At 71.5% G+C, this 50,037-nt stretch carries 51 protein-coding genes; 33 read left to right on the top strand and 18 right to left on the bottom strand.

The features are described from left to right. Window positions 1-181: 181 nt before the first annotated feature. Window positions 182-889 carry a tRNA (guanosine(37)-N1)-methyltransferase TrmD gene (trmD, locus tag MOX02_RS03640; RefSeq protein WP_174804873.1) on the bottom strand — a complete coding sequence of 236 codons (708 nt, stop codon included), beginning with the start codon at window positions 887-889 and terminating at the stop codon, window positions 182-184. A 176-nt stretch (window positions 890-1,065) separates the two neighbouring features. Between trmD and MOX02_RS03635 the strand changes: the two genes are divergently transcribed. Beyond that, the gene (locus tag MOX02_RS03635) at window positions 1,066-1,809 is read left to right on the top strand and encodes a class I SAM-dependent methyltransferase (RefSeq protein WP_147024362.1); all 744 of its coding nucleotides are present in this window, start codon (window positions 1,066-1,068) and stop codon (window positions 1,807-1,809) included. Window positions 1,810-1,813: 4 nt separating this feature from the next. Here the strand turns inward: MOX02_RS03635 and rimM are convergent, their stop codons facing one another. The 4 genes from rimM to MOX02_RS03615 are packed head-to-tail and all read right to left on the bottom strand — an operon-like array spanning window position 1,814 to window position 4,741. Further along, window positions 1,814-2,500, bottom strand: coding sequence for a ribosome maturation factor RimM (gene rimM, locus MOX02_RS03630; RefSeq protein ID WP_147024361.1), 687 nt, complete (start codon window positions 2,498-2,500; stop codon window positions 1,814-1,816). Window positions 2,501-2,510: 10 nt separating this feature from the next. Then, window positions 2,511-2,873: a 30S ribosomal protein S16 gene (gene rpsP, locus MOX02_RS03625; RefSeq protein ID WP_147024360.1), complete on the bottom strand. Its 363-nt coding sequence runs from the start codon at window positions 2,871-2,873 to the stop codon at window positions 2,511-2,513. A gap of 55 nt (window positions 2,874-2,928) precedes the next feature. Next, window positions 2,929-4,500 carry a signal recognition particle protein gene (gene ffh, locus MOX02_RS03620; protein WP_147024359.1) on the bottom strand — a complete coding sequence of 524 codons (1,572 nt, stop codon included), beginning with the start codon at window positions 4,498-4,500 and terminating at the stop codon, window positions 2,929-2,931. 19 nt (window positions 4,501-4,519) lie between these two features. Further along, window positions 4,520-4,741, bottom strand: a complete 222-nt coding sequence (locus MOX02_RS03615) for an eL24 family ribosomal protein (protein WP_147024358.1) — start codon at window positions 4,739-4,741, stop codon at window positions 4,520-4,522. A 266-nt stretch (window positions 4,742-5,007) separates the two neighbouring features. Between MOX02_RS03615 and MOX02_RS03610 the strand changes: the two genes are divergently transcribed. The 4 genes from MOX02_RS03610 (at window position 5,008) to MOX02_RS03595 (ending at window position 9,900) form a co-directional block, all read left to right on the top strand. Beyond that, a complete protein-coding gene (locus MOX02_RS03610) occupies window positions 5,008-5,487 on the top strand; it encodes a hypothetical protein (RefSeq protein ID WP_147024357.1) in 480 nt (159 codons plus the stop codon). Window positions 5,488-5,941: 454 nt separating this feature from the next. Then, entirely contained in the window at window positions 5,942-6,967 is a 1,026-nt protein-coding gene (locus MOX02_RS03605) for a Rieske 2Fe-2S domain-containing protein (protein ID WP_147024372.1), read from the top strand. A gap of 69 nt (window positions 6,968-7,036) precedes the next feature. Further along, the gene (locus MOX02_RS03600) at window positions 7,037-8,098 is read left to right on the top strand and encodes an MBL fold metallo-hydrolase (protein WP_147024356.1); all 1,062 of its coding nucleotides are present in this window, start codon (window positions 7,037-7,039) and stop codon (window positions 8,096-8,098) included. Window positions 8,099-8,259: 161 nt separating this feature from the next. Beyond that, on the top strand, window positions 8,260-9,900 hold the full coding sequence (locus MOX02_RS03595; RefSeq protein ID WP_238179674.1) for a methyl-accepting chemotaxis protein: 1,641 nt from the start codon (window positions 8,260-8,262) through the stop codon (window positions 9,898-9,900). Between the two features lie 36 nt (window positions 9,901-9,936). Here the strand turns inward: MOX02_RS03595 and hslU are convergent, their stop codons facing one another. From hslU to MOX02_RS03555, 8 genes are all read right to left on the bottom strand, one after another. After that, entirely contained in the window at window positions 9,937-11,250 is a 1,314-nt protein-coding gene (hslU, locus tag MOX02_RS03590) for an ATP-dependent protease ATPase subunit HslU (RefSeq protein ID WP_147024354.1), read from the bottom strand. Next, a complete protein-coding gene (locus tag MOX02_RS03585) occupies window positions 11,247-12,365 on the bottom strand; it encodes a hypothetical protein (RefSeq protein ID WP_238179673.1) in 1,119 nt (372 codons plus the stop codon). Before MOX02_RS03585 ends, hslU begins: the two co-directional genes overlap by 4 nt. Before the next feature lie 59 nt (window positions 12,366-12,424). After that, window positions 12,425-14,095 (bottom strand): methyl-accepting chemotaxis protein, encoded by a 1,671-nt coding sequence (locus MOX02_RS03580; protein ID WP_147024353.1) that lies wholly within the window; start codon window positions 14,093-14,095, stop codon window positions 12,425-12,427. A gap of 77 nt (window positions 14,096-14,172) precedes the next feature. After that, a complete protein-coding gene (gene hslV / locus MOX02_RS03575; protein WP_147024370.1) occupies window positions 14,173-14,709 on the bottom strand; it encodes an ATP-dependent protease subunit HslV in 537 nt (178 codons plus the stop codon). Window positions 14,710-14,843: 134 nt separating this feature from the next. Further along, window positions 14,844-15,239 (bottom strand): GFA family protein, encoded by a 396-nt coding sequence (locus MOX02_RS03570; protein ID WP_147024352.1) that lies wholly within the window; start codon window positions 15,237-15,239, stop codon window positions 14,844-14,846. Window positions 15,240-15,300: 61 nt separating this feature from the next. Further along, a complete protein-coding gene (locus MOX02_RS03565; protein ID WP_147024351.1) occupies window positions 15,301-16,419 on the bottom strand; it encodes an ATP-dependent DNA helicase in 1,119 nt (372 codons plus the stop codon). Further along, window positions 16,416-17,339, bottom strand: a complete 924-nt coding sequence (gene hemF, locus MOX02_RS03560; RefSeq protein ID WP_147024369.1) for an oxygen-dependent coproporphyrinogen oxidase — start codon at window positions 17,337-17,339, stop codon at window positions 16,416-16,418. The genes MOX02_RS03565 and hemF overlap by 4 nt, the downstream gene beginning before the upstream one ends. 48 nt (window positions 17,340-17,387) lie before the next feature. Next, window positions 17,388-17,870, bottom strand: a complete 483-nt coding sequence (locus tag MOX02_RS03555; protein ID WP_147024350.1) for a tRNA (cytidine(34)-2'-O)-methyltransferase — start codon at window positions 17,868-17,870, stop codon at window positions 17,388-17,390. A gap of 103 nt (window positions 17,871-17,973) precedes the next feature. On the opposite strand from MOX02_RS03555, the gene MOX02_RS03550 reads away from it, so the two are divergent. From MOX02_RS03550 to coaA, 13 genes are all read left to right on the top strand, one after another. Continuing rightward, window positions 17,974-19,863: an ABC transporter ATP-binding protein gene (locus MOX02_RS03550; RefSeq protein WP_147024349.1), complete on the top strand. Its 1,890-nt coding sequence runs from the start codon at window positions 17,974-17,976 to the stop codon at window positions 19,861-19,863. Window positions 19,864-19,944: 81 nt separating this feature from the next. Beyond that, entirely contained in the window at window positions 19,945-21,384 is a 1,440-nt protein-coding gene (locus MOX02_RS03545; RefSeq protein WP_147024348.1) for an MATE family efflux transporter, read from the top strand. 203 nt (window positions 21,385-21,587) lie between these two features. Then, complete coding sequence (petA, locus tag MOX02_RS03540) at window positions 21,588-22,166, top strand: ubiquinol-cytochrome c reductase iron-sulfur subunit (protein ID WP_244948425.1); 579 nt, start codon at window positions 21,588-21,590, stop codon at window positions 22,164-22,166. Window positions 22,167-22,189: 23 nt separating this feature from the next. Beyond that, entirely contained in the window at window positions 22,190-23,476 is a 1,287-nt protein-coding gene (locus MOX02_RS03535; RefSeq protein WP_147024346.1) for a cytochrome b, read from the top strand. Between the two features lie 22 nt (window positions 23,477-23,498). Further along, a complete protein-coding gene (locus MOX02_RS03530; RefSeq protein WP_147024345.1) occupies window positions 23,499-24,395 on the top strand; it encodes a cytochrome c1 in 897 nt (298 codons plus the stop codon). Window positions 24,396-24,622: 227 nt separating this feature from the next. Continuing rightward, window positions 24,623-25,498, top strand: coding sequence for an S-methyl-5'-thioadenosine phosphorylase (locus MOX02_RS03525; RefSeq protein WP_147024344.1), 876 nt, complete (start codon window positions 24,623-24,625; stop codon window positions 25,496-25,498). Between the two features lie 110 nt (window positions 25,499-25,608). Continuing rightward, a complete protein-coding gene (hisB, locus tag MOX02_RS03520; RefSeq protein WP_147024343.1) occupies window positions 25,609-26,196 on the top strand; it encodes an imidazoleglycerol-phosphate dehydratase HisB in 588 nt (195 codons plus the stop codon). A 38-nt stretch (window positions 26,197-26,234) separates the two neighbouring features. Next, window positions 26,235-26,720, top strand: a complete 486-nt coding sequence (locus tag MOX02_RS03515) for a DUF2628 domain-containing protein (protein WP_147024342.1) — start codon at window positions 26,235-26,237, stop codon at window positions 26,718-26,720. Window positions 26,721-26,751: 31 nt separating this feature from the next. Continuing rightward, on the top strand, window positions 26,752-27,414 hold the full coding sequence (hisH, locus tag MOX02_RS03510) for an imidazole glycerol phosphate synthase subunit HisH (protein ID WP_147024341.1): 663 nt from the start codon (window positions 26,752-26,754) through the stop codon (window positions 27,412-27,414). A 44-nt stretch (window positions 27,415-27,458) separates the two neighbouring features. Further along, entirely contained in the window at window positions 27,459-28,208 is a 750-nt protein-coding gene (hisA, locus tag MOX02_RS03505; RefSeq protein WP_147024340.1) for a 1-(5-phosphoribosyl)-5-[(5-phosphoribosylamino)methylideneamino]imidazole-4-carboxamide isomerase, read from the top strand. A 10-nt stretch (window positions 28,209-28,218) separates the two neighbouring features. Beyond that, a complete protein-coding gene (gene hisF / locus MOX02_RS03500) occupies window positions 28,219-28,995 on the top strand; it encodes an imidazole glycerol phosphate synthase subunit HisF (RefSeq protein ID WP_147024339.1) in 777 nt (258 codons plus the stop codon). A gap of 104 nt (window positions 28,996-29,099) precedes the next feature. Then, window positions 29,100-29,423, top strand: a complete 324-nt coding sequence (locus tag MOX02_RS03495; protein ID WP_147024338.1) for a phosphoribosyl-ATP diphosphatase — start codon at window positions 29,100-29,102, stop codon at window positions 29,421-29,423. A gap of 23 nt (window positions 29,424-29,446) precedes the next feature. Further along, complete coding sequence (gene coaA / locus MOX02_RS03490) at window positions 29,447-30,439, top strand: type I pantothenate kinase (RefSeq protein WP_147024368.1); 993 nt, start codon at window positions 29,447-29,449, stop codon at window positions 30,437-30,439. A gap of 12 nt (window positions 30,440-30,451) precedes the next feature. Here the strand turns inward: coaA and thpR are convergent, their stop codons facing one another. Together thpR and MOX02_RS03480 are read right to left on the bottom strand one after the other, a co-directional pair. Continuing rightward, window positions 30,452-30,991 (bottom strand): RNA 2',3'-cyclic phosphodiesterase, encoded by a 540-nt coding sequence (gene thpR, locus MOX02_RS03485; RefSeq protein WP_147024337.1) that lies wholly within the window; start codon window positions 30,989-30,991, stop codon window positions 30,452-30,454. 8 nt (window positions 30,992-30,999) lie between these two features. Beyond that, the gene (locus MOX02_RS03480) at window positions 31,000-31,626 is read right to left on the bottom strand and encodes an arylesterase (protein WP_147024367.1); all 627 of its coding nucleotides are present in this window, start codon (window positions 31,624-31,626) and stop codon (window positions 31,000-31,002) included. 166 nt (window positions 31,627-31,792) lie between these two features. On the opposite strand from MOX02_RS03480, the gene MOX02_RS03475 reads away from it, so the two are divergent. The 4 genes from MOX02_RS03475 to MOX02_RS32920 all read left to right on the top strand — a co-directional run bounded on the left by MOX02_RS03475 (window position 31,793) and on the right by MOX02_RS32920 (window position 36,658). Then, window positions 31,793-32,476: an ABC transporter ATP-binding protein gene (locus MOX02_RS03475; protein WP_147024336.1), complete on the top strand. Its 684-nt coding sequence runs from the start codon at window positions 31,793-31,795 to the stop codon at window positions 32,474-32,476. Between the two features lie 47 nt (window positions 32,477-32,523). Further along, the gene (locus tag MOX02_RS03470; protein ID WP_147024335.1) at window positions 32,524-35,115 is read left to right on the top strand and encodes an ABC transporter permease; all 2,592 of its coding nucleotides are present in this window, start codon (window positions 32,524-32,526) and stop codon (window positions 35,113-35,115) included. A gap of 269 nt (window positions 35,116-35,384) precedes the next feature. Further along, window positions 35,385-36,152 (top strand): Bax inhibitor-1/YccA family protein, encoded by a 768-nt coding sequence (locus MOX02_RS03465; protein WP_147024334.1) that lies wholly within the window; start codon window positions 35,385-35,387, stop codon window positions 36,150-36,152. Between the two features lie 239 nt (window positions 36,153-36,391). Beyond that, window positions 36,392-36,658: a hypothetical protein gene (locus MOX02_RS32920; RefSeq protein WP_373866712.1), complete on the top strand. Its 267-nt coding sequence runs from the start codon at window positions 36,392-36,394 to the stop codon at window positions 36,656-36,658. Here the strand turns inward: MOX02_RS32920 and MOX02_RS03455 are convergent. Continuing rightward, window positions 36,586-37,338, bottom strand: coding sequence for a phosphodiester glycosidase family protein (locus tag MOX02_RS03455; RefSeq protein ID WP_147024333.1), 753 nt, complete (start codon window positions 37,336-37,338; stop codon window positions 36,586-36,588). The genes MOX02_RS32920 and MOX02_RS03455 overlap by 73 nt on opposite strands. A gap of 186 nt (window positions 37,339-37,524) precedes the next feature. Between MOX02_RS03455 and MOX02_RS03450 the strand changes: the two genes are divergently transcribed. Next, a complete protein-coding gene (locus tag MOX02_RS03450; protein WP_147024332.1) occupies window positions 37,525-38,097 on the top strand; it encodes a hypothetical protein in 573 nt (190 codons plus the stop codon). Between the two features lie 51 nt (window positions 38,098-38,148). Here MOX02_RS03450 and MOX02_RS03445 read toward each other — a convergent pair whose 3' ends face one another. Continuing rightward, the gene (locus MOX02_RS03445) at window positions 38,149-38,565 is read right to left on the bottom strand and encodes a DUF4174 domain-containing protein (RefSeq protein WP_174804872.1); all 417 of its coding nucleotides are present in this window, start codon (window positions 38,563-38,565) and stop codon (window positions 38,149-38,151) included. Between the two features lie 273 nt (window positions 38,566-38,838). Between MOX02_RS03445 and ssb the strand changes: the two genes are divergently transcribed. The 10 genes from ssb to MOX02_RS03395 all read left to right on the top strand — a co-directional run bounded on the left by ssb (window position 38,839) and on the right by MOX02_RS03395 (window position 49,253). After that, entirely contained in the window at window positions 38,839-39,384 is a 546-nt protein-coding gene (ssb, locus tag MOX02_RS03440; RefSeq protein ID WP_147024331.1) for a single-stranded DNA-binding protein, read from the top strand. 162 nt (window positions 39,385-39,546) lie between these two features. After that, window positions 39,547-40,233: a trna delta -isopentenylpyrophosphate transferase gene (locus MOX02_RS03435; protein WP_147024330.1), complete on the top strand. Its 687-nt coding sequence runs from the start codon at window positions 39,547-39,549 to the stop codon at window positions 40,231-40,233. Between the two features lie 35 nt (window positions 40,234-40,268). Further along, complete coding sequence (gene recD2 / locus MOX02_RS03430) at window positions 40,269-42,491, top strand: SF1B family DNA helicase RecD2 (RefSeq protein ID WP_147024329.1); 2,223 nt, start codon at window positions 40,269-40,271, stop codon at window positions 42,489-42,491. Window positions 42,492-42,769: 278 nt separating this feature from the next. Further along, on the top strand, window positions 42,770-45,493 hold the full coding sequence (gene gyrA / locus MOX02_RS03425) for a DNA gyrase subunit A (protein ID WP_147024328.1): 2,724 nt from the start codon (window positions 42,770-42,772) through the stop codon (window positions 45,491-45,493). A gap of 209 nt (window positions 45,494-45,702) precedes the next feature. Beyond that, window positions 45,703-45,933: a hypothetical protein gene (locus tag MOX02_RS03420; RefSeq protein ID WP_147024327.1), complete on the top strand. Its 231-nt coding sequence runs from the start codon at window positions 45,703-45,705 to the stop codon at window positions 45,931-45,933. Between the two features lie 94 nt (window positions 45,934-46,027). Then, entirely contained in the window at window positions 46,028-47,086 is a 1,059-nt protein-coding gene (locus tag MOX02_RS03415) for a zinc-binding metallopeptidase family protein (protein ID WP_147024326.1), read from the top strand. 79 nt (window positions 47,087-47,165) lie between these two features. Then, window positions 47,166-47,666, top strand: coding sequence for a pantetheine-phosphate adenylyltransferase (coaD, locus tag MOX02_RS03410; protein ID WP_147024325.1), 501 nt, complete (start codon window positions 47,166-47,168; stop codon window positions 47,664-47,666). A gap of 80 nt (window positions 47,667-47,746) precedes the next feature. Then, a complete protein-coding gene (locus MOX02_RS03405) occupies window positions 47,747-48,295 on the top strand; it encodes a peptidylprolyl isomerase (RefSeq protein WP_147024324.1) in 549 nt (182 codons plus the stop codon). 22 nt (window positions 48,296-48,317) lie between these two features. After that, window positions 48,318-48,782, top strand: a complete 465-nt coding sequence (locus MOX02_RS03400; RefSeq protein ID WP_507762756.1) for a UCP034077 family protein — start codon at window positions 48,318-48,320, stop codon at window positions 48,780-48,782. 12 nt (window positions 48,783-48,794) lie between these two features. After that, window positions 48,795-49,253 (top strand): peptidylprolyl isomerase, encoded by a 459-nt coding sequence (locus MOX02_RS03395; protein WP_147024323.1) that lies wholly within the window; start codon window positions 48,795-48,797, stop codon window positions 49,251-49,253. Window positions 49,254-49,339: 86 nt separating this feature from the next. Here MOX02_RS03395 and mobA read toward each other — a convergent pair whose 3' ends face one another. Continuing rightward, window positions 49,340-49,960, bottom strand: a complete 621-nt coding sequence (gene mobA, locus MOX02_RS03390) for a molybdenum cofactor guanylyltransferase MobA (RefSeq protein WP_174804871.1) — start codon at window positions 49,958-49,960, stop codon at window positions 49,340-49,342. Window positions 49,961-50,037: the final 77 nt, after the last annotated feature.

Genomic DNA, 50,037 nt, shown 5'->3' with positions numbered 1-50,037 from the left:
CGGGCGCGTTTTGGGCCGGTTCGACATGTGATCCATCCTTACAGATGGGCGCTCCTCGTTGGGGAGGAGTGTCCCGCCGACCGGGATGCTGGAACTTCGTTGCGAAAGCAAGCTGCGAACGCGTGAAAGCCGCGCGATCACCCGGATGTGTCACAAATCGGCAATCTGTCCGTGAGGCGGGTCACGCCCGGTCGAGCAGGTCCGGCCGCCGCTCGCGGGTCAGCCGTAGTGCCTCGTCCGCGCGCCAGCGGGCGATGGCCGCGTGGTTGCCGCCGGTGAGCACCTCCGGGATGGCACGGCCCTCCCAGTCGCGGGGGCGCGTGTAGTGCGGGTACTCGAGCCGGCCGTTCTCGAAGCTCTCCTCGACGCCGGATGCCTCCTTACCCATCACGCCGGGCAGCAGCCGCACGCAGGCGTCGATGAGCACCATCGCGGCGATCTCGCCGCCCGAGAGCACGTAGTCGCCGATCGAGACCTCCTCAAGCCCGCGGCCCGCGATGACGCGCTCGTCCACGCCCTCGAAGCGCCCGCAGACCACGACGAGGCCGGGGCCGGCGGCGAGCGCCCGCACGCGCTCCTGCGTCAGCGGGCGGCCGCGGGGCGACATCAGGAGGCGCGGGCGCGGGTCGCCGGGGCCCGAGGCCGCGTCGATGGCTGCGGCGAGCACGTCGCAGCGCAGCACCATCCCGGCGCCGCCGCCCGCGGGCGTGTCGTCCACGCTGCGGTGACGGCCGAGCCCGTGACCGCGGATGTTGCGGGCGGTGAGCGCCCAGGCGCCGCGGTCGAGCGCGTCCCCCGACAGGGAGACGCCGAGCGGGCCCGGGAACATCTCGGGGTAGAGGGTGAGCACGGTGGCCTGCCAGGGGGCGCTGGCGTCGTTCGTGGACATGCGAGCGGTCATGGCGCGTGCGGCCGTCCAGGGTCAATGGCCGGAGGCGCCGGAAGCCGCGGCGTCATGCCGGGCCTCGCACAGCGCGGATCCGGGATCCAGAACCGCCGCCGCTGCCTTATCCTGCCTCACGCCGGCGGATCCGGGAGACGGACCCGCCAATCCTCGGGACCCGCATGTCGCGAAACGGCCTCCTCCCTCTCGCGCTCCTGGCGGCGCTGGCAACTCCGGCTTCCGCCGCGGAGCCGCTCGGGCCGCCGGGCGCGCCGGCCTCCGCCTTCCCGAAGCCCGACCGTCCCGTCGCCGAGATCGTCGCCGCGCAGTGGGCGCTGGAGAAGGAGCGCGAGAAGGCGGACGAGGTCGGGCAGGTTGCGCGCCTGATGGGCATTGCTCCGGGGCAGACCGTCGCCGATATCGGCGCGGGCAGCGGCTACTACACCCTGCGGCTTTCCGAGCGCGTCGGGCCGCAGGGCCGCGTGCTCGCCGAGGACGTGACGCCGCGCTACCTCGCCGACCTTCAGAAGCGGGTGCAGAAAGCGGGCCTGCGCAACATCACGGTGGTGCGGGGCGAGCCCCACGACCCAAGGCTGAAGCCAGCCTCCGTCGACGCGGCCGTTCTGGTCCACATGTACCACGAGATCAGCCAGCCCTTCGGGCTCCTGCACAACCTCGCCGCCGCGATGAAGCCGGGTGGCCGGGTCGGCATCGTGGACGCCGACGACATCCCCTCGCGCCACGGCACACCGCCCGCACTCCTGCGCTGCGAGCTCGCAGCCGCGGGCTACCGCGAGACCGGCTTCACGGTTCTCGAAGGGGACGTCGGCTATCTCGCGATCTTCGAGGCGCCCGCACCGGAGACGCGCCCGGACCCGCGCACGATCCGCCCCTGCCGGGACGAGGCGAGCCGGGGCGCGAAGTAGCGCCTCAGGCCGGCTCGTTCGGCGGCTTCGGGCCGGCGGGCGCGAACAGATCCTCGGGTGGGTCGACCGTGACACGGCCGTCCGGGAGGTCGAGGCTCGGCACGAACGCCTTGGTGAAGGGCAGGAGCGCAGTCGGGCCGCCGCCCTCGGGACGGATCTCCAGGAGGTCACCGCCGCCGTAGTTCGGCACCGCGACGATGCTGCCGAGCGTCTGGCCCACCACGTCGACAACGGTCAGGCCGACGAGGTCGGCGGTGAAGAACTCGTCCTCCGCATCCGCCTCGCCGAGACGCTCGCGCGGCACGTAGAGGGCGAGGCGGTTCAATGCCTCGGCGCCGTTCCGGTCGGCGACGCCCTTCACCCGCGCGACGAGGAGGTCCGGCGCGGAGCCGGGCGCCGGGCGGGCGCTCGCGATCTCGATGCTGCGGCCGTCGAGGGTGCTGAGCGGGCCGTAGGCCGCGATCGCCACGGGATCGGCCGTGTAGGATTTCAGGCGGACCTCGCCGTTGAGCCCGTGCGCCCGCCCGAACTCGCCCATCAGGACGAGGTCCGGGTCGGGTGCGGCGGGGGCCGGACTCGCCCCGGCGGCCGAGGGCCGCGGCGAAGTCTCGGAATCGGGCGCGAGGCGCGGCGGCCTCGCGCGGCGGGCGCCGTCCCCGCGGGGTGGATGTCCGCCGGGACGGCGCGCCATCGTCCGGGCCTCAGGCCGCGGCGTCCTCGGCCGGGGCGGCGGCCGCCTCGGCGCGCTTGGCCGCGCGCTCCTTGGACTTCTCGCCGGGCTCGGCCTTCTTCGGGTTGTTGCGGGCCGGGCGCTTGGCGAGGCCGGCGGCGTCGAGGAAGCGCAGGACGCGGTCGGTCGGCTGGGCGCCCTTGGTGAGCCACGCCTGGATCTTGTCGGTCTCGAGCTGAACGCGGGCCGGATCGTCCTTGGCCTTCATGGGGTCGTAGACGCCGACCTTCTCGATGAAGCGGCCGTCGCGCGGGGCGCGGGAATCGGCCACGACGATGCGGTAGTAGGGGCGCTTCTTGGCGCCGCCGCGGGTGAGGCGGATCTTGAGGGACATGCTTCGAACTCCTGACTGTGCGTTGTGAGATGGAGGCGAGGGGAGCGTCGCCAGCCTACTTCTTCTTCCCGAACGGGAACCCGCCGAGGCCGGGCAGACCCGGCACCTTCGGCCCGCCGAGCCCCGGAAGGCCCGGCATCTTGCCGCCGCCCGGACCTCCGAGGCCCGACGGCATCGGCGGCAGCTTGCCGCCGAACTGCTTCTCGATCTGCGCGATCTGCTCCGGCGTCGGCTCCGGCATGCCCGGGGGCAGGGCCGGCATGCCGCCCGGCATCCCACCGCCGCCGAGGCCGAACATCGAGCCGAGCGCCTGACCGATCCCGCGCTTGCCCGAGCCCATCGCCTTCATCATGTCGGCCATGGTCCGGTGCATCTTGAGGAGCTTGTTGATCTCCTCGACCTTCACGCCCGCGCCCGCCGCGATGCGCTTCTTGCGCGAGTTCTTGAGGAGGTCGGGGTTCTTGCGCTCCTGCGGGGTCATCGAGGAGATGATCGCCCGCTGGCGCTTGAACATCTTCTCGTCGAGGTTCGCGCCCTCGACCTGCTTCTTGATCTGGCCCATGCCCGGCAGCATGCCCATGAGGCCGCCGATGCCGCCCATCTTCTCCATCTGGGCGAGCTGCATCGAGAGATCCTCGAGGTCGAACTTGCCCTTGCGCATCTTCTCGGCGGTGCGCATCGCCTGCTCGGCGTCGATCGTCTCCGCCGCCTTCTCGACCAGGGAGACGATGTCGCCCATGCCGAGGATGCGGTTGGCCACGCGCGCCGGGTGGAACTCCTCCAGCGCGTCGACCTTCTCGCCGGTGCCGACGAGCTTGATCGGCTTGCCGGTGACAGCGCGCATGGAGAGCGCCGCGCCGCCGCGGGAATCGCCGTCCATGCGGGTCAGCACGATGCCGGTGACGCCGAGGCGCCCGTCGAAGGCGCGGGCGGTGTTGACCGCGTCCTGGCCGGTGAGCGCGTCGGCGACGAGCAGCACTTCGTGGGGCTTGGCCGCCGCCTTCACCTCGGCGGCCTCGGTCATCAGGGCCTCGTCGACCGTGGTGCGGCCGGCGGTGTCGAGCATCACCACGTCGAAGCCGCCGAGGCGGGCCGCGTCCATGGCGCGCTTGGCGATCTGCACCGCCGACTGGCCGGGGATGATCGGCAGGCTCTCGACGCCGACCTGGCCGGCCAGCACGGCGAGCTGCTCCATGGCGGCCGGGCGGCGGGTGTCGAGGGAGGCGAGGAGCACGCGGCGGCGCTCGCGCTCGGTCAGGCGGCGGGCGATCTTGGCGGTGGTCGTCGTCTTGCCCGAGCCCTGGAGGCCGACCATCAGGATGGCGACGGGGGCGGGCGCGTTGAGGTCGATCACCTCGGCCTGCTCGCCCAGCATCGCCACGAGCTCGTCGTTGACGATCTTGACGACCATCTGCCCGGGCGTGACCGACTTGAGGACGGTGGCACCCACCGCCTTCTCGCGGACCCGGTCGGTGAAGCCGCGCACCACCTCCAGAGCCACGTCGGCCTCGAGGAGGGCGCGGCGCACCTCGCGCATGGCGGCGGTGACGTCGGCCTCGGTCAGGGCGCCGCGGCGCGTCAGCCCGGAGAGGATTCCGGAGAGGCGGTCGGACAGGCCTTCGAACATGGTCAGGCGATTCCGTGGGTCACTGGTGGAGCCCCGCCTTCTCGACCCGGCGGGCCTGGAGCGCGGCCTCGAAGCTCTGCACGGCGCGGGCGAACTTGTCCCGGCACTCCGGGTTGCAGAACCCGACGACGGCGCCGTTGTAGAGCGTCAGCGAATCCGCCGCGACCGGCTTGCCGGACCACGGGCAGGTCTCGTTGATCGCATCCTCGATGCGCAGGGCGGTCTCGTGTGCTGGCGTCATGGCTTCGACACACCGGGGCAGGACGCGCTTCGTCCAACGCAGAACACGCCCGAGGGCGCGGACGCGCTGTCGGGCGTTGACCTCCGGCCTCTCGGGCCGGTCGGCGTTCGGGTTGACGTCGATGCGTCGGATTGGGAGCGCGGGCCTTAGGCGCGTGTGGCCGAAAAGTCAAATTCCCGCATCGGATCAGAAGGGCCCCGTTAAGCTTTACGCTTCATTAAGCATGATCTGGTCGGATGGCTTCGAGATCGCAAGGACGCCCGTCGATGTCGGAACCCGCCCGTCAGTACAGCTCGCACGAGAGCGGCCGCCCGGCTCCGGGCCCCTTGCGCGACTGGCTCGCCGCCATGAAGGCCCATACGCCGGCCGCCGCCGAGAAGCCGGCCGCCCGTCCGGAGGCGCCGCGCGCCGCCGAGCCTCCGAGCTGGGCCCCGCGCCTCGTGCCGCCGAACGCGTCCCAGACCGAGCGCAACCCTGCGGAGCGCCCGCTGGCGGAGCCCGCCCGCGCCCTGGCCGAGGCCGAGGACGTGTCCGAACTGATGGCCGAGAACCTGATGCTCAAGGCGAAGCTGCGGGTCGAGACCGACCGCTACGCCCAGCTCCAGGCGATGCTCGCCCAGGAGATCCGCGACCTTCGCGCGCACGTTCAGGAGGAGATGAGCGCCCTGGACTCCGTCCGCGAGGAGCGTGACCTCTGGCGTGCCCGCGCCGAGGCCCTGGCGCAGCCGCTGTTCCAGAAGCGCTGAGACGCGCACTCACACTGCCGGAAAAGCCGAAGGGCCGCCCGATGGGGCGGCCCTTCCATTGCCGAACCGCGGTCCGGCCGAAACTGTCTCGCTCGGATCTCTGACGCTCTACGCGAGGGCGCCGGAGGCGACGAACCAGGTCCGGAAAGCCGACGACCGCGGCTGATGACAATGAGACACTGGATCACCTCCTTTCGTTGGTTGCGGGAAGCCCGAAGGTAGGAAACCGCACACGGGATGAAAAGAGGCCGGACCGGGAGGGCACCTGCGCCCTCTCGCCGCTGCCGGGCCGCGGCTGGCCAGCGCCGTCGCGGCGGCCTAAAGAGGGCCGGCGCGGACCGGCCGGCCGCGCGAGGGCCGCGCCCCGCGGCCGCCCGGGCCTTGGTCACTCGTGTCGAACGCCTCCCTCCAGACCCTCCGCGCCGCGGACGAGGCCGCCCTCGATCCCGACGCCATGCGCCAGCCGCTGCCGGACGCGTGGTACTGCGTCGGGCGGTCGGAAGCGCTGACGGCCGGCAAGCTCCGCTCCGTCCCCCTCAACGGTGAGCTGATCGTGATGGGGCGCGACGCCGCGGGCACGCCGTTCGCCCTGCGCGACCGCTGCCCGCATCGCGGCATGGCGCTCTCCAAGGGGCGCTTCGACGGGGCTTCCCTGACCTGCCCGTTCCACGGCTGGCGCTTCGGCACGGACGGGCGCTGCCGCGACGTGCCGACCCTCTCGGCCTCCGACGCGGCCGATTTCTCGCGCATCGTCGTGCAGCGCTTCCCCGTGCGGGAGAGCGCCGGCTTCGCCTGGGTCAACCCGAACCTTGGACCCGCGAGCGCCGACGTGCCGGCCGTGCCGGAGCTCAACTTCGAGCCCGCGGGCCGCGTCGTGGTGGAGCTCGAGGTCGAGGCCTCCTTCGATCTCACGACGCTCAGCCTCGTCGATCCGGGCCATGTCGCCTTCGTGCACGATTCCTGGTGGTTCCGGCCCTCGAAGGAGCTGCGCGAGAAGGTGAAGTCCTTCAGGCCGACGCCGCACGGCTTCACGATGACGAGCCACGCCACCACCAAGAGTTCGCCCGTCTACCGGCTGCTGGGCGGCGTGCCCGACGTCGAGATCGAGTTCCGGTTGCCGGGCGTGCGCCTGGAGCGGATCCGGGCCGGCTCGAAGCGGGTGGCGAACTACACCTTCGCGACGCCGCTGACCCAGAACCGGACGCTGCTGACGAACGCCCTCTACTTCAGCATGCCGGCCCTCAAGCCGTTGCAGCCGCTCGCCAAGCTGCTGATGCGCCAGTTCCTGACCCAGGACCAGCAGGTTCTCCAGCACGCCCAGGCCGGCCTTGACCGGAAGCCCACCATGGTCCTGTTCGGCCAGGGGGACCTGCCCTCGCAATGGTACTTCCGCCTGAAGCGCGAGGCGCTGCAGGCCGCCCGCGAGGGGCGTGCCTTCGCGAACCCGCTGCAGCCGCAGGAGCTGCGCTGGCGCTCCTGAGATGCCGGCGGCTGCGGCACGCAGGCCCGGCGCCTTGACGGGACGCAGGCCCCCGCCATCTCACCGCCGATGAAACGGCGAAGCCTCCTCGCGGCCGCCAGCGCCGCCACGGTGATGACCCTCGGCGGCGTCGGCTACGCCGCCCACCGGCGCAGCCGCAATCCCTATTACCAGGGCCCGAAGAGCGACCATTTCGACGGGGTCCGCTTCCACAGCCCCGAGCAGGCGGCCGACAAGGATCTCGCCGAGGTCATCCGCTGGCAGCTCGCGCGCCAGGGCGAGGCATGGCCGAAGAGCTTCCCGAGCCCCTTCGCCGCCGACAAGCCGCCCGAGCGCTCGGATGCCCTGCGCGTCGCGCTGATCGGCCACGCGAGCTACCTGTTCCAGGTGGCGGGCCGCAACATCCTGGTCGACCCGGTCTTCGCCAAGCGTGCGAGCCCGGTCGCCTTCGCTGGGCCGAAGCGCGTCAACCCGCCCGGGGTCGCCTTCGCCGACCTGCCGCCGATCGACGCTGTGCTGATCACTCACAATCACTACGACCACCTCGACGGGCCAGCCGTCGCACGGCTCTGGCAGGCGCACCAGCCCCTGATCGTGGCGCCCCTCGGCAACGACGCGATCCTGCGATCCTACGACGAGACGATGCACGTGGAGCCGCGGGACTGGGGCGAGAGCGTCGATCTCGGCGGCGGCCTCTCGGTCCACCTCGTGCCGGCGAACCACTGGTCGGCGCGGGGCCTCAACGACAGGCGCATGGCGCTCTGGTGCGCCTACGTGATCACCGGGCCTCACGGCGTCCACTACCACGTCGGCGACAGTGGGCTCGGCGACGGCGGGATCTTCCGCGCGGTGCGCGAGCGTTTCGGCGCCCCGCGCCTCGCCACGCTGCCGATCGGCGCCTACGAGCCGCGCTGGTTCATGCAGCCGCAGCACATGAACCCGCATGACGCGGTCGCGGCGGTGGGTCTTCTCGGCGCGGAGCAGGCCCTCGGCCACCATTGGGGAACCTTTCGCCTGACCGACGAGGGCGTCGAGCGACCGCCGGAAGCCCTCGCCGCGGCGCTGCGAGAAGCCGGGCACCCGGAGGAGCGCTTCCTGCCGATGCGGCCCGGTCAGGTGTGGACGGCCTGAGGAGCCGCGCGGTCGGCGAACTGCGGCGGACTTAAAGGAGACGTAAGGCACGGCTGGTAGAACAAGTGTCCATTGAAGACCTTCCGCCGCAAGAGTTCGCCATGCACCGGCTTCGAAGCCTCACCACCAAGATCATTCTCCTAGCCGGTGCCGCGATTGTCTTGACGGTCGGCATTCTGCTCGCCGCAACGAGCCATCAGATCTGGTCACAGATCGAGGAAAAGCAGCGTGCCGAGGCCGAGACCCACATCCGGACGCTGGCCCTCGTCTTCGCCGGCAAGGTCGCGGGCGCGTCGGTCGGGCTCGACGGATCCCGGGTCGCGCGCGTCACGACCCCGGATCTCGGCACGCTCGGCGACCTCTCGGTGGTCGACGACGCGACGGGCTACATCGGCGGCAACGCCACGGTGTTCGCCCGCGAGGCCGGTGCCGACCGCTACGTCCGCCGCATCACGAACGTGAAGAAGGAGAACGGCGAGCGCGCCGTCGGGACGGCTCTCGCCGCCGACCATCCGGCGCAGGCCGCGATCCGGGCGGGACAGGCCTATTCGGGCAGCGTCGTCCTGTTCGGGCGGCCCTTCTACACGGTCTACCACCCGACTTTCGACAAAGCCGGCAGCGTCAACGGCATCCTCTACGTCGGCATCCCGCTGGAGCGGTACCACGCCGACTACAGCGCCACGATGTGGACCATGGCGCTCGTCAGCCTCGCGGTGGCCGTGCTCGCCTGCCTCGTCATGATACCGGTCGCGGTGCGTATGTTCCGGCCCCTCAACGAGATCGCGGCGCGCACGACCCGCCTCGCCGAGGGTGACCTCGACGCGCCGATCCCCTCGCAGGATCGCCGCGACGAGATCGGCGCAGTGGCCCGCGCCCTCGGCTCCCTGCGCGACACCAGCCGGCGCGCCCGCAGCCTCGAATCCGATCAGCGCAGCGCGAGCGAGTGCGAGCGTCAGCGCCGCGAATTGCTCGACGGCGAGGTCGAGCGCTTCCGGGTCCGGGTGCAGCAGTCGATCGCGACCTTCAACGCGCGCACCGGCGAGATGCGCGAGCGCGCGGCGGCGATGAGCGCCGTCTCGGCGCAGGCCAACGCGGCGATCGACGGCGCATCGGCCGGCTCGCGGGAGACCTCGGCCAACGTGCAGACCGTCGCGAGCGCGGCCGAGGAGCTCGCTGCCTCGATCGCCGAGATCCAGGGCCGGATCGGGCGGGCGAAGGGCGAGGTCGAAGGCGCCCTCGGCGTGGCCGAGGCGATGAACGCGCAGGTCGGCGACCTGACCGCCTCCGCCCAGCGCATCGGCGACGTGGTCGGCCTGATCCGGGCGGTGGCCGAGCAGACTAACCTGCTCGCGCTCAACGCCACCATCGAGGCGGCGCGTGCCGGCGAGGCGGGCCGCGGCTTCGCGGTGGTCGCCGCCGAGGTCAAGCAGCTCGCCGGCCAGACAGCGCGCGCCACCGACGAGATCGCCGCGCAGGTCGCGCGGGTGCAGGACGCCACCGGCGTCGCCGTCGACGCGATCGGCCGCATGACGAGCCGGATGGGCTCGATCAGCGCCACGACCGCCGACATCTCGGAGGCCGTCGCCGCGCAAGGGGCGGCCACGGAGGAGATCTCCCGCAACGTCGGCGAGACCGCAGCGACGAGCGTCGCCATCGCCCGAGACCTCGGCACCGTGTCGAGCGCCGCGCAGCGCACGTCCGAGATGGCGGCGACGGTCGAATCCGCCGCCTCCTCGGTGGAGGACGTGGCGGCGGGCCTCGAGGCCGAGATCGGCCGCTTCCTCAAGGCCGTCGCGGCCTGACGGCGCGACCCGGCGCCCCCGGCGGGGCGCCGGGCGCTACAGGATGAAGCGGCTCAGGTCCGCGTTCGCCGCCAGGCTCTCGACCCGGTCGCGGACGTAGGTCGCGTCGATCGTGACCGTCTCGCCCGACCGGTCGGTCGCCGTGAAGGAGATGTCGTCGATCACCCGCTCCAGAACCGTCTGCAGGCGGCGGGCACCGATATTCTCGACCGAGCCGTTCACCTCGACGGCGACGCGGGCCAGCGCGTCGACCGCGTCCTCCGTGAAGACCAGATCGACGCCCTCGGTCTCCATCAGCGCGACCGTCTGCTTCAGCAGGCTCGCTTCCGTGGAGGTGAGGATCTGCCGAAAATCGTCGACGGTGAGAGGGTTGAGCTCGACGCGGATCGGAAGCCGGCCCTGGAGTTCGGGCAGGAGGTCGGCGGGCTTCGAGACATGGAAGGCGCCCGAGGCGATGAAGAGGACGTGGTCGGTCTTCACCGGCCCGTGCTTGGTCGCAACCGTCGTGCCCTCGATGAGCGGAAGCAGGTCGCGCTGCACGCCCTCGCGGGAGACGTCGGCGCCCGCGCGGCCCTCGCGGGCGCAGATCTTGTCGATCTCGTCGAGGAAGACGATGCCGTTGTCCTCGACCTCGCGGACCGCCTCCTGGATCAGGGCGTCGTTGTCGACGAGCTTGTCGGATTCCTCCGCCAGCAGCGGCGCGTAGGCGTCGCGCACGGTGATGCGGCGCGGTTTGCCCTTCCCGCCGCCGAGCGCCTTGCCCAGCATGTCGCCGATGTTGATCGCGCCCATCGAGGCGCCGGGCACGCCGGGGATCTCGAACATCGGCAGGCCGGCCGGCGCACCGGAGGCGAGTTCCAGCTCGACCTCCTTGTCGTCGAGCTCGCTGTTCCGGAGCTTCTTGCGGAAGCTGTCGCGGGTGGCCTGGCTCGCGGTGGGGCCGACGAGCGCGTCGAGGATGCGGTTCTCGGCGGCGGCCTCGGCCTTCGCCTTGACCTCGCGGCGCTTCTCCTCGCGACGCAGGCCGATTCCGACCTCCACGAGGTCGCGCACGATCTGCTCGACGTCGCGGCCGACATAGCCGACCTCGGTGAATTTCGTCGCCTCGACCTTCAGGAAGGGCGCGCCCGCGAGCCGGGCGAGGCGCCGGGCGATCTCAGTCTTGCCGCAGCCGGTGGGGCCGATCATCAGGATGTTCTTCGGCGCCACTTCCTCGCGCAGCGGACCCTTGAGCTGCTGGCGGCGCCAGCGGTTGCGCAGGGCGATCGCGACGGCGCGCTTGGCATCGTGCTGACCGACGATGAAGCGATCGAGTTCGGAGACGATCTCGCGGGGTGAGAAGGTGGTCATCGGGCTCCTATCGGATGCGGCAGGCGGGCCGCGAACGAGGGGGGAAGGCGGTTCAGCACGAGGCGCCGCAAGTCCTTCCAGGCGATGCTCAGGCCCAGCACGAACAGCCCCAGCACGAGCAGGCTGTAGGCGATGGCCCAGTTCTCGAACCCCGCCTCGCTGATCAGGGTCCCGAGCGCGACACCGGCATAGATCAGGCCTGAGACGAGGATCGCGCGGCGGTCCGTCGCAAGGGCGACCACGGCGAGGCCGAGCACGATCGCAAGCACCAGGGAGGCGGTGGCAGGCCCCGATCCGTCCGCCTGGATAAACCCCAGCACGGGGTGGACGATGAGCGGCGCCGCCAGAAGATGCAACCAGAAGGCGAGGTCAGTGCGCCGCGTCACCCGCTCCGGATCCGAGAGGTCGAAGCGCATGGCGAGCGCGAACACGGCGAGGCCGAGACCGGCGGCGAGGCCGGAGCGGAGAAAAGGCATCTCGGCCGGCAGCAGAGCGTCGAGCAGGCCGAAAGCGCCCACGACGAGCACCGCGACGCCCGCCGCGACGGTGATGGGCACGCGGAAGCGCCGGTAGTGCAGGGCCGCGAGAACGCCCGAGACCGCCGCGGCGGCGATCTGGGCGAGGATGCCCGCCTCGGAGGGGGCCGCGCGGCCCTCGACGATGGACCAGAAGCGCAGGTCGGCGGAGATCGCGCTGCCCACCGCCGCGAAGGCCGCGCAGACGAAGCTTGCCAGGAGGACGATGCTCGGCAGCGCCATCCGGCGCCGGCGGGAGAACACCTCCGCGAGCCCCCAGGACAGCGCCGCGACGAGGGCGGCCGCGGCCGGGGTGCCCAGAGCGCTGGACGCGAGCACGCCGGTCGTGCCGAGGACGAGGATGAGGCCGATCGTGACGAAGATGTCGGCGAAGCCGGTGACGAAGCGGACGCGCTCGTCGTCGTCCGTGAGATCGGTGGAGATCGGCGGCGCCTCCTCGCGGCGCAGTGCGGCGAGCGCGGTGGCCTGCGCCTCGCTCACGATGCCGCGGGCCACCGCGCGCTGAAGGAAGTCCCTGTCGTCCACCGGCCACGCCCCTGCCGGCCGGCCCGCGTTCACGCGGGCACTGACGGCCGTCATGGCGGGGATTTAGGCGTCCGCGGCCGCCCCCGAAAGGCGCGGCCGCGCTTTTCGCGGGCTCAGGCCGCGCGCACGCCGCTGACGAAGCCGTCGACCTCGCGGCCGAGCGTCTCCGACTGGCGGTTGAGGTCGCCCGCGGCGGCCAGCACCTGCGTGGCGCCGCTGCCGGCCTGGAGCGCCGCGCGCTGGACCTGCGCCATCGTCTCGGTGACGGCCTGGGTGCCGCGGGCGGCGTCGTTGACGCTGCGGGCGATCTCCTGGGTCGCGACCTGCTGCTCCTCGACCGCCGCGGCCACGCCGAGGGCGATCTGGTGCACAGTGCCGATCGTGTCGCTGATCTCGCCGATGGCGCCCACCGTGTCGCGGGTGGCGTCCTGGATGGTCGCGATCTGCGCCGTGATCTCGTCGGTGGCGCGGGCCGTCTGGGAGGCCAACTCCTTCACCTCGCTCGCCACCACGGCGAAGCCGCGCCCCGCCTCGCCGGCGCGCGCCGCCTCGATCGTCGCGTTGAGCGCGAGCAGGTTCGTCTGCCCGGCGATGTTCGAGATCAGCGCCACGACCTCGCCGATGCTGGAGGCGCTGCGGGCGAGCATCTGCACCCGCTCGTTGGTGCGGCGCGCGCTCTCGACGGCGCCGGCCGCGGCCTGCGAGGTCTGGGTGACCTGCATGCCGATCTCGTTGGCGGTGGCGGCGAGTTCCTCCGTCGCGGTGGCGACAGCCTGGACGTTCATCGAGGTCTCGTTGGCCGCCGCCATCACGGCGCTCGACTGGCGGTTCGTCTGCTCGGCGTTGGCCGCCATGGTGCGGGCGGTCTGCTCCAGTTCGGAGGCGGCGCCCGCGAGGTTGCGCACGAGGCCGCCGACGCTGCCCTGGAAGCGATCGGCGAGACCGTTCATCTCCGCGCGCTTGCGCGTGCCGGCCTCGACGCTCGCGAGATCCTGGTTGCGGCGCAGGTCGGCCGCTTCCTGCATCGAGGCGGCGAAGACCTGCATGCTGCGCCAGATCGCGCCGATCTCGTCGCGGGTCGGGCGTATCGCCGGCAGGTTGTGGTCGCCCTCCGAGAGCCTGCGGATCGCCGCCGAGACGGCGCCGAGGGGCCGCGAGATCTGACGATAGCCGACGAAGCCGCCGAGCGCGGCGCAGGCCAGGGCCCCGCCGAGCGCGATCAGGAGGAGCAACTTCAGGCGCTCGGCGTAGAGATCGTCGGTCGCCCTGTCGATCGCCTCGACCTGGGCGCGGCTGCGCTGCACCAGGGAGTCGACGCCGGCCTGGAAGGCCTTGCGGTTCGCCCGGTTCTCGTCGTTGAAGCCGAGTTCGGCCGCGGCCTTCGGCGAGACCTCGACGCCGCGCTTGGCGAGCTCGCCGCGAAGCGTGGTGAAGGCAGCGGCATCCTTCAGCATCTGCTCGAAGACCGGGCGGTCGGCGGCGGAGACCAGGGGGGCCCACTCCTTGAGCAGGGCGTTCATCGCCGCGAGGCTCTTCACGAGGCCCTCGGCGTACTTCTTCGCCTCGGTCGTGTCGACGGAGGCGTAGATGCCGCGGGATTCCACGACCACCTCGGTGACGAGGCGGTTGAGGTTCGCCCCGTTCAGCGCGTGCGTCGAGGCGCGCTTCACGTCCGTGATCGCATCGTTGAACGTGTGCAGGGTGCTGATGCTCACGGCCGCGCCGGTGAGCGTGACGAGCGTGCAGGCTCCGACGAACCCGAGGATCTTTGTCTTGATCTGCATTTTACAACCTGGGGGCGAGTTTCCGCCGGCCAGACACTGCAGGAAACTGCTCAAGGCACGGTTAACGTGCCGCAAAATCAGGCGGAGCCGGCCTCCAGCGTCTCGATGACGAGGTTGCCGTTCGTGTAGACGCAGATCTCGGCAGCGATTCCGAGTGCCCGGCGCACGATGTCCTCGGCATCGTGCGCGCTGTCCTCAAGAGCACGGGCCGCGGCGAGCGCGAAGTTGCCGCCCGAGCCGATCGCCATCACGCCGCCCTCGGGCTCGAGCACGTCGCCGCTGCCCGACAGGAGGAGCCCGACATCTTTGTCGGCCACGAGCATCATCGCTTCGAGGCGCCGCAGGTAACGATCGGTCCGCCAATCCTTGGTCAGCTCGACGCACGCACGCGTCAGTTGTCCCGGGTATTGCTCAAGCTTCGCCTCCAGCCGCTCGAACAGGGTGAAGGCGTCGGCGGTCGCACCCGCGAAGCCGCCGATCACCGCGCCCTTGGCGAGGCGCCGGACCTTGCGGGCGTTTCCCTTCACGATGGTCTGCCCGAGGCTCACCTGCCCGTCGCCGCCGATGACGACGCGCCCGTTCTTGCGCACCATCAGGATGGTGGTGGCGTGCATCTGCGGCAGGCCGCCGGATTCGGGTTGGGGCACGGGACGCTCCGGTCTGGGGTTCGATACCGCACTCAGGTAGGCGCTCCGGCGCGGCGCTCCAAGGCACCGGAGCCGCGAACCCGCTCCGGAGCCGAGCCGGCCTAGCCCGGGAAGCGCTCGAAGCGCGGCAGCGCGTCGAACCCTGCGAACCAGGCGGGCGCGTCCGCGGTCTGGATGCGGGCCTGAGGGGGCAGGGCGTCCGGGTCGTCGAGGGTCGCGGTCTGGACGTCGATCTGGCCGGGGAAGATGGACTCGTTGCGGTAGAATAGGCCCGTGCCGCAGGTGGCGCAGAACTGCCGCAGCGTGCCGGGCGAGGATACGTAGGTCGCCGGCGTGCCGGTGATCGTGAAGCGCTCCTGCGGGAACAACGCCCAGCCGACCACCGGCGCTCCCGCCGAGCGGCGGCAATCGGCGCAGTGGCAGAGGGAATTGTGGGCGGGCTCGCCCTCGGCCGCGTAGCGGATCGCGCCGCAGCGGCATCCTCCCGTCAGAGCCATCCTCGTTCCTCCGTTCCGGCGCCCCGGTGTGGCATAACCGGCCGAAGGCCGGCAACCCGCCTCAGACCACCACGGTGATCGCCTGCGCGGCCCGGGTCAGGCCGGTGTAGAGCCAGCGCGCCCGGTGCTCGCGGAAGGCGAACGACTCGTCGAAGAGCACGACCTTGTCCCACTGCGACCCCTGCGCCTTGTGGACGGTGAGGGCGTAGCCGTAGGTGAACTCGTCGGTCTCGCGCCGCAGGAAGGCGGGAATCTCCTCCTCCGAGCCCTCCATCACCGCCCGCAGCACCTTGATGTCCGTGGGGCGGCGGCGCAGGGCCGGGTCGTCCTCCGGCACCACGTCGAGGCGGATCGTGTCGGGCCGCGGCGGGGCGCGCAGCGCGTGCACCGTCCAGGTCGAGCCGTTGAGGAGGCCCTTGGTGCGGTCGTTCCTCAGGCAGACGAGCTTCTCGCCCACGGCCGGCATCGGGTCGGTCTGCCCGCCGAGCTCGCGGATGCGGGTGTTGTAGAGGCGGCGCGTCCGGTTCATGCCGACGAGGACCTGATCGGATTCGAGCACCATCATCGGCTCGATCTCCCGGCGCGAGATCACGCGGCTCTGGCCATAGGTGCCGCGCTCGAGGCGGCCACCCTCGCGCACCGTCATCGCCATGCGCACGATCGGGTCGTCGGCCGCCTGCCGGTGCACGTCCGTCAGCATCACGTCGGGCTCGGCCTCGGTGAAGAAGCCGCCGCCGCGCACGGGAGGAAGCTGGGCCGGGTCGCCGAGCACGAGGACCGGCTTGTCGAAGGAGAGGAGATCGTTGCCGAGATCGGCATCGACCATCGAGCACTCGTCGATGACGATGAGCTCGGCCTTCGCCGCCGGCCCCGAGCGGTTGAGGGTGAAGGCGGGTCCGCCCTCCTCGGTCTCCTTGGTGCGGTAGATCAGGCTGTGGATGGTCTGCGCGTCATGGCAGCCCTTCTGGCGCATCACGGAGGCCGCCTTGCCGGTGAAGGCGCCGAACACCACCGTGCCGTCGACATCGTCGGCGATGCGCCGGGCGAGCGTCGTCTTGCCGGTGCCGGCGTAGCCGAACAGGCGGAACACCTGCGCGCCGCCGCCCTTGCGCCACGCGTCGATGGCCCGCAGCGCCGCGTCCTGCTGCGGCGCGAAGCGCGTCGGCAGCGCCTCGGTCACGGCCAGCGGACGGTGGGCGGCAGCGAGGACAGGATGGAGGTGACGTTGCCGCCGGTCTTCAGGCCGAAGATGGTGCCGCGGTCGTAGAGCAGGTTGAACTCCACGTAGCGCCCGCGCCGCACCTGCTGCTCGAGCCGGTCGGCCTCCGTCCAGGGCGTGGCGAGGTTCGCCCGCACGATCTCGGGATAGACCTTGAGGAAGGCCTGACCCACGTCGCGCGTGTAGGCGAGGTCCGCCTGCGGCTCGCCCGTCCAATGATAGTCGTAGAAGATGCCGCCGATGCCGCGGGGCTCGTCCCGGTGCTTGAGGTGGAAGTACTCGTCGCACCACGCCTTGTAGCGGGCGTAGTCCGCAGCCGGGGCGTGCGCCTCGCAGGCCGCGCGCAGCGCCGCGTGGAAGGCCCTCGCGTCCGGATCCTCCTGGTTGCGCCGCCGGTCGAGCACCGGCGTGAGGTCCGCCCCGCCGCCGAACCACGCCTTGGTGGTCACCACGAAGCGGGTGTTCATGTGCACCGTCGGCACGTGCGGGTTCCAGGGATGCGCGATCAGCGAGATGCCGGTGGCGAAGAAGCGCGGATCCTCGGCGGCGCCCGGCATCTGTGCCCGGAACTCCGGGGCGAACTCGCCGTGCACCGTGGAGATGTGCACGCCCGCCTTCTCGAAGACCCGGCCCTTGATCATCGCCATGACGCCGCCGCCGCCCGGCGCGCCGGTGTGGTCGGTCCGCTGCCAGGGCGTCTTCGCGAAGCGGCCGGGCTCGGCCGGCGCGTCCGCGTGGAACGGGCCGGCGGCCTCGTCCTCGATCGCCTCCAGCGCCGAGACGATCCGGTCGCGCAGGGTGGCGAACCAGGCGCCGGCCTCGCTCTTCAGGGCCGTGAGGTCGTCCTCGGAGGGCAGGGGGGTCGGGCTGGGGCTCGGCATCGCACGGTCCGTCATGGCATCAGGCTTTCCCATCCGGACGACGACGCGTCAATTCGGCAGAGCGCGGTCCGCGCTTTCGCGGAAGCCCACCTGCCGGATCGCCTCGCCGAGGATCATGGCGGCGCAGACCGCGACGTTGAGCGAGCGCAGACCCGGCCGGATCGGCACGACGATGCGGGCGTCCGCCGCGGCGTGGACCGCCTCCGGCACGCCCGCCGATTCGCGGCCCATCAGCAGGCAGTCGCCGGGAGCGAAGGCGAAGTCGGTGTAGGGCAGGGCGCCCGCCGTCGTGGCGAGCACGAGCCGGTGGCCGGCCTGCCGCCGCCAGGCCTCGAAGGCGGCCCAGGAACGGTGGCGCGAGAGCGCCACGTGGTCGAGATAGTCGAGGCCGGAGCGTCGCAGGTGCCGGTCCGAGACGTCGAAGCCCGCCGGCTCGATGATCTCGACCGGGACGCCGAGGCAGGCGGCGAGGCGCAGCATGGTGCCGGTGTTCTGGGGGATGTCGGGCTGATAGAGGGCGAGGCGGAGCATCGGGGCGGGGTTTCACGTTGACCCGTGCGGCATCGCCGCCCGGTTGGCAGAGCGTCAAGAGCGCATACATCCGGGGCTCACCCGGAAACCGGTTCAACCTCCCATGTTCCTCGACTGGCTCGAGCGCCGCATCGACCCGTTCGCGCCCTTCGACGAGGGACGCATGCCCCCGAAGACCGTCCTCGGCTTCGCGGGCTTCTACCTGCGACCGATCCGGGGGGCGCTCCTCGTCCTCCTCGCGATCTCCCTCGTCGCCGGCTCGATCGAGGCGTCGCTCTACCTGCTGATGCGCTGGTTCATCGACCTGATGAGCACGGCCGATCGGGCAAGCGTGCTGCAGGATCACAGCCTCGGGATCGCGGCGGCCGTCGTGCTCGTGCTGGTGGTGCGCCCGATCTCGATCTGGCTGCACGAGGCGATCTCGAACCAGCTCGTGGTGCCGCAGGCGACGAACCAGATCCGCTGGCGCACCCACCTGTACACGCTCGGCCACTCGCTCTCCTACTTCCAGGCGGATTTCGCCGGCCGCCTCGCCAACCGGGTCGTTCAGGTGGGCCCGGCCGTGCGCGAGCTCGCCGTCGTCTTCATCGACACGCTGCTTTACGTGGCGATCTACGCGGTCACGGCGGTCGGCCTGTTCGGCTCGATCTCGCCCTGGCTGGCGCTGCCCGTGGTGGCCTGGGTCGCGGCCTACGCCGCCCTCACGGCGTGGTTCGTGCCGCGTGCCCGCAAGCGCTCGCACGCCACCGCCGACACGCGCTCGACCCTCGTCGGGCGGGTGGTCGACAGCTACACCAACATCCTCACCGTCAAGCTCTTCGCCCGCACGCAGGAGGAGCGCGCCGCCGTGCGCGAGGCGGTCGACGTGCACACGCAGGCCTACCTGCACCAGTTCCGCCTCGTCACGGCGACGACGGGGCTGCTCGGCATCCTCAACAGCCTCCTCATCCTCGCCACCGGCACCGTCTGCTTCCTGCTCTGGCAGCGGCAGGGCATGACGACCGGGGAGGCGGCGGCCGGCCTCGCCCTGGTGCTTCGCCTCATCGCCATGTCGGGCTGGGTGATGCAGACGGTGCGCGGCATCTTCGAGAATGTCGGCGTCATCCAGGAGAGCATGCAGACGGTCTCGCGCCCGCACGCCGTGGTGGACGCGCCCGATGCCGGCATCCTTGCGGTGACCGGCGGCGAGATCCGCTTCGAGGGCGTCGACTTCCACTACGGGCGCGGCGACGCCAACGTCATCGAGAATCTCAACCTCACGATCCGGGCGGGCGAGAAGGTCGGCCTCGTGGGCGTCAGCGGCGCGGGCAAGACCACCATAACCTCGCTGCTCCTGCGCCTGCACGACCTCGAGGGCGGCCGCGTCCTCGTGGACGGCCAGGACATCGCGGGCGTCAGCCAGGATTCCCTGCGCTCGGCCATCGCGGTGGTGACGCAGGACACCTCGCTCCTGCATCGCTCGATCCGCGACAACATCGCCTACGGCCGGCCGGAGGCGGGCGAGGCCGAGATCGAGCGGGCGGCCCGGCTCGCCCATGCCGACGGCTTCATCCGCGACCTCGTCGATCACAAGGGCCGGCGCGGCTACGAGGCGCAGGTGGGCGAGCGGGGCGTGAAGCTCTCGGGCGGACAGCGCCAGCGCATCGCCATCGCCCGCGTGATCCTGAAGGACGCCCCGATCCTGATCCTCGACGAGGCGACCTCGGCCCTCGACAGCCAGGTCGAGGCGGCGATCCAGGATTCCCTGGACACGCTGATGCAGGGCAAGACCGTGCTCGCCATCGCGCACCGCCTCTCCACCATCGCCGCCCTCGACCGGCTCATCGTGATCGACGAGGGCCGCATCGTGGAGGAGGGGACGCACGCGGAATTGATCCGCCGCGGCGGCCTCTATGCCCGGCTCTGGGAGCGGCAATCCGGCGGCTTCCTCGCCGACCGTAAAGGGCCGGAGGAGGGCGGGGAGCGTCGAATTCCTGACGCGGTGCGCCGCTAGGAAGCCGCCCGGAACGCGAAGACCACGAATCACCGGGCCGGCCGGAGCGCCGACCGCCTCAGCATCTCAGGACCCGAAACCATGTCGGCACTCGGCCTCGCGGCGCCCGTCGCGCGGGAGCGGGAGACCCGTCGCTCCGTCGGCGCGGAGCTCCGCGCGACGCTCGCCCTCGCCGCGCCCCTCGTCCTCACGAACCTCGCCCAGCACGGGCTCGTGACGATCGGCGTGGTCATCCTCGGGCGCCTCGGCGCGGGCCCCGTCGCGGCGGGCGCGCTCGCGACGAGCCTCTACTTCGTGCTGTTCATCTGCGGGATCGGGCTCACCATGGCGGTCTCGCCTCTGATCGCCGAGGCGCGGGGCCGCGAGCGGGGCGGCGCGGTCCGCGACCCGGACACGGCGCGCCGCATCGTGCGGGCGGGCTTCTGGGCTGTCACGCTCGCGACGGGGCCGCTGATGCTCCTCCTCTGGCACACCGAAGCCCTGCTGCGCGCGCTGGGCGAGCCGGCGGACCTCTCGGAGGCGGCCGGCGCCTACATGCGGACCCTGCAATGGGCGATGTGGCCGGCCCTGCTGTCGCTCGTGCTGCGCTCGGCCCTCACCGCCCTGCAGCGGCCGGGCTGGCCCCTGGCGATCAGCCTGGCGGCGCTGCCCGTCGACGCCGCTCTCGCCCTCTGGCTGTCGTTCGAGGGCGGTCTCGGGCTCGGTCCCGTCGGCGTGGCGCTGGCGACGGTGCTCTCCGCCTTCCTGAGCCTCGCCGCCCTCTGCGCGGTGGTGCTCGTCGACCGCGACTTCCGGCGCCAGCGCCTGCTGCACCGGCTCTGGCGCTTCGATCCGGCCCGGCTCAGGGCACTCGCGGGCCTCGGCGGGCCGATGGCGGCCACCGGCCTCGCGGAGGCCGGCCTGTTCGAGGCCGCCGTCCTCGGCATGGGCCTGTTCGGGACGGCGCAGCTCGCCGCGCACGCGGTCGTGATCCAGGTGGCGGCCACCTGCTTCATGGTGCCGAACGGCATCGCGCAGGCCGCGACGGTGCGCGTCGGCCTCGCCTACGGGGCGCGCGACGGGGCCGGCATCCGGCGCGCGGGCCTCGTGGCGCTCGGCCTCGCCTTCGGCTTCATGAGCCTCTGCGCGCTGACGCAGGTGAGCCTGCCTGAGACGCTCACGGGCCTGTTCCTCGATCTCTCCGCGCCCGCCAATGCCGGCGTCCTGCCTCACGCCACTGCCTTCCTCACCCTCGCGGCCCTGTTCGCGGTGTCGGACGGCGTGCAGTCGGCGACGCTCGGCATGCTGCGCGGGCTGCAGGACACGCGGGTGCCCATGCTGATCGCGATCCTCGGCTACTGGGGCATCGGCGTGCCGGTCGGCGCCGGGCTCGCCTGGGGCGCCGGGCTCGAAGGCCGCGGCATCTGGCTCGGCTTCTGCGCCGGGCTCCTCGTGGTGGCCTGCCTTCTCGTCGCCCGCTGGTTTCGGCTCACTGCGGCCGGCTCCGCCGCACGGGGCCCGGAGCCCGCCGTGCGGCGTTAGGGCATCGGGGCGACAATCCTCCCGTTTGTGCACCGCTGCCGCCCAGGTCGCCTTGACTTCGGGCGACGCGCGGTCGCATTGCACACTTTAGAACGATAATGTTTCGGTCCCCGCGGGCTGGCATTCCTACGAGAGCCTCTGAGGTTCCGGTCGCCGCATCCGTGGCCGGACACCTGCCGTTTGCATGCTTGGAGTTTCCGACCTTGGCAGACACCGTGGCCACAGGCGTTGCCGCCCCGCATGGGGCCGATGGGACGCGACGCGACTTCCTCTTCCTCGCCACCGGAGCGGGCCTCGCCGTCGGCGTCGGCGCCGTGGCCTGGCCCTTCGTCTCATCGATGGCCCCTGACGCCGCCACCGTCGCGGCCGGCGCGCCGATCGAGGTCGACCTCGCCCCGATCCAGGAAGGCCAGATCATCAACGTGTTCTGGCGCGGCAAGCTGATCTTCGTCCGCAACAGGTCCGAGAAGGAGATCCAGGAGCTGCGCGCGGTTCCGATGTCCGAGCTGATCGACCCGCAATCGGACGCTGCCCGCACCAAGGAGGGCCACGAGAAGTGGCTCGTGGTGTACGGCAACTGCACCCATCTCGGCTGCGTGCCGGCGGGCCATTCCGGCCCCTACGACGGCTGGGCCTGCCCGTGCCACGGCTCGCTCTTCGACGCCTCCGGCCGCGTGCGCCGCGGCCCCGCCCCGACCAACCTGCCCGTCCCGCCCTACGCCTTCCAGTCCGACACCAAGATCCGGATCGGCGAGGAGAGCGGCGGCAAGGCCGCGGCCTGATCTGAGGAGATGCGGGTAGCATTATGAGCGCACACGCCACCACCTACGTCCCGAAGAGCCGCTTCGCGAAGTGGTTCGAGGCGCGCCTGCCGATCGCGGGCCTGATCCACTCCTCGTTCATCGCCTTCCCGGTGCCGCGGAACCTGAACTACTTCTGGACCTTCGGCGCGATCCTGATCGCGATGCTCGGCATCCAGATCGTCACCGGCGTTTGGCTGGCGATGCACTACACCGCCACCGCGACCGAGGCGTTCAACTCCGTCGAGCACATCATGCGCGACGTGAACTACGGCTGGCTGCTGCGCTACGCGCACGCCAACGGCGCCTCGATGTTTTTCGTGGCGGTCTACATCCACATCTTCCGCGGCCTCTACTACGGCTCCTACAAGGCCCCGCGCGAGGTGCTCTACATCCTCGGCGTCGTCATCTACCTCCTGATGATGGCCACGGCCTTCCTCGGCTACACCCTGCCGTGGGGCCAGATGAGCTTCTGGGGCGCCACCGTCATCACCAACATCCTGGCCGCGATCCCAGTGGTCGGCGACACGATCCAGAGCCTGCTCTGGGGCGGCTACTCGGTCGGCAACCCGACCATCAACCGCTTCTTCTCGCTGCACTACCTGCTGCCCTGGATGATCGCCGGCGTCGTCGTGCTCCACGTCTGGGCGCTGCACGTCACGGGCCAGAACAACCCGACCGGCATCCCGATCAAGTCCGGCAAGGACGCGGTGCCCTTCACCCCCTACGCGACGATCAAGGACGTGTTCGCCACGGTGGTGTTCATGATCCTGTTCGCGTGGTTCATCTTCTACCAGCCGAACTACCTCGGCCACGCCGACAACTACGTCCCGGCCAACCCCGCCGTGACCCCGGCCCACATCGTGCCCGAATGGTACTTCCTGCCGTTCTACGCGATCCTGCGCGCGGTGCCGGACAAGCTCGGCGGCGTCGTCCTGATGTTCGGCGCGGTGCTGATCCTGGCCTTCGCGCCCTGGCTCGACACCTCCCGCGTCCGCTCGACCAACTACCGGCCGATCTACCGCCAGTTCTTCTGGCTGTTCGTGATCGTCTGCATCGTGCTGGGCTGGCTCGGCGCGAAGCCCCCGGAGGGCGGCTACGTCCTCGCGGCGCGCATCTGCACCGTCTACTACTTCGCCCACTTCCTCCTCGTCATGCCGCTGGTCGGCCTGTTCGAGACCCCGCGGGCGCTGCCGGGCTCGATCCTGGAGAGCGTGACGGGGCCGGGCAAGCAGGTGAGCGGCTCGGGGATGCCGGCGGGTGCCGCCGCATCGCCGACGACCAAGGGTTGAGGACAGGGGACCTGTGAGAGACATGAAGACGACACGCGTCCTCGCCGCCTCCCTGTTCGCGGCATTCCTCGGCGCCTCCGCCCTGCCGGCGCTCGGCGCCGAGGCGCCACAGCCCCCGCTCCAGTCCTGGAGCTTCGCCGGGGTGTTCGGCCGGTTCGATCAGGCCCAGCTCCAGCGCGGCTTCCAGGTCTACAAGGAGGTCTGCTCCGCCTGCCACAGCATGAAGCTCGTGGCCTTCCGCAACCTCTCGCAGGAGGGCGGCCCCGGCTACAGCCCGGCGCAGGTCAAGGCGCTCGCCGCGACCTACCAGGTCAAGGACGGGCCGAACGACTCGGGCGAGATGTTCGAGCGTCCGGGCCGGCCGGCGGACACCTTCCCGCCGCCCTTCCCGAACGATCAGGCCGCCGCCGCGGCCAACGGCGGCAAGGCGCCGCCGGACTTCTCCGTGCTCGCCAAGGCCCGCACCTTCGAGCGCGGCTTCCCCAAGTTCGTCTTCGACGCGCTGCCCTTCGTCGGCTACAGCGAGCAGGGCGTGGACTACATCCACGCGCTGCTCACGGGCTACAAGGACCCGCCCGAGGGCAAAGAGGTGCCGGCCGGCACCTACTACAACGAGTACTATCCGGGCCACCTGATCGCGATGCCGAACCCGATCAGCGACGGTCAGGTGACCTACCCGAAGAACGACCAGGGCGAGCCGGTCGTGCCGGAGACGGTCGACCAGTACTCGAAGGACGTCGCGGCCTTCATGGCCTGGGCGGCCGAGCCGCACATGATGGCCCGCAAGGCGCTCGGCTTCCGGGTGATCCTGTTCCTGATCGTGCTCTCGGGCCTGCTCTACTACGTGAAGAAGAAGGTCTGGGCGGATGTCGGCGGCGAGGTTCACGGCCTCCAGCCGGAACTGCACAAGACCTACTGAGGCCGGCGCACGCGAGCCTCTCCGGACGGGCCCCGCCACGCGGGGCCCGTCTGCGTTTCGGGCGGGCGCCCTTGCGGCGCGGGGCGCTCCCGTGCAGGGTCCCCGGCGCGCGTCGCCTCTCCCGTCCGGGAGAGGGAGCGGTACCACGGGCCTCGTCCGGCGCGACGCAAGGCCGGGCGCCGCGTGCACCCGCCTCGAACGGCCTCCAACACGAACGGATCGACGGCATGACGGCAGCGGTGCTCGGGGTGGTCGGCGGTTCCGGCGTCTACGACCTGCCGGGACTGGAGGACGTGCGCGAGGAGCGGATCGGCTCCCCCTGGGGCGAGCCCTCGGACGCCCTGCGGATCGGGCGGATCGGCGAGACCCGCGTGGTGTTTCTCGCCCGGCACGGGCGCGGGCACCGGCTCTCGCCGTCGGGCATCGATTACCGGGCGAACATCGACGCGCTGAAGCGGGCGGGCGTCACCGATCTCGTCTCGCTCTCGGCCTGCGGCTCCTTCCGCAACGAATTGCACCCGGGCCTGTTCGTCCTCGTCGACCAGTTCGTCGACCGCACGCACGGGCGCGCCTCGTCCTTCTTCGGCAACGGCTGCGTCGCCCACGTCTCCCTCGCCCATCCCGTGGGCCCGGGCCTGCAGAGGCGCATCCTGGCGGCGGCCGAGGCCGAGGAGATCCTGGTCCATCGCGGCGGCACCTACGTCTGCATGGAGGGGCCGCAATTCTCCTCTCTCGCGGAGTCGAAATTCTACAAGGCGCAGGGGTTCGACGTGATCGGCATGACCAACATGCCGGAGGCCAAGCTCGCTCGCGAGGCGGAGATCACCTACGCCACCATCGCGATGGTGACGGATTTCGACTGCTGGCACCCGGGCCACGACGCCGTCGACGTCGCCTCGGTCATCGCGGTGGCCCGCGCGAACGCGGACAAGGCGGCCAGGCTCGTGGCGCGGCTCGCCCGCGACTTCCCGGCCGAGCGCGAGGAGTGTCCCGTGGGCTCGCACAGAGCGCTCGACGGCGCCATCATGACGGGCCGCGAGCACCGGGACCCCGGCCTCGTCGCCAAGCTCGACGCCGTGGCGGGCCGCGTCCTGCGCGCCTGACCCGCGGCGCCGGGCCGCTTTTCCCATGGCCGGCGTGTGACAGGCGGCCGTTTGATGCGTAGAAGGCGCGAGGCCGGCCCTCTCGCCGGCGCCCGAACCCTGAAAGTACGATGCGCGCTGCCAGCATCAGCCGCCGGACGGCGGAGACCGACGTCAATGTCTCGATCGATCTCGACGGAACCGGCAAGGCCGACATCGCCACCGGCGTCGGCTTCCTCGACCACATGCTGGAGCTGTTCGCCCGGCACGCGCTGTTCGATGTGACCGTGAAGGTCGAGGGCGACCTCCACGTCGACCAGCACCACACCACCGAGGATGCGGGCATCGCCCTCGGCCAGGCCTTCGCCAAGGCCCTCGGGGACAAGCGCGGCATCGCCCGCTACGCCGACATCCACCTGCCGATGGACGAGGCCCTGACGCGGGTCGCCGTGGACGTCTCGGGCCGGCCCTTCCTCGTCTTCCGGACGCAGTTCCGGGTCGAGAAGATCGGTCAGTTCGACACCGAACTGGTGCGCGAGTGGTTCCAGGCGTTTTCCGGCAACGCGGGCCTGACCCTTCACGTCGAGACCCTCTACGGCGACAATGCGCACCATGTGGCCGAGAGCTGCTTCAAAGGGCTGGCGCGGGCGCTGCGCGGCGCCGTCGCCGTCGACCCCCGCGAGGAGGGCCGGGTGCCATCCACCAAGGGCTCCCTCTGAGGCGCCGGCGGAAGGCGCCGGGCGCAGGAGGATCGGACATGCGAAGCTACACGCTGCATCTGCCGCGGGACGCGAGACCCGGCGAGGCGCAGGGGCTCGACCGGGCGCAGATCGTGCCGGACGGGTTCTCGTGGGGCGCCTTCGCCTTCACGGCCCTGTGGTTCTTCTTCCACCGGCTCTGGCTCGCGGGACTCGGCGTGCTCGTCGGGCTCGTGGCCGTGGCTGTCCTCGGCCGCTCCCTCGGCCTCTCGCCCTTCACGGGCACGCTCATCACCCTGCTCGTGTCGGTCCTGATCGGCCTCGAAGCGTCGAGCCTGCGCCGCTGGACTCTGGCGCGCCGCGGGCGCCCGGTGCGGGATGCGGTCGTGGCGGGCTCCGTCGCCGAGGCCGAGAGCCGGCTGATGTCCCGCTGGCTCGATTCCGCGGCGCTGCCCCGGCCGGTCGCACCCGCCTTCCCGGCGGGTCCGAGCCGGGCGGCCGAACCGGTGATCGGCCTGTTCCCCTTCCAGGAAGGCCGCCGGTGAGCGGCCGCGCCAGCATGAGGACGCGTCAGGCGTGAGCGAGGAGACCGTCGCGATCATCGATTACGGCTCGGGCAACCTGCACTCGGCGGCCAAGGCCTTCGAGCGGGCCGCCCGGGAGGCCGGGCTCGACCGTACCCGGATCGCGCTGACGAGCGACCCCGAGGTCGTGGCGGCCGCAGAGCGCGTCGTGCTGCCGGGCGTCGGCGCCTACGCCGATTGCCGCCGCGGCCTCGACGCGGTGCCCGGCATGGTCGAGGCGATGACCCGGGCCGTGCACGGGCGCGGCCGGCCCTTCCTCGGCATCTGCGTGGGCATGCAGCTCATGGCGACGCGCGGCCTGGAATACGAGACCACCGCCGGGCTCGACTGGATCCCCGGCGACGTCGGCCCGATCCGCCCGGCCGACCCGGCGCTGAAGGTGCCGCATATGGGCTGGAACACGCTCCACCCGGACCGCCCGCACGCGCTGCTCGACGGCATCCCGACGGGCGAGGGCGGCCTGCACGCCTACTTCGTGCACAGCTACGCCCTGAAGGCGGACCGCACGGAGGAGGTGGTCGCCCACACCGAGTACGGCGGCCCGGTCACGGCGATCGTCGGGCGCGACAACCTCGCGGGCACCCAGTTTCACCCGGAGAAGAGCCAGCGCCTCGGCCTCGCGCTCCTCGCGAACTTCCTGCGCTGGCGGCCCTGAGCCGCCGCTCTTCCGATCCTCGACACCAGACGAGTTCCCAGACCGTGATCCTGTTTCCGGCCATCGATCTCAAGGAAGGGCGCTGCGTGCGCCTCGTTCAGGGCGACATGGCCCAGGCGGTCGTGTTCAACGACGACCCGGCCGCGCAGGCCGCCGCCTTCGAGGCGCAGGGCTTCTCCTGGCTGCACGTGGTCGATCTCGACGGCGCCTTCGCGGGCGCCCCGATGAACGCGGCGGCGGTCGACGCCATCCTGACCCGGGTCGAACTGCCGGTTCAGCTCGGCGGCGGCATCCGGGACATGAAGACCCTGGAAGCGTGGCTGGCCAAGGGCGTCAGCCGGGTCATCATCGGCACCGCGGCGGTGCGCGACCCGGCCTTCGTGCGCGAGGCGGCGCGCCGCCATCCCGGCCGGATCGCGGTCGGCATCGACGCCAAGGACGGGCGGGTCGCCGTGGAGGGCTGGGCGCAGACCTCCAGCATGACCGCCGAGGAGCTCGGCCGCCGCTTCGAGGACGCGGGCGTCGCGGCGATCATCTACACGGACATCGCCCGCGACGGCATCCTCAAGGGTCTCAACATCGAGATGACGCTGGCGCTGGCGCAGGCCGTGACGATCCCCGTCATCGCCTCGGGCGGCCTCGCCTCGATCGAGGACGTGCACCGCCTGCTGCAGCCGGACTGCGCGCTGCTCGCCGGCGCGATCACCGGCCGCGCCCTCTACGACGGCCGCATCGACCCGAGTGCGGCGCTCGCCGCGATCCGGGAGGCGGGGCGGGCCCCATCGAACGGATAGGACGGATCCCGTGCTCAAGACCCGCATCATTCCCTGCCTCGACGTGAAGGACGGGCGCGTCGTGAAGGGCGTGCAGTTCCTGGAGCTGCGCGACGCCGGCGACCCGGTCGAGTCCGCCAAGGCCTACGACGCGGCGGGCGCCGACGAGCTCTGCTTCCTCGACATCACGGCGAGCCACGAGGCCCGCGGCACGCTGCTCGACGTGGTCAGCCGCACGGCCGAGGCCTGCTTCATGCCGCTCACCGTGGGCGGCGGCGTGCGCACCGTGGAGGACATCCGCACTCTGCTTCTGGCGGGCGCCGACAAGGTCTCGATCAACACGGCCGCCGTGAAGGACCCGGACTTCGTGGCCCGCGCGGCCGAGAAGTTCGGCAGCCAGTGCATCGTCGTGGCGATCGACGCCAAGCGCACCTCGGCGCCCGGCGAGCCGGCAGCCTGGCAGATCTTCACTCACGGCGGCCGCACCCCGACGGGCATCGACGCCGTGGACTTCGCCCGGACCGTCACGGCGAAGGGGGCGGGCGAGCTGCTGGTGACCTCGATGGACAAGGACGGCACCCGCTCCGGCTACGATCTCGGCCTCACCCGGGCGATCTCGGACGCGGTGAGCGTCCCCGTCATCGCCTCGGGCGGGGTCGGCGGGCTCGACGATCTGGTGGCCGGCGTGCTCGACGGCGGCGCCAGCGCTGTGCTCGCGGCCTCGATCTTCCATTTCGGCGAGGCGAGCGTCGCGCAGGCCAAGGCCCACATGGCCGCCGCCGGGCTCGCGATGCGCCTCGGTGTGTAAACACGGCGGAGTGTCAGCGACCGCGCTTGCCGTGAGTACGGCCTTGACGCAGTTTCGCGGCTCAAGACATCAGCGAGAGACGCAAGCCCGGCGCCGATGACACCATGACCGACTTCACGCTCGACGACCTCGCCGCCCTCGTGGCCGACCGTGCCCAGGCGCCGGTCGACCAGTCCTACACGGCGAAGCTTCTCAGCGGCGGCCCCGCCAAGCCGGCCAAGAAGCTCGGCGAGGAAGCCGTGGAAGCGGCCATCGCCGCGGTCCAGGGCGACCGGGCGGGCCTCGTCTCGGAAGCGGCCGACGTGCTCTACCACCTCGTGGTGCTGCTGCGCGCGGGCGGCGTCGGGATCGACGAGGTGATGCAGGAACTGGCGCGGCGAACCGCGCAGAGCGGCCTCGCCGAGAAGGCCGCGAGGCGCCACACGTGAACGCCGCCTTCGGGACGACGCCCCTGCCGGAGCCCGATCCCGGCCCCGGCCAGGATCCCGTGACGGGGCAGGGGCCGCAGAGCCTGTCGCCCTACCGCCTGTTCAAGCGCGAGGAGTGGGCGCAGCTGCGCGCCGACACGCCGCTGACCCTGAAGGCCGAGGACATCGAGCGGCTGCAATCGATCAACGATCCGATCTCGGTGGAGGAGGTCGTCGCGATCTACCTGCCGCTGTCGCGCCTGCTCTCGCTCTACGTCGCGGCGACGCAGGGGCTGTTCAAGGCGACGCAGCGCTTCCTGATGGCCGAGCGCGAGACCAAGGTCCCCTACATCATCGGCCTCGCCGGCTCGGTGGCGGTGGGCAAATCGACGACGGCGCGCATCCTGGCGGCGCTGCTGGCCCGCTGGCCGAACACCCCGAAGGTCGATCTCGTCACCACGGACGGGTTCCTGCTGCCGAACGCCGAGCTCGCCAGCCACGGAGCCATGGACCGGAAGGGATTTCCCGAGAGCTACGACACGGCCGCGCTCCTGCAGTTCCTGCACGACGTGAAGGCGGGCCACAAGCGCGTGACGGCGCCGCTCTACTCCCACCTCGTCTACGACCGGGTGCCCGGCGAGGAGCGGGTGGTGGAGAGCCCCGACATCCTGATCGTCGAGGGCCTCAACGTGCTGCAGCCGGCCCGCCTGCCGCGGGACGGCACCGCCATCCCCTTCGTCTCCGACTTCTTCGACTTCTCGATCTACCTCGACGGGCACGAGGACGACCTGCACCGCTGGTACGTCACCCGCTTCATGAAGCTGCGCCAGACCGCCTTCCGCGATCCGCGCTCCTACTTCGCCAAGTACGCCGAGGTGCCGGAGGACGAGGCGCTGCGCATCGCCGACCATCTCTGGACGTCGATCAACCTGCCGAACCTGCGCGAGAACATCCTGCCGACCCGCCAGCGCGCGAGCCTGATTCTCGCCAAGGGCGCGAGCCACCGCATCGAGAGCGTGGCGCTCCGCCGCCTCTGACAAGCGCCCAGGTCAGGCGAAGGGAAACACCGCCTCCGTCACGTACGGGCCGCCGCCCGTCGATTCCCGCGCCGAGAACAGCGCGACCCGGGTCGCCTCGAAGCGCAGCGGCTCGAAGATCGGGGCCTGCGACAGGTACATCGCGACCGCCTCCGGACTCGCCTCGCGGCGCAGCCGGGCGAGCGTCACGTGCGGCGTGAACTTGCGCCGCTCCGGCTCGGCGCCGGCCCGGCGGGCGATGCGCTCCTGCTCGGCCTGGAGGTCCACGAGGTCGGGCACCGGGCTCACCGCGGCGTAGAGGGCGCGCGGCTTGTCGCCGCCGAAGCTCGAGAGCCCCTCGAGCGTGATCGGGATCGGCGCGCGCGGTCGCGCCTCCGCCAGACCCTCGCAGAGATCCTCCGCCAGTGATCGCTCGACATCACCGAGGAAGCGCAGGGTGATGTGATAGTCGGCGCTCTCGATCCAGCGCGCGCCGGGCAGGCCGCCGCGGAAGGGGGCCAGCGCCTCCGCGATCCCGGGCGGGATCTCGATCCCCGTGAACAGTCGCGGCATGGCGCGCCTCAGTGCGAGGTGGTTCTCAGCCGCCCGAGGAACGACTCGACGGACGGCAGGATGCCGGCGACGATCGCCTCGACCCCCTTGGCGTTCGGGTGCATCCCGTCGTCGAGGTTGAGGCCCCGCTCGCCCGCAACTCCCTGCAGGAAGAACGGGTAGAGCGCGACCTCGTGCCGGCGGGCGAGGTCGGGGAAGATCGCGTCGAAGCGCGCGACGTAGTCCGGGCCGAGATTGGCCGAGGCCCGCATGCCGGCGAGCAGGACCGGGATGTTCCGCTCCTTGAGGCGCCCCAGGATCGCGTCGAGGGCCTTGCGGGTCACGGCGGGGTCGGTGCCGCGCAGCATGTCGTTGCCGCCGAGTTCGAGGATCACCCCGTCCGTTCCGTCGGGCACCGACCAGTCGAGCCGGTCGAGCCCGGCGGTGGTGGTGTCGCCCGACACCCCGGCATTGGCGACCGTGACCGCGTGACCCTTCGCCCGCAGCGCCCGTTCCAGGGAGGCCGGGAAGGCGGCATCGGCCGGCAGGCGGTAGCCGGCAGTCAGGCTGTCACCGAAGGCGACGAGGTTCAGGGGCCGCGGACCCTCCGCCGCGGCGGGCAGGGTCAGCGCCGCGAGTGCGGCAAAGAGCGCCATCAGGGCCGCGACGCGGTGCCCGACTTGGCGCGCGCGCCCGCGGCGGCCCATATCGTCCCGGCGTTGCCGCGTCGCCGCAGGACGTGCCAAAGCGCACCGATTCATCCGTTCCGAACCCCGACCCTGGTCCAATGATCGCTTCCGCGCACAGATCGGACTCCCGCTGATGTCCGGCAAGGCCATCACCCTCTCGCAGGTCGATCTGAGCCTCGGCCGCGGGGCCGCCCGCGTGCACGTGCTGCGCGGCATCTCCCTCGACGTCGCGCGCGGCGAGGCGGTCGGCCTCGTCGGGCCCTCGGGCTCCGGCAAGTCGACGCTGCTGATGGTCATGGCAGGGCTGGAGCGGCCGGATTCGGGCGCCGTCTCGATCGAGGGGACGGATCTCGGCCGCCTCGACGAGGACGCGCTCGCCCGCTTCCGCGGCCGGCGCATCGGCATCGTGTTCCAGGCCTTCCACCTCGTGCCGACCATGACGGCGCTGGAGAACGTGGCGCTGCCGCTGGAGCTCGCCGACAAAGCCGACGCCCACGAGCGGGCGCGGGCGGAGCTGGAGGCGGTCGGCCTCGGCCACCGGCTGCACCACTACCCGGCCCAGCTCTCCGGCGGCGAGCAGCAGCGCGTCGCCATCGCCCGCGCCGTCGCGCCCGACCCGGCGATCCTCGTGGCCGACGAGCCCACCGGAAACCTCGACGAGGCGACCGGGCGCCAGATCATCGACCTGCTCTTCGCGCTCAAGCGCGACCGCGGTGCGACGCTGGTCCTCGTCACCCACGATCCCGGCCTCGCCCGTCTCTGCGACCGCACCGTGCGCCTGCGCTCGGGCCGCGTCGAGGAGCCCGTGCCGGCGTGAGACGGCCCCCGACATCCGCGCCGCGCGCCCGCCCGGGAGCCGCCTGAATGCACGGCACCCTCCCGCAGGCGGCGCCCGGGCGCCGCGCCGCCTCCCTCGCGGCCCGCCTGCCGCTGACGCTGCGGCTCGCGCTGCGCGAGCTGCGCGGCGGCCTCAGGGGCTTCGCGGTGTTCCTGGCCTGCATCGCCCTCGGCGTCGCGGCCATCGCGGGCGTCGCCTCGATCTCGCGCTCGCTCAGCGACGGGCTCGGGCGCGAGGGGCGGCGCATCCTCGGCGGCGACCTGAGCTACAACCTCATCAACCGCGAGGCGACGGAGGCCGAGCGGGCGGCGCTGACGGCCGAGGGCCCCGTCAGCGTGGTAGCATCGCTGCGCGCCATGGCGGTGGCCCCGGGCGAGAAGGGGGCCGCCCTCGTCGAGCTGAAGGCGGTCGACGCCGCCTACCCGGCGGCGGGCGAGCTCCTCACCGAGCCGCAGGCGCCGCTGGCCGATCTCCTCGCGCCACAGGAGGGCGCCGACGGATCGGTGGCCGATCCGGCCCTGCTGACGCGTCTCGACCTCAGGGTCGGCGACCGCATCACCCTGGCGGGCAGGCCCTTCGCGATCCGCGCCTCCCTGGTCTCCGAGCCCGACAAGATCGCCAACGGCATCGGCTTCGGCCCTCGCCTGATCATCGCGCAGGACGCGCTCAGGGCGACGGGCCTCGTCCAGCCGGGCAGCCTCAACCGCTGGAGCTACCGGCTGCAGAAGCCCGGCGCGAGCGACACCGACCTCGTCGCGACCCTGGAGCGGGTGGCGCGGGCGGTGCCCGACGCCGGCTGGGAGGTGCGCTCGCGGGTCAACGCCGACCCGCGCTTCGCCAAGAGCATCGAGCGCTTCACGCAGTTCCTGACCCTCGTGGGGCTGACGGCGCTCATCGTCGGCGGAGTCGGGGTGGCGAATGCCGTCCACGCCTTCGTCGAGCGCAAGCGCGGCTCCATCGCGACGCTCAAGAGCGTCGGCATGCCGGGCTCGGGCGTTGTCGGCCTCTACCTGACGCAGGTCATGCTGATCGCCGGGCTCGGCACGGCCATCGGCCTCGGGATCGGCGCCGCGCTGCCCTACCTCCTCGACGCCGCCTTCCGGAACGATCTGCCACTGCCCCTCAACCCGACGCTCGCCCCGGCCGAACTCGCCCTCGCGGCGGCCTACGGGCTCCTGACCGCGCTCGCCTTCGCGATCACGCCGCTCGGGCGCGCCCACGACGTGCCGGTCTCGGGCCTGTTCCGCGACGCGGTCGACCCGTCGCGCACGGGCGTGCACTGGCGCTACCGCGCGATCCTGCTGGCCGCGCTCGCGGCCCTCGTCGGCCTCGCCCTCGTCACCGCCTTCGACCGGCGCGTCGCCCTCATCTTCATCGCGGCGGCGGGCATCGCCTTCGGGCTCCTGCGCCTCGTCGCGCTCGGGCTGATGGCGGGCGCCGCGCGCCTGCCCCGGCCGAGGCGCGCGGCACCCCGCATGGCGCTCGCCAACCTGCACCGCCCGGGCGCGCTGACGCCCGCGATCGTGCTCTCCCTCGGCCTCGGCGTGACGCTCCTCGTCACCCTGAGCCTGATCGACGCCAACGTGCGGCGCACGCTCACGAGCTCGCTGCCCGCCCGCGCGCCGAACCTGTTCTTTCTCGACATCCCCACGGCCGACGCGGACGGCTTCCACGCCTTCCTCGGCAAGGCCGCGCCCGGCGGCAAGATCGAGCGGGTGCCGATGATGCGCGGGCGCATCGTCGCCCTCGACGGCAAGCCCGCCTCCAGCATCCGCCCGCCGGACGACGCCGCCTGGGTCCTCGACGGGGACCGGGGCATCACCTACGCGGAGGATCCGCCTGAGGGATCCGGCATCGTCGAGGGGCGCTGGTGGAACGCCGAGGAGGCGCGCGGACGCCTCGTCTCCTTCGACGCGGAGCTCGGCCGGGCGCTCGGGCTGAAGCTCGGCTCGAACGTCACCGTCAACGTGCTCGGGCGCAACGTCACGGCCACGATCGCCAACTTCCGCAAGGTCGAGTGGCGCTCGCTCGGCATCAACTTCGTGATGGTGTTCTCACCCGGCACCTTCCGGGGGGCGCCGCACTCGGACCTCGCCACCCTGACGCTGCCCGGCGGCACCGACGCGAAGGCCGAGAACGCGATCCTGCGCGACGTCGCCCGGGCCTACCCGTCCGTCACCAGCGTGCGGGTCAAGGACGCCCTGGAGGCGGTCAACGACCTCGTCGGCAAGCTCGTCCTCGCGATCCGCGGCGCCAGCGGCATCGCCGTCGCCGCGAGCCTGTTCGTGCTGGCCGGCGCGGTCGCGGCGGGCCACCGGGCGCGCCTCTACGACGCCGTCGTCCTCAAGGTGCTCGGCGCGAGCCGCGGCCGCCTGCTCTCGGCCTACAGCCTGGAATACGGCGCCCTCGGTCTGGCCACGGCCGTGTTCGGGCTGATCGCCGGGTCGCTCGCCGGCTGGGTGATCGTCTCGAAGGTGATGCGGCTCGAATTCGCCCTCGATCTCGGCGGCGCACTGGTGGCGGCCGCCCTCGCGGTCGCCTTCGCGGTCCTGATCGGGCTCGCCGGCACCTGGCGAATCCTCGGCCAGAAGCCGGCGCCCTACCTCCGCCAGTTCTGAGGTTCGTCCGGGCGCCAGGCCCGATTCGTCTCGCGAACGGTACTGTGCAGAGCCTGGACAGAAGCAGGTTACGCAGTTTTAATCCCTGATCTAACAAAGAAATTCCGCCGCCCTGCGACGGAAAAACCGGCTCTCGAAGCTCGGCCGGCCTCTTGTGTGCAGGAGCGCGACGCAACATATTTGGCAGCGAGGCGCCCGTGGGGCGCCAGAGGTTTTGCGTGAGCCTCGTCCCCAACCCCACGCTGAGAGAGCTTCCAAAGGAAACTCCCATGGCTTTCGACAACTCTCCCTTCCGGTACGGCGCGCAAGCCCCGGGGTACGCCGGCACCCAGGTCGAGGTCGACCAGGGGCTGCGTGCCTTCATGCTCGGCGTCTACAACAACATGGTCATCGGGCTCGGCATCTCGGGCCTCGTGGCGCTCGGCCTCAACATGGCCGCCACCGCCCAGACCGCGACTGGCCAGCTCGCGCTGACGCCGTTCGGCCAGATGCTGTACCAGAGCCCGCTCAAGTGGGTGCTGATGCTCGCCCCGCTCGCCTTCATCTTCATCTTCTCGATGCGGATGGACCGCATGTCGGCGGCCTCGGCGCGCACGACCTTCTTCGCCTTCGCGGCGGTGATGGGCGCCTCGATGTCGACGCTGCTGCTCGTGTTCACGGGCGCCAGCGTCGTGCGGGTGTTCTTCATCACGGCGGCCACCTTCGGCGGCCTGAGCCTCTACGGGTACACCACGAAGCGCAGCCTGTCGGGCATGGGCTCGTTCCTGATCATGGGCCTGATCGGCCTGATCATCGCCTCGCTGGTGAACATCTTCCTGGCCTCCAGCGCCCTGCAGTTCGCCATCTCGGTGATCGGCGTGCTGATCTTCGCGGGCCTGACCGCCTACGACACGCAGAAGCTGAAGGAGATGTACCTCTACAGCGGCTTTGACGCGGAGGGCGCTGCCAAGATGTCGGTGAACGGCGCCCTGACGCTGTACCTCGACTTCATCAACATGTTCCAGTTCCTGCTCTCGCTCATGGGCGACCGCCGCTGAGCCTGACCGGGCCGGACCGATGAGACAGACCCCGGCGCGCGAGCGCCGGGGTTTTTGTTTGCGCGGGAGCCCGGAAGCCGTCGTGGGGCCGTGACCTAGGTCGTTGAACGCGCCCCACCACGCTTCCAGATTGCCGGGTTTCAGGCCTGGAGCGAGAGGGAGAAGCCGGTGCCGCGCTACGTCTTCGAGATCGTGGATGGAGGCCGCGGCGCGACGACACCGGGACCGAGTGCGCCGGCATGGACGACGTGCGCGGCGCCGCGATGAAGGTTCTCCCCGACATCGCCAGGGAGGCGATCCCGGGCGACGGCGACCGGCGCTTCTTCACGGTCGTCGCGCGACGAGGCGGGAAAGGCGGTCGACACCGCCACGCTCTCCTTCGCCGGAATCTGGCTCAAGGAGCGCCCGAAGCGTGCCGCGCAGGCCGGCTCGGTCAGCGACTCACCGCGCCGACCATCGGACCCAGCGGACGGCTGAGGTCCGACCGGTTCAGCGAGGGCGCGTAGAGGCTCGAGACGCTGCCGTCGAGGAAGAGGGCGTTGCGGCACCCGAGAACGTCCCGGAACAGGCGGGCGAAGGCTCCGAAGCTGACCGGCCGCTCCGAGATCGCGAAGACCGCCGTGCGCCCGTCGTCGCGCACGCCGACGCCGTTGCGGATCTTCTGGGATGGGCCGTCCGTGGAGATCTTCGGATGGATCTGGCCGTCGATCACGAGCATCGGGCCCGATTGCGTGGCGAAGTCCGGCTTGATCCGCGCCTTCACGTAGCGGCTCGTCTCGGCCACGCCCGCGCGCTCGCCCTTCACGTAGAAGACGCCGTTCGGCTTCAGGTGGAAGTTGCCGGGGCCGTTGGCGGTCGAGACGCCCTTCATCTCGCGCCCGTCCTCCACGTAGAGGCCGACAGGCGCCTGCCCCTTGTCGTACATGCCCGCGTTCATCGCGAAGCTGAGGCGGCCGCCCTGCTTCTCGGCGAGGTTCGAGAGGGACGAGTAGGGCAGGCCGTCCGGTCCGAGCCAGAACAGGCGCAGCCGCTGCCGCTTCAGGTCGACGACGCAGACGGTGTACGCCTCGCCCTCGGCCTGGACGGACCGGCAGGGGCCCGAGGCCGGCGCGGGCTCGGCGCGGACGGCGGTCGCGGCGCCGATCAGACCCGCGAGCAGGGTCGCCCGCGCGAGACGTAACATCATCGTGAGATCCCGATGTGAACCGACGGTCCGGACGGGCCGGGGCGCGCTTCCTCACCTGAAATCCGGGCGTTTTTCAAGCCGTGCGGAGCGCTGAGGCGGACCGTCCGCGGCAAAGCGGACCGGGACCGTTTTCCCGGCCCAGGCGTTTCAGCCTAGCGGGGGTGTGGGTGTTTCGGAGATCGTGAGATGATGCGCGTTGCATTGGCGTCGGTCGCCTTGGCGGGGGCGCTCGCCCTGGTGCCGCTCGCGGCCGAGGCGCGACCCGGCGGCTTCGGCGGCGGCGGCTTCCGCGGCGGCGGGTTCGGTGGCGGCGGGTTCGGAGGCGGTGGCTTCCGCGGCGGCGGTTTCGGCGGTGGTGGCTTCCGGGGCGGCGGCTTCGGCGGCGGCGGCTTCCGGGGCGGCTTCGCGGGCGGCGGGTTCCGCGGTGGCTTCGCGGGCGCCCGCTTCGGCGGTCCCGGCTTCGGCGGCTATCGCGGCGGGTTCTACCGCGGCGGCTTCGGCGGATACCGCGGCGGCTACTGGCGCCGCGGCTACGGATACGGGCTCGGCGGCCTCGGGCTCGGCGTGGGTCTCGGCCTTGCGGCCGGCGGCCTCTACGGCGGGTACGGCTATGGCTGGCCGGGCTACGGCTACGGGTACGGGTACGCCCCGGTCGGCTACTACGGCGGCTACGATTACGGCTACGGCTGCTACACGGTCCCGCGCCTGCGCTGGACGCCATGGGGCTACCGCCGCGTGCTCGTGCAGCGCTGCTACTGAGCCCGCGGGTCCCGGGGATGGACGGCGCGCGCCGCCCATCCCGCCAAGCGCTCAGCGCCCCTTGTCCCTCATCTCGTCGCGCCGCATCGGCATCGCGTCGATCGTCGCGAACAGGCGCTCCGGCGGGATCGGCTCGGCGGAACTCAGCTTGGCACCCCCGTCCTTGCCGACGAGGACCGCCCGGAAGGCGTCCGCGGGAAGGTTCAGTCGGCGCCGCAGCGCCGTCGCCTCGGCGCCCTCGCCGACCGCCTCCAGCGTGACGAGGTCGCGCTCGCCCGTCCCGGCACGCGCCTTCGCCAGGATCGCGCGCTGCGCTCGCAGGCGCCCATCCTCCGGGCTCGGCGCCGACACGACGAGAACCCGCGCCTTCCAGAGATGGGCTGCCAGCGGATCGCCTCCGGCCTCCGCACCGTCGGCGCCGCCGGCAAGCGCCAGGGCCAGCATCGTCATCCTCAAACCGTGCCGCATCGTCCGCCTCCTCGTGCTTGCTCAACGCGGCAGTGAGGCCCGGCGATCGACTGTCCGGGGCAGCGCCCGTCTCGCGCGGAGCGACCGCGGCGCGCCTCTTGCGCGGCCTCTGGAACAAATGTAGAACGAATGACGGATCGCCGCGTGTGTTTTCCGGGGACCGGCCTTCGCCGCGCATTGCGGGCGGCCTCGCCCGGCCCCAGAACCTCAGCATGGGCAGGGGAACGCGCCGGTCCGCGACGGCCCAGTGAGATCGACAGCAAGGAGAGAGCGATGGCGGGCAGCGTGAACAAGGTCATTCTCGTCGGCAATCTGGGGCGCGACCCCGAGACCCGGCGCCTCGCCTCGGGCGATCCCGTGGTGAACCTGCGGCTGGCGACGTCCGAGTCCTGGAAGGACAAGATGTCCGGCGAGCGCAAGGAGAAGACCGAGTGGCACTCGGTCGTGATCTACAACGAGAACTTGGCTCGGGTGGCCGAGCAGTACCTGCGCAAGGGCTCGAAGGTCTACGTCGAGGGACAGCTCCAGACGCGCAAGTGGACGGACAATTCCGGCGCCGAGAAGTACACGACCGAGGTGGTGCTGCAGCGCTTCCGCGGCGAGCTGACGATCCTCGACGGCCGCGGCGGCGGCTCCGAGATGGCCTCGGAGGACGAGGGCGGCGGCCAGATCAGCCGCGGCGGCGATTTCGGCGGCTCGCGGGGCGGGGGGGATTACGGCGGCGGCCGCTCGTCAGGCTCGGAGCGGCGCCCGGCCTCGACGGGTGGAAGCGGGGGATCGAAGCCGAATTACGACCTCGACGACGACATCCCGTTCTAGGATCTCCGCAAGCTCCGCAGCCCGCGTCCCGGACCTGCCGCGGCAGGTCCGGGTCCTCGGCCGCCACCCGAGCGGCCTGGCCCGGCGACGATCCGCGCCCTTGTGCCCCGGCCTACAGGCGCCCCATATCGTCATCAGAACATACAGTGAACGGAAGCCGCCATGCGGACCGCCGACAAGCAGATCGCCGACATCCTCGTCCGCTACGGAGAGCCCTTCGCGGGCAATGTCTGGCGGGTGCAGGGGACGGCCGTCATCTATCACAAGACCCTGGAGCGGATCGCCGCGCAGGCGGGCATCGCCTTCGACCCGCCGACCATCATCCGGGCCGAGCGGGACGAGGCCGTGATCCTCGTCACCGGGCGCCTGCCGGGTGCGAAGGCCGGCACCGAGCGGGTGGAGTGGTCGCTCGGCGAGGCCCTCGTCAACGTGAACTACCGGGTCTCGGGCAAGCAGGCGGCCTACGTCTACGCGATGGCCGAGAAGCGGGGCAAGGACCGGGTCATCCTCAAGCTGATCGAGTTGCACGGCCTCGTCTACTCGGAGGAGGAGGCCGACGAGTTCCGGCAGAACCATCCGGCGGCGATCCGGGCGGTGGACGAGGATTTCGAGGCGGCCGACCCCTTCGACGAGGTCACCGAGGCGGAGGGCGACCTGAAGCGGCGCATCGACGAGGCGGAGAGCGTGAACGCGGTGACCGACCTGATGCTCGATTCCGAGACGCAGCGGATCCTGAACGGATTCCCCGCCGGCACGCGCGACGAGGTGCGCGACTACGCCAAGGCCCGGCTGGTCGCCCTCGGCTGGCCGGGGAAGGCCGGCAGGACGGGGCGCGGCCGCGCCGCGTGAGGCGGGAGGCGGCCTGAGGTGATACCGTGAACCGCATGGTTCGCCCTCAGGATCTCAGCGACGCCCGCGGCGGCACGCCCGCCGAGATCCTGGCCGGCACGGTGGAGCGGGTGACGTTCCACAATGCCGAGACCGGTTTCTGCGTCCTCAAGGTCGGGGTGCGCGGCAAGCGCGACCTCGTGCCCCTCGTCGGCCACGCTCCTGCGATCGGCGCGGGCGAGTGGATCACCGCCACCGGCCACTGGGTCTCCGACCGCTCGCACGGCCTCCAGTTCAAGGCGATCTCCCTCAAGGCGACGCCGCCGACCGGCGTCGAGGGCATCGAGCGCTACCTCGCGAGCGGCCAGATGCGCGGCATCGGCCCCGCCATGGCGAAGGCCATCGTGGGGCTGTTCGGGGCGGACACGTTCGAGGTCATCGAGGCCGAGCCGGAACGCCTCACCGAGGTGCCGGGCATCGGCAAGAAGCGCGCCGAGCGGATCGTCCGCGGCTGGGCCGAGCAGAAGGCCGTGCGCGAGATCATGATCTTCCTGCACGCCCACGGGGTCGGCACGGCGCGGGCGGTGCGGATCTTCCGCACCTACGGCCACGACGCGATCACCGTGATGACGGAGGATCCCTACCGCCTCGCACGCGACATCCGCGGCATCGGCTTCCGCACGGCGGACGCCATCGCCATGCGGCTCGGCCTCGACGCCCGCGCGCCCCAGCGCCTCGCCGCCGGGATCAGCTTCGCGCTCCAGACCGCCATGGACGAGGGCCATTGCGGCCTGCCGGAGGAGCAGCTCACGCGGCTGGCGGTCAAGCTCCTCGATGTCGACGCGGAGGCGGTGCGCCTCGCGGCGGCGGGCGCGGTCCGCCTCGGCGCGGAGGTGGTGGCCGACGACCTCGACGGGCAGCCCTGCCTGTTCCTCAAGGGCCTGCACGGCGCCGAGCGCGTCATCGCCGAGCGCCTGCTCGTGCGTGCGGCGGGCCGCCCGCCCTGGGAGACGATCGATCTCGACAGGGCGCTGCCCTGGGTGGAGGCACGCACGGGCAAGACCCTCTCGCCCTCGCAGCGCGAGGCGGTGCGCCTCGTCCTCGGCGCGAAGCTCTCGGTCGTCACGGGCGGTCCCGGCGTGGGCAAGACCTCGACCCTCGACTCGATCCTGCGCATCCTCGTCGCCAAGTCCGTGCGGGTGCTGCTCGCCGCGCCGACCGGGCGCGCGGCCAAGCGCATGAGCGAGCAGACGGGCCTCGAGGCGAAGACCATCCACCGTCTCCTCGAGATCGACCCGCGCAACGGCGGCTTCACCCGCAACGCCGAGAACCCGCTCGCCTGCGACCTGCTCGTCGTGGACGAGACCTCGATGGTCGACGTGCCGCTGATGAACGCGCTCCTGAAGGCTGTGCCGGAGGATGCGGCGCTCCTGCTCGTCGGGGACGTCGACCAGCTTCCCTCCGTGGGACCCGGGCAGGTGCTCGCCGACATCATCGCCTCGGGGCGCGTGCCGGTGGCACGCCTCACCGAGGTCTTCCGGCAGGCTGCCGAGAGCCGCATCGTCGTGAACGCCCACCGCATCAATCGCGGCGAGATGCCCGAATGGCCCCGCCGCGGCGAGGCGAGCGACTTCTACTGCGTCGAGATCGACGAGCCGGAGGAGGGCGTCGCAAAGCTCGTGGAGATCGTCACCGAGCGCATCCCGCGGCGCTTCGGCCTCGATCCGTCCCGCGACGTCCAGGTGCTGACGCCGATGATCCGCGGATCGCTCGGCTCGCGGAACCTGAATCACGCGTTGCAGCGCGTCCTGAACCCGGACCCGCCCGCTCAGGTCGAGCGCTTCGGCTGGCGCTTCGCCCCCGGCGACCGGGTGATGGAGACGCAGAACGACTACGACCGGGACGTCTTCAATGGCGATCTCGGGCGCGTCGCCGGGATCGACGCGGAGGAGGGGGTGCTGCAGGTCGATTTCGAGGGGCGGATGGTCGAGTACCCCTTCGCCGAGCTCGACACGCTCGTGCCGGCCTTCGCCACCACGATCCACAAGAGCCAGGGCTCGGAATACCCCGCCGTCGTGATCCCGGTGACGACGCAGCACTGGACCATGCTCGCCCGCAACCTGCTCTACACCGGCGTGACCCGAGGCCGGAGCCTCGTCGTGCTGGTCGGCCAGCGCAAGGCGATCGCCATGGCGGTGCGGGGCACGCGGGCGCGCGCCCGCTTCACCAAGCTGAGGCGCTGGATCGAGGCGGGCGAGGGCGACCTGCGGCTCTCGTAGACCGCGCGAGAGGCCGGATCCGAGCGGACCCGTCGAGCGCGGAGCGTCGCGCCGCACCGCCGCCACGTCGGCGTAGAGATCGCGGTGCGCCTCGCCGTGGCACCGCGCGAATCCGGCGCGGCCGCGGCTTGCGCCGGGCGCCCGTGATGATTAATTAACCACCTGATATCATTCGTATTCCGGAAGGTCCGGCAGCCTCTCGCGGGAGCGCCGCCGCGGCGCTTCGCGGCTCTGGTGGGCGGCCCCGTCGCGGGCCCGCGCGAGACGGAAAGAAGACCTTGGCAGACAACACCGATCAGGGTGCCGGCGCACCGCCGCCGGCCACCGACATCCGGCCCGTTTCCATCACCGACGAGATGCGACGCTCCTACCTCGATTACGCCATGAGCGTGATCGTGAGCCGGGCGCTGCCCGACGCGCGCGACGGCCTCAAGCCCGTGCACCGGCGCATCCTCTTCTCGGCCTACGAGTCGGGCCACCTGCCCGAGCGCAAGTACGTCAAGTCGGCCCGCATCGTCGGCGACGTGATCGGTCTCTACCACCCGCACGGCGACCAATCGATCTACGACGCGCTGGTGCGCATGGCGCAGGACTTCTCCATGCGCCTGATGCTCATCGACGGGCAGGGCAATTTCGGCTCGGTCGACGGCGATCCGCCGGCGGCCATGCGCTACACCGAGTCGCGCCTCGCCAAGCCCGCCACCGCGCTTCTGACCGACATCGACAAGAACACCGTCGATTTCGGACCCAACTACGACGAATCGCGGGAGGAGCCGAGCGTCCTGCCGGCGCGCTTCCCGAACCTCCTCGTCAACGGCGCCGGCGGCATCGCCGTCGGCATGGCGACGAACATCCCGCCGCACAATCTGGGCGAGCTGATCGACGCCTGCGTCGCGCTGATCGACGATCCGGGCATCGGCATCGAGGGCCTCAACGAGATCGTGCCGGGCCCCGACTTCCCGACCGGCGGCCTCATCATCGGCCGCGCCGGCACCCGCCAGGCCTACGCCACCGGCCGCGGCTCCATCATCATGCGGGCGAAGTCCCACGTGGAGGAGCTGCGCAAGGAGCGCGAGGCGCTGATCTTCACCGAGATCCCCTACCAGGTGAACAAGGCGACGCTGATCGAGAAGATCGCCGAGCTCGTGAAGGAGAAGCGCGTCGAGGGCATCTCGGACCTGCGCGACGAATCCGACCGCGACGGCATGCGCATCGTCGTCGAGCTGAAGCGCGACGCGATGGCCGACGTGGTGCTCAACCAGCTCTACCGCTACACGCCGCTGCAGACCTCGTTCGGGGCCAACATGGTGGCGCTGAACGGCGGGCGGCCGGAACTCCTCAACCTCAAGGATCTGCTCCAGGCCTTCGTCGATTTCCGCGAGGAGGTCGTCTCCCGGCGCACCAAGTTCCTGCTGGGCAAGGCCCGCGAGCGCGCCCACGTCCTGTGCGGCCTCGCCATCGCGGTGGCCAACATCGACGAGGTGATCCGCCTGATCCGCACCTCGCCCGACCCGAACACCGCCCGCGAGGCCCTGATGGCCCGCGACTGGCCGGCCCACGACATCGCGCCGCTGATCGCGCTGGTGGACGACCCGCGCCACCGGGTGGCGGACGACGGCACCTACCGGCTCTCCGAAGTGCAGGCCCGGGCGATCCTGGATCTCCGCCTGCAGCGCCTGACCGCGCTCGGGCGCGACGAGATCGGCGACGAGCTGAAAACGCTCGCCGACGAGATCGCCGACTACCTCGACATCCTGCGCTCCCGCGCCCGCATCCAGGGCATCGTCAAGGACGAGCTCGCTGAGGTGCGCACTCAGTTCGCCACGCCGCGCCGGACCGAGATCGTCGATTACGATTCGAGCGTCGAGGACGAGGACCTGATCCAGCGCGAGGACATGGTCGTGACCGTGTCGCACGCCGGCTACGTCAAGCGCGTGCCGCTCTCGACCTACCGGGCCCAGCGCCGCGGGGGCAAGGGCCGCTCCGGCATGTCCACCCGCGACGAGGATTTCGTCACCCGCCTGTTCGTGGCCAACACCCACACGCCGGTGCTGTTCTTCTCCGACCAGGGTCAGGTCTACAAGGAGAAGGTCTGGCGCCTGCCGGTGGCCGCGCCGAACGCCCGCGGCAAGGCGCTCGTCAACATCCTGCAATTGCAGGCGCAGGGCGAGCGCATCACCACCATCATGCCGCTGCCCGAGGACGAGGGTTCCTGGGAAGCGCTCGACGTGATGTTCGCGACCGCATCGGGAAGCGTCCGCCGCAACAAGCTCTCGGACTTCACCACGGTCAACCGCAACGGCAAGATCGCGATGAAGCTCGACGAGGGCGACCACATCGTCCACGTCGAGATCTGCCGGCCGGAGCAGAACGTGCTGCTGACGACCGCCGAGGGCCAGTGCATCCGCTTCCCCGTCGAGGACGTGCGCGTGTTCAAGGGCCGCGACTCGACCGGCGTGCGCGGCATCAACCTCGGCAAGGGCGACCGCGTCATCTCGATGACCATCCTCAACCACTTCGAGGCCTCGCCCGAGGAGCGGGCCGGCTACCTCAAGATGCGCCGCGCCGTGATCGGCGACGGGGAGGCGGAGGAGATCGGCGGCGAGGACGAGGGCGTGACCGCCACGGCGATCTCCCTCGACCGCTACAACGAGATGAGCGCCCACGAGCAGTTCGTGCTGACGCTCTCCGAGCGCGGCTTCGGCAAGCGCAGCTCCTCGTTCGAGTACCGGGTCTCGGGCCGCGGCGGAAAGGGCATCACGGCGATGCGGGTGAACGCCCGCAACGGAAGCCTCGTGGCGTCCTTCCCCGTGGAGGCGTCCGATCAGATCATGCTGGTCACGAACGGCGGCCAGCTCATCCGCGTGCCGGTGGACGACATCCGCATCGTCGGCCGCGCCTCGCAGGGCGTCACCGTGTTCAACACGGCCAAGGACGAGCGCGTCGTCTCAGTGGAGCACATCGAGGGCGAGGACGAGGGCGAGGAGGAGCCTGCCGCCTGAGCACCGGCTCCCGCGCCGCCCGCTCACGCGGCGGGCGGCGGGACGCCGCCGAGAAGCCTCGGCGTGCCGCACATTGAGGCAGCGGCCGCGGCCCGCCCCCAGTTTCGTCAAGGGATCCTCTACGAATCGCCGCTATTGCATTGCGTTATGGACGGGCGCGGCGAGAACCGCGCTCCTCTGTCCGTCAGCAGTGATCGGGGTCGGTTCGCGTGTATTTCCAAGTCAGTGCCGTCGACCGCTCGCGCCCGGTCACGTTCCAGCGCTCCTCGATGACCGAGGCCCTCGACAAGGCACTGGCGCTGGCCGGCAGCGGCCTCACCGAGGTCACCATCACCCACCCGGACGGGGCGCGCCACACGCCCGGCGAGCTTCTGGCCGCCTACCTGTCGGCGCAGGAGCGCCCTCCCGCCCGGATCGCGCCGCGCGCCCGCGCCGCCTGAGTCCCGCGCCGGACCGGAACCGGCGGCGCCCCGCGCGTCCTGTCCTGCACGCCTCCTGCATGGGGCGGGGAGACGACGAGCGCGAGGCCCCTCCATGAAGCTGTTCCGGTGCCAGTCCTGCGGCAACATCCTGTACTTCGAGAACCGCGCCTGCGAGCGCTGCGGGCATCGGCTCGCCTACCTGCCGGAGACCGGCACCGTCTCGGCGCTGGAGCCCGCGGGCGGCGACGCCTGGACTCCGCTCGCCGTGCCGGACCGGCCGAGCCGCTTCTGCACGAACGCGGAGCACGATGCCTGCAACTGGCTGGTGCCGCCGGGCTCGGACGCGCCGTTCTGCCTCGCCTGCCGGCACAACGGCATCATCCCGGACGTCGGCAACGCCGCGCATCTGGCGTCCTGGCAGCAGATGGAATTCGCCAAGCACCGCCTGTTCTACGCGCTGCTGCGCTGGAACCTGCCCCTGAAGACCCGCGCCGAGGACCCGGAGCACGGGCTGATCTTCAACGTCCTCGCCGACCCGCCGGAGGAGGGGCAGAAGGTGATGACGGGGCACGACAACGGCGTCATCACCATCGCCCTCGTGGAGGCGGACGACGCCGAGCGCGAGAAGCGCCGCCACGCCATGGGCGAGCCCTACCGCACCCTGATCGGCCATTTCCGCCACGAGGTCGGGCACCATTACTGGGACCTCCTCGTGCGCGACGGAGGCAAGCTCGACGCCTGCCGCGCAGTGTTCGGCGACGATTCCGAGGATTACGAGGCGGCGCTGAAGCGCCACTACGCGGAAGGGACTCCGCCCGACTGGCAGGAGCGCTACGTCTCGGCCTACGCCACCACCCATCCCTGGGAGGATTTCGCCGAGACCTGGGCGCACTACCTCCACATCGTCGACACGCTGGAGATGGCGAGCGCCTTCGGGCTCTCGGTGAGCCCCTCCGTCGACACGGACCGCGAGATCTCGGCGACGATCGACTTCGACCCCTACGCGGCCGACGGCATCGAGCGGATCGTGAGCGCGTGGCTGCCCTTCGTCTTCGCGCTGAACAGCGTCAACCGCGCCATGGGCAACCGCGACCTCTACCCCTTCGTCATCGCCCCGCCCGTGGTGAGGAAGCTCGGCTTCATCCACGACCTCGTGCACGGGCGGGCCTGAGGCGGCACGGAGGCGTCGGGTCGCAGGGTGCGCCCGCGGCGGTTCCGTTGGCGGACAAAATGCTCTACGCCCACGGGCGATGATCCGAACCGCCCTCTACGCCGGCTCCTTCGACCCGGTCACGAACGGCCACCTCGACGTGGTGCGGCAGGCCTGCCGGCTGGTGCCGAACCTCGTCATCGCGATCGGCGTGCACCCCGGCAAGGCGCCGCTCTTCTCGGCCGAGGAGCGCGCGGACCTCCTGGCGGAGACCTGCACGCCGCTCGCCGACGAGGCCGGCACGGCGCTCACCATCGCGACCTTCGACGATCTCGCCGTGAGCGCGGCGCGGCGCTTCGGGGCGAACCTGTTCATCCGCGGCCTGCGCGACGGCACGGACCTCGACTACGAGATGCAACTCGCCGGCATGAACGCCGCGATGGCGCCCGAGGTCCAGACCGTGTTCCTGCCGGCCTCGATCCACGTCCGTCCGATCACCGCGACGCTCGTCCGGCAGATCGCGGCGATGGGCGGCGACGTCGCGCCCTTCGTGCCGCCGCGCGTCGCCGAGCGCCTGAAGGCGCGCTTCGCCGGCCCGTGAGGGCGGCCCGACCGACGGGCGGGGCCGCGCCCTCGCCAACCCGAGCCACGCAGCTAGATTCCCTGGGAGAGACCTCGCCGATGAACCGCCGTCACGCCGTCCTCGCGCTCGCGCTGAGCACCCTTCTCGGCGCCGTCCCGGCCCGCGCCGCCGACGACAACACCGTCTTCCTCGACACCAAGGACGGGCGGATCACGATCGAGCTGCGGCCCGACCTCGCCCCGAAGCACGTCCAGCAGATCAAGACGCTGGTCGGCCAGGGCTTCTACGACGGCCTGAAGTTCCACCGCGTCATGGACGGGTTCATGGCCCAGACCGGCGACCCGAACGGTAACGGCACCGGCGGCTCCAGCCTGCCGAACATCCCCGCGGAGTTCTCCTCGGCGCCCTTCACCCGCGGCACGGTCGGCATGGCCCGCTCGCAGGAACCGAACTCGGCCAATTCCCAGTTCTTCATCTGCCTCGGCGACGCGTCGTTCCTGAACGGCAAGTACACCGTGGTCGGCACCGTCACGAACGGCATGGAGGTGGTCGACAAGATCAAGAAGGCGGAGCGCGGCGCGCAGAACGGCGCCGTCCAGAACCCGGACAAGATCGTCCGGATGCAGCTCGCCGGCAAAGCGCGCTGATGGCGCGCGGCCGGGCGGCGGAGTGAGGGCGCGCGACGCCCTCGCCGGCCTCGTGCTCGCCGGCCTGTCGGGCCCCGCGGCCGGGCAGAGCGCCGCGATCCTGCAGCCGCCGCTCAGCCTGCCGGAGACCCTGCGCGGCACCGTCCGGGTGCCCCTCGGCGAGGCGCCGCCCGGACCCGCCGGCACGCTGGCGGCACTGTTTCCGGCCCTCGCCGCCTGCTGGGCCCTGCCGCCGGGGCTCGACGGGCTGCGGGACCTCGAGATCACGGCGCGCTTCGCGCTGCGCCGCGACGGTACGCTCATCGGGACGCCCCGCATCACCTTCACGGCGGGGACGCCCGACGCCGACGCCCGCCAGAACCTGGTGCGCGCGACGCTCACGTCGATCCGGCGCTGCACGCCGGCTCGCCTCACTCCCGCCCTCGGGCGGGCCATCGCGGGGCGCCCCCTGGCGCTCCGCCTGATCGACCGGGGACCAGAGAGGTAGAAGGAGACCATCATGGCCGACACCGAGACCATCGTCCTGGAGACCACCAAGGGCCGCGTCGTGATCGCGCTGCGCCCCGACCTCGCGCCGAACCACGTCGAGCGCATCAAGACGCTGACCAGCCAGGGCTTCTACGACGGCGTGCCCTTCCACCGGGTCATCGACGGCTTCATGGCCCAGACCGGCGACCCGACCGGCACCGGCTCCGGCGGTTCCGACCTCCCGGACCTCAACGCCGAGTTCAACAGTGAGCCGCACGTGCGCGGCACCTGCTCGATGGCCCGCACCAACTTCCCGCACTCGGCGAACTCGCAGTTCTTCATCTGCTTCGGCGATGCCCGCTTCCTCGACAAGCAGTACACGGTGTGGGGCAAGGTCATCGAGGGCATGGAGGTGGTCGACACGATCAAGCGCGGCGAGCCCGTGCGCGATCCCGACCGCATCGTGAAGGCCACCGTCGCCGCGGCCTGAGCCGCGCGCCTTCGCCCGGGCCGGCCCGTGCCGGTCCGGGCGCGACCATCATCGTCGTCGCCCGCCGGCACCGGCGCGGGCCGGCCTCACCCCTCCGCGACGCGGGCGAGCACGGCCGCAGCGAGGTCGAGATCCTCGGGCGTGTTGACGTTGAGGAAGGGATCGACCGGCTCGATCGGCCACGCCACCGGCACCGCGCCGTGGCGGGCCAGATAGGTGCCGACGCGGCGCTCGTCGCGATCGACGAGCGCGGCGCGCAGGTCGTCCGCGAGCGAGACCGCCCAGAGCGCCGTCGTGAAGTGCTCCCGTCCCCCCGAGGCCGCCATCGCGATCGTCGTCCCGGCGCCGCGCCGCGCCGCGTCGAGGCGGGCGACGAGGTCGAGGGGCAGGAAGGGCGCGTCGCCCGTGACGCTCGCGACCTGTTCCACCCTCGGGTGATGGGCCCGCGCGTGCTCGAGCGCCGCGAGGACGCCGGCGAGAGGGCCGGGGTTGCCCGCCACCCCGTCCTGCACGACGGCGCCGGGGAAGGCGCCGAACCGCTCAGGGTCGCCGTTGGCGTTGAGGATGAGCCCGGCCGGGCATTGCGGCGCGAGCCGGCCCACGACCCGGTCGAGCAGCGTGCGCCCGGCAAGGACGCGCAGCGGCTTGTCGCCCCCGCCCATGCGCCGGGAGAGGCCGCCCGCCAGGACGACGCCGAGCGTCGTCACCGGCTGCCTCCGAGCGTCGTCACCGGCTGCCTCCGAGCGTCGTCACCGGCTGCCTCCGAGCGTCGTCATCGGCTCAC

Source organism: Methylobacterium oxalidis (assembly GCF_007992195.1).
Classification (GTDB): domain Bacteria; phylum Pseudomonadota; class Alphaproteobacteria; order Rhizobiales; family Beijerinckiaceae; genus Methylobacterium; species Methylobacterium oxalidis.
Note: the sequence above shows the minus strand (reverse complement) of the source record. Positions and strands in the feature narration are given on the sequence as shown.

Bases quoted from the DNA above. Each gene is read 5' to 3' on its own strand.
- hisB (WP_147024343.1), top strand. From the start codon at position 25,609: ATGCGCGCTGCCAGCATCAGCCGCCGGACGGCGGAGACCGACGTCAAT.
- hslU (WP_147024354.1), bottom strand. From the start codon at position 11,250: ATGACCACCTTCTCACCCCGCGAGATCGTCTCCGAACTCGATCGCTTC.
- MOX02_RS03480 (WP_147024367.1), bottom strand. From the start codon at position 31,626: ATGGCGCTCTTTGCCGCACTCGCGGCGCTGACCCTGCCCGCCGCGGCG.
- MOX02_RS03395 (WP_147024323.1), top strand. From the start codon at position 48,795: ATGGCCGACACCGAGACCATCGTCCTGGAGACCACCAAGGGCCGCGTC.
- MOX02_RS03545 (WP_147024348.1), top strand. From the start codon at position 19,945: ATGTCGGCACTCGGCCTCGCGGCGCCCGTCGCGCGGGAGCGGGAGACC.
- coaD (WP_147024325.1), top strand. From the start codon at position 47,166: ATGATCCGAACCGCCCTCTACGCCGGCTCCTTCGACCCGGTCACGAAC.
- MOX02_RS03415 (WP_147024326.1), top strand. From the start codon at position 46,028: ATGAAGCTGTTCCGGTGCCAGTCCTGCGGCAACATCCTGTACTTCGAG.
- MOX02_RS03570 (WP_147024352.1), bottom strand. From the start codon at position 15,239: ATGGCTCTGACGGGAGGATGCCGCTGCGGCGCGATCCGCTACGCGGCC.
- MOX02_RS03615 (WP_147024358.1), bottom strand. From the start codon at position 4,741: ATGACGCCAGCACACGAGACCGCCCTGCGCATCGAGGATGCGATCAAC.
- MOX02_RS03435 (WP_147024330.1), top strand. From the start codon at position 39,547: ATGCGGACCGCCGACAAGCAGATCGCCGACATCCTCGTCCGCTACGGA.
- MOX02_RS03585 (WP_238179673.1), bottom strand. From the start codon at position 12,365: ATGACGGCCGTCAGTGCCCGCGTGAACGCGGGCCGGCCGGCAGGGGCG.
- MOX02_RS03525 (WP_147024344.1), top strand. From the start codon at position 24,623: ATGACGGCAGCGGTGCTCGGGGTGGTCGGCGGTTCCGGCGTCTACGAC.
- MOX02_RS03605 (WP_147024372.1), top strand. From the start codon at position 5,942: ATGCGCCAGCCGCTGCCGGACGCGTGGTACTGCGTCGGGCGGTCGGAA.
- MOX02_RS03555 (WP_147024350.1), bottom strand. From the start codon at position 17,870: ATGCTCCGCCTCGCCCTCTATCAGCCCGACATCCCCCAGAACACCGGC.
- MOX02_RS03600 (WP_147024356.1), top strand. From the start codon at position 7,037: ATGAAACGGCGAAGCCTCCTCGCGGCCGCCAGCGCCGCCACGGTGATG.
- trmD (WP_174804873.1), bottom strand. From the start codon at position 889: ATGTCCACGAACGACGCCAGCGCCCCCTGGCAGGCCACCGTGCTCACC.
- MOX02_RS32920 (WP_373866712.1), top strand. From the start codon at position 36,392: ATGGACGACGTGCGCGGCGCCGCGATGAAGGTTCTCCCCGACATCGCC.
- hemF (WP_147024369.1), bottom strand. From the start codon at position 17,339: ATGCCGAGCCCCAGCCCGACCCCCCTGCCCTCCGAGGACGACCTCACG.
- MOX02_RS03635 (WP_147024362.1), top strand. From the start codon at position 1,066: ATGTCGCGAAACGGCCTCCTCCCTCTCGCGCTCCTGGCGGCGCTGGCA.
- MOX02_RS03495 (WP_147024338.1), top strand. From the start codon at position 29,100: ATGACCGACTTCACGCTCGACGACCTCGCCGCCCTCGTGGCCGACCGT.
- MOX02_RS03455 (WP_147024333.1), bottom strand. From the start codon at position 37,338: ATGATGTTACGTCTCGCGCGGGCGACCCTGCTCGCGGGTCTGATCGGC.
- rpsP (WP_147024360.1), bottom strand. From the start codon at position 2,873: ATGTCCCTCAAGATCCGCCTCACCCGCGGCGGCGCCAAGAAGCGCCCC.
- MOX02_RS03405 (WP_147024324.1), top strand. From the start codon at position 47,747: ATGAACCGCCGTCACGCCGTCCTCGCGCTCGCGCTGAGCACCCTTCTC.
- thpR (WP_147024337.1), bottom strand. From the start codon at position 30,991: ATGCCGCGACTGTTCACGGGGATCGAGATCCCGCCCGGGATCGCGGAG.
- hslV (WP_147024370.1), bottom strand. From the start codon at position 14,709: ATGCACGCCACCACCATCCTGATGGTGCGCAAGAACGGGCGCGTCGTC.
- MOX02_RS03550 (WP_147024349.1), top strand. From the start codon at position 17,974: ATGTTCCTCGACTGGCTCGAGCGCCGCATCGACCCGTTCGCGCCCTTC.
- MOX02_RS03515 (WP_147024342.1), top strand. From the start codon at position 26,235: ATGCGAAGCTACACGCTGCATCTGCCGCGGGACGCGAGACCCGGCGAG.
- MOX02_RS03530 (WP_147024345.1), top strand. From the start codon at position 23,499: ATGAAGACGACACGCGTCCTCGCCGCCTCCCTGTTCGCGGCATTCCTC.
- ffh (WP_147024359.1), bottom strand. From the start codon at position 4,500: ATGTTCGAAGGCCTGTCCGACCGCCTCTCCGGAATCCTCTCCGGGCTG.
- MOX02_RS03535 (WP_147024346.1), top strand. From the start codon at position 22,190: ATGAGCGCACACGCCACCACCTACGTCCCGAAGAGCCGCTTCGCGAAG.
- MOX02_RS03610 (WP_147024357.1), top strand. From the start codon at position 5,008: ATGTCGGAACCCGCCCGTCAGTACAGCTCGCACGAGAGCGGCCGCCCG.
- rimM (WP_147024361.1), bottom strand. From the start codon at position 2,500: ATGGCGCGCCGTCCCGGCGGACATCCACCCCGCGGGGACGGCGCCCGC.
- MOX02_RS03475 (WP_147024336.1), top strand. From the start codon at position 31,793: ATGTCCGGCAAGGCCATCACCCTCTCGCAGGTCGATCTGAGCCTCGGC.
- MOX02_RS03465 (WP_147024334.1), top strand. From the start codon at position 35,385: ATGGCTTTCGACAACTCTCCCTTCCGGTACGGCGCGCAAGCCCCGGGG.
- MOX02_RS03450 (WP_147024332.1), top strand. From the start codon at position 37,525: ATGATGCGCGTTGCATTGGCGTCGGTCGCCTTGGCGGGGGCGCTCGCC.
- MOX02_RS03580 (WP_147024353.1), bottom strand. From the start codon at position 14,095: ATGCAGATCAAGACAAAGATCCTCGGGTTCGTCGGAGCCTGCACGCTC.
- recD2 (WP_147024329.1), top strand. From the start codon at position 40,269: ATGGTTCGCCCTCAGGATCTCAGCGACGCCCGCGGCGGCACGCCCGCC.
- ssb (WP_147024331.1), top strand. From the start codon at position 38,839: ATGGCGGGCAGCGTGAACAAGGTCATTCTCGTCGGCAATCTGGGGCGC.
- MOX02_RS03445 (WP_174804872.1), bottom strand. From the start codon at position 38,565: ATGCGGCACGGTTTGAGGATGACGATGCTGGCCCTGGCGCTTGCCGGC.
- MOX02_RS03470 (WP_147024335.1), top strand. From the start codon at position 32,524: ATGCACGGCACCCTCCCGCAGGCGGCGCCCGGGCGCCGCGCCGCCTCC.